This is a genomic window from Shewanella xiamenensis (assembly GCF_014647135.1).
Taxonomy (GTDB): domain Bacteria; phylum Pseudomonadota; class Gammaproteobacteria; order Enterobacterales; family Shewanellaceae; genus Shewanella; species Shewanella xiamenensis.
Window position 1 is genome coordinate 228,912 of sequence record NZ_BMOP01000004.1, and the last position, 57,671, is coordinate 286,582.

The window sequence follows — 57,671 nt, forward strand, 5'->3', positions numbered from 1 at the left end:
AACTAACTGGGCGGTTTCTTGATCTAACACTTGGTTGATCGTAACCATTGAGCCCATCTTCATCATTTGCTTGATGATTTCAGTCGCTTTAACTGCCATTAAGTGAGCAAGTTCAGCAACAGTCACTGTTTCACCGATACGCACATCACGGTTAACGGCTGCAACTGGCTTATTGAAGCCATGAGCCATTGATTCTGGCGCTGTGCTGCGGTTACGCATGTGTTTTTCGCGACCATCGCGAGCATCTTTACCACCACGTTTGGTTTTGGCGGTATTTTTGTTACGCGCACGGCGGCCACGTTTTTCTTCATCCATATCCGACGAATCTTCAGCAGCGCGAGCCACTTTAGAGGTAGTGATATGGTGATCGCTATAGCGCTCAGCTTCTAAACGTTGACGCTCTTCTTCGGCCCAACGCTTAGAGTTTTCTTCTGCTAACAGACGCGCTTTTTCTGCCGCTTTGGCGGCTTCTTCGTCTTGTTTACGTTTAGTCGCAGCTTCTTGTACTGCTTTTAAACGTTCAGCTTCCAAACGAGCTGCTTCAGCTTCTGGTGACATATCTTTGGCTACTTTCACTTCCGCTGCCGCTTTCGCTTTTGCTTTCGCTTCAGCTTCTGCCTTCGCTTTCGCCTCTGCTTCCACTTTAGCCTTAGCTTCGGCTTCTGCCTTCGCTTTCGCTTCAGCTTCTGCTTTGGCCTTCGCTTCGGCTTCTGCTTTGGCTTTAGCCTCTTCTTCCGCTTTAAGCACTGCGTCACTCACATCACGTTTAACAAAAGTACGGGTTTTACGCACTTCAACTTTAACGTCTTTAGATTGACCACCATTACCGGCCACACTCAGGGTCGATACGGTTTTACGTTGCAGCGTCATTTTAGTCGGCGCATTATCGGCGCCATGTTGCTTCTTCAGATAATCCAGTAACTGCTGCTTCTCAGCTTCAGACACATTATCAGTGTGGCCTTTCTTAATTCCGGCCTGAGAGAATTGCTCAATCAGACGTTCAACACTTTTACCCACTTCCGTGGCCAATTTCTCTACGGTAGTATCTGCCATCAGTTAAATCCCCCTGTTGATCGACTTATGCTTCTTCGCCAAACCAACAGATGTTGCGGGCAGCCATGATCAGCTCACCTGCTTTTTCTTCTGTCAATTCTTCAATTTCGATCAAATCATCAATGCCTTGTTCAGCCAAATCTTCTAGAGTCACGATACCTTTGCTCGCTAAAACATAGGCTAAGTGTCTTTCAACACCTTCAAGTGCTAATAACTCTTCACTTGGCTCCACACCATCTAGTGCTTCTTCGGATGCGAGCGCTCGAGTTGAGATCGCAGCCTTAGCACGTTCACGTAATGCTTCGACGAGATCCTCATCAAAGCCATCAATTGCCAATAATTCTGACACAGGTACATAAGCCACTTCTTCGAGCGAAGTAAAACCTTCATCAGCCAGTACTTGTGCAAAATCTTCATCTACATCCAGAGATTTCATGAATAAGCTCTTCACCTTAGCGCTTTCGGCTTGGTGTTTCTTGTTCATGTCTTCCACTGTCATCACGTTCAGTTCCCAGCCTGTTAACTGAGTCGCTAAACGCACGTTTTGACCATTGCGACCAATGGCCTGAGCTAAACTTTCCGCTTCAACAGCGATATCCATTGAGTGGTTGTCTTCATCAACGATGATAGAAGCCACATCAGCTGGCGCCATGGCGTTGATCACATATTGCGCTGGGTTGTCATCCCACAATACGATATCGACACGCTCACCACCGAGTTCATTCGATACCGCTTGCACACGTGCCCCACGCATACCAACGCAAGCACCAATTGGGTCGATACGACGATCGTTCGATTTCACTGCGATCTTAGCGCGAGCACCAGGGTCACGCGCCGCGCCCATTACTTCGATCAGTTCATCGGCAATTTCCGGCACTTCAACACGGAACAGCTCAATCAGCATGTCTGGCTTAGTGCGAGTTAAAAATAACTGCGCACCACGCGCTTCAGGACGAACAGAGTAAAGCAGTGCACGAACACGGTCACCAGGACGGAAAGATTCGCGTGAAATCAAGTCTTCACGGAATAATACGCCATCAGCATTGTTGCCTAAGTCCACAACTACACTTTCGCGGGTTGCTTTCTTAACGACACCAGTGATCAGCTCACCTTCTTTGTCTTGGAACTGCTCAACCACTTGCGCACGCTCAGCTTCACGTACTTTTTGTACGATCACTTGCTTAGCGGTTTGGGTAGTAATGCGATCGAACGCCACTGATTCAATTTGGTCTTCAATAAATTCACCTGGTTGAATCTCTGGATCTTCGAAACGTGCTGCTTCCAGCGTAATCTCACGGTATGGATTTTCTAACGCAACACCGTTGTCATCGATCACCATCCAACGGCGGAAAGTTTCATAAGCGCCAGTTTTACGGTCGATAGCAACACGGACGTCGATATCACCTTCGTATTTTTTCTTGGTAGCGGTAGCCAGAGCAGTCTCCAGCGCTTCAAAAATCTTCTCGCGTGGAACGGCCTTTTCATTTGAAACCGCTTCAGCGACTAGCAGAATCTCTTTATTCATTTTGTCTTGCCTCGTTCACCTTGAAACCATCAAAACTTTGCGATGATGTTGCCTTTACGGATATTATCCAAGGCGACAACCAGCTCTTTACCATTTACTTTCACCGACAGCATTTGACCGTCAACCTGAGTAATGGCGCCTTTTAAATTACGACTGCCCGCGACAGGCATAGTCAGTTGAAGCTTGACATCCTCGCCGATATAGGACGCATATTGCTCAGCAGTGAACAGCGGTCTATCTACACCAGGCGAAGAAACCTCTAAGGTATATTCAGTAGAAATAGGGTCTTCAACATCGAGCACAGCACTGACTTGGCGACTCACGTTGGCACAATCTTCGATATTGATGCCATTCTCACCATCAATGAACACGCGCAGGACTGAATGGTTACCCGCTTGAACATATTCAATGCCCCAAAGTTGGAAACCGAGTGCTTCCACAGGCACTTTGAGCATCTCTGCCAGTCTGGATTCTAATGTTGCCAAATTTGACCCCCGAAAAAACAAAAAAGGGCTTAATAGCCCTAGTAAAACGCCGTAAACAATACGACAAATTTAAAAGTCCCAGACAACAAAAAACCCCGTAATGACGAGGTTATTAGCTTCAAGAACCTGTAAACCATAATGAATTAAACAACATTCATTACTAGGAGCTGGTTGCGGGGGCCGGATTTGAACCGACGACCTTCGGGTTATGAGCCCGACGAGCTACCAAGCTGCTCCACCCCGCGTCAACTGTGTGCAAGTATATTGACTATCGTCTTTGCTTGCAATAACTAAGTCAGTTCTTGTTTGGACTTACTTAGTTTAATTATGGTGCCGAGAGCGGGACTTGAACCCGCACGTCCGTTAGGACACAGCCACCTCAAGGCTGCGCGTCTACCAATTTCACCACCTCGGCGACACCTTTTACTAGTCAGGAATTTTGGTTTCTGACTTTTCGGTTGCTTGATCAACTGGCTGGGTAACCTGTTCATCAGCACCTAAATTTTTCCATGCATCTTCATTTTTTGCGTGGTTTGCACTTAAGTTGCCGATCAGCAGACTTAACGTGAAAAACGCAATGGCAAGAATCGCCGTTGTGCGTGTCAGGAAGTTACCTGAACCGCTTGAACCGAATAAGGTACCTGATGCACCGGCGCCAAAAGAGGCACCCATATCAGCTCCTTTACCTTGCTGGATTAAGATTAGGCCAATTAAACCTAATGCAACCAACAAGTAAACAACCACTAAAACTTCATACATATTATGCGCTCATCGCTATGGTACACAGACTTAAAAACTCGGTAGAGTTTAAACTGGCACCGCCAATCAGTCCACCATCAACATCAGGTTGGGCAAATAAATCTGCCGCATTACTCGGTGTCACACTGCCACCGTACAAAATCCTGATATTTTCTCCGATAAACGGAGACACTTCAGAGAGACGCTTGCGTATAAACGCATGTACTTCTTGTGCCTGCTCTGGTGTCGCACTCTTACCAGTCCCTACAGCCCATAATGGCTCGTAAGCGATAATGGCGTTATCAAAAGCCATAGTGCCATTTTTCTGGATCACTATGTCCAACTCTTCTGCAATCACCTCAAAGGTACGTCTTGCTTCACGTGCTGGACCTGATTCACCCACACATAAGATGGGGGTTAAACCGTGCTTTTGTGCAGCGGCAAATTTCTCCGCTACGATATTACTCGTCTCTCCGTACATACGGCGACGTTCTGAATGCCCGATAATCACATATCGGCATCCGCAATCTTTAAGCATCTGACCCGAAACTTCTCCGGTATAAGCGCCAAAGTCATGTTGACTTAAATTTTGAGCGCCCATCCTAACAAGTGAACCGTCTAACGCTTCCTTGTTTGCTTCTAGCAGTTGCCTTACGCTTTCTAGATAGATAGAAGGCGGGCATAAAACCACTTCAGCTGAATCATTTTGGAGCTTTGAGGCAAACTTCTTGAACAACTCTTGGGCTAACGCCGCACTGCCGTTCATCTTCCAATTGCCAGCTACCATAGGACGTCTGAGTGCCATCACTGTCTCCTCTGAAAGCGGCGTGAATAATAGCGAACCACTTATTAAGTTACAATAGCTAAATTCGAAATTTTTCAGATATTAGGTTGGAATGCTTACTTTTTACACGCCAAACCCTATTCCTGCTCATTAATGCAGCTAACACCTTCATTTTTAATCGGTATCAGCTGCACTCGACTAAAGATTGGTTTGATTAGCTCGCCGATTTTACCGCATCTGCAATCAAATTAGCGTGCGCTAACACAGCATTGTGATCATCACCTTCAACCATCACGCGAATTAACGGTTCAGTACCTGATTTGCGTAGCAATACGCGACCTCGAGCGCCCAGTTGTGATTCAACCTGAGCTTGAGCAGCTTTAACTTTATCTGAGCTTAATGGATCATGTTCGCCTTCAAAACGCACATTCACCAACACCTGTGGCAACATTTCCATTGGCGCAGTTAACTGCTCTAAGGTTGCATTTTGACGACGCATGGCCGCCAGCACCAAAATACCAGCAACAATACCATCACCGGTCGTGCCATGGTCGAGGTTAAGAATATGCCCCGAGTTTTCACCGCCGATACGCCAATCGAGTTCTTTGAGTAACTCCATCACATAACGGTCGCCCACTTTAGAGCGAGCAAAGGGAATATCCAACGCCTGAAGTGCTAAATCGAGGCCAAGGTTAGACATTAACGTCCCAACCACACCTCCGCGTAACACACCACGAGTCTTGGCATCACAGGCAAGGATATAAAGAATTTGATCGCCATCGATCACCTCACCTTTGCTATTGACCATCATAATTCGGTCACCATCGCCATCGAGCGCAATCCCTAAATCGGCACTTTCGGCCAAAACAGTTTCGCAAATCTTCGCCATGGACGTTGCGCCGACTTTGTCATTGATATTGACTCCGTTTGGTTTATCACCAATGGCAATCACTTCGGCGCCTAACTCGCGAAATACCGCTGGTGCGATGTGATAAGTTGCACCATGGGCACAATCGACGACAATTTTTAACCCTGTTAATGTGTGATCTGCAGGGAAATTACCTTTGCAGTATTCGATGTAACGACCGCGAGCATCTTCAATTCGTGACACTTTGCCCAACAGATGTGATTCAACACACTCTAAGGGCTTTTCTAATTCGGCTTCGATTTCAAGCTCAAGATTATCATCAAGCTTACTGCCATCAGTTGAGAAAAACTTAATGCCGTTATCATAGTAAGGGTTGTGGGAAGCACTAATTACCACACCTGCTTCGGCGCGAAAAGTACGAGTCAAATAAGCCACCGCTGGCGTTGGCATGGGCCCCATCAGCATCACATTCAAACCCGCTGCCGAAAGGCCCGCCTCTAAAGCTGATTCAAACATATACCCCGAGATACGGGTATCTTTACCAATAATCACTTTCTTAGTGCCGCTACGGGATAACACCCGTCCAGCAGCCCAACCCAACTTTAATGCCAGCTCGGGTGTCATCTGGCCTGAACCTACCTTGCCACGAATACCATCGGTTCCAAAAAATTTACGTTCGCTCATATCGCCCCACAAACTTCAATGTGTCCCTTCGATTGGGACCATAATATTAATGAAATACTTAACAAAAATAGCCTTTATAGATATGCCTGTGTCGCTTGTAACACTTTCAGCATATCGACAGTTTCAGGGACATCATGGACACGAATAATATGTGCCCCTTTCTGGGCCGCTATCATGGCGCCAGCAAGGCTCCCAGCTAAGCGCTCAGAGGTCGGCCTAGCAAGGAGGTTTCCTATCATGCTCTTACGGGATAAACCTATCAATATTGGCAGTTCAAACTGCGCAAAACGCTCTAACTTTGCTAGCAGTTCATAGTTATGTTCTAAGGTTTTACCAAAGCCAAAACCTGGGTCGATTAACAACCGTTCCCGCGGGATCCCAGCCTCCAAACAGGCTTGAATACGCTCATTGAGGAATTTAAAGACATCGGCAATAACGTCTTGATATTCGGGCGCCGATTGCATAGTACGCGGCGCGCCCTGCATGTGCATCAAACAAATGGGCACATTCAACTGCGCCGCAGTCTCTAGTGCCCCTGGCTCCAATAACGCCCGAACATCGTTGATCAAGTGCGCGCCAGCATTTACCGCCTGTCGCATCACATCTGGTTTACTAGTATCAACCGAAATCCACACATCATGGTGTTTCGCGACATATTCTACCAAAGGGATAACCCGTGCGAGTTCATCCTCAACCGTCACATCGGCCGCACCTGGCCTTGTCGACTCGCCACCGATATCGATGATGAGCGCTCCTTGAGCAACCATTTCATCGGCATGCTGGCAAGCCAGTTCAAAAGAAGAAAACTTTCCACCGTCGGAAAAAGAATCGGGAGTAACATTCAGAATGCCCATGACTACGGGCGAAGCTAAGGATAAGCGTTTGGTTCCAGCAATTAATTCAAACACGCATTGACTCCATTTGGGACAGCTTGCTAGCGCGTTTCATCCGTATTCTGCGCAGTTCACTCATGTAACTGATTTATATTGAATGACAGCGCAGTCAATTTTCTAGCAAGATAAAACAAGAAAACCCCTTAACGGGGTTCTCTTTCAATTAACAAACGTTATTTAGCGGGTGACTCATCGGCATCTTTCAGCTCTGACTCAACAGGCGCTGACTTAACCACTTCGTCGACTTTAACCGCAGGTTCACCTTTGCCATTGCCTTTGTCATTTGAACCATTGTCATCTGCTTGCCAATCAGCAGGCTGACGCACTTCACGACGGTTCATCAAATCGTCAATTTGCAGTGAATCAATGGTTTCATACTTCATCAGCGCGTCTTTCATCGAATGCAGAATATCGATGTTATCCAGCAGAATTTGCTTGGCACGGCCGTAGTTTTTGTCGATAAAGGCCTTCACTTCAGCATCGATAAGCGTCGCAGTCTCATCGGACATCGCCTTGGCTTTACCCATGCTACGACCTAAGAACACTTCACCTTCTTCCTCGGCATAGAGTAATGGACCAAGCTTGTCGGAGAAGCCCCATTGGGTCACCATATTACGGGCAATCGATGTGGCGTATTTAATGTCTTGCGAAGCGCCTGTAGACACTTTTTCGCTACCGTAGATCAGCTCTTCGGCTAAACGACCACCGTAGGCAACCGAAATCTGGCTTTCTAACTTACGACGGCTTTGGCTAATCGCATCGGCCTCAGGTAAGAAGAAGGTCACGCCGAGTGCACGACCACGTGGAATAATGGTGACCTTGTGCACAGGGTCATGCTCTGGCACTAAACAGCCCACAATCGCGTGGCCCGCTTCGTGGTATGCCGTCATTTCTTTCTCGGCTTCTGACATCACCATAGAGCGGCGCTCAGCACCCATCATGATCTTGTCTTTTGCACGCTCGAATTCTTCCATACCAACAACACGGCGGTTACCGCGCGCCGCAAACAGTGCAGCCTCGTTAACTAAGTTGGCTAAATCGGCACCGGAGAAACCTGGGGTACCACGGGCAATCACGCTCGCTTTAACATCTTCAGAAAGTGGCACTTTACGCATATGCACTTTAAGAATTTGCTCACGACCGCGAACATCTGGCAAGCCAACAACCACTTGACGGTCGAAACGACCTGGACGCAGCAGCGCAGAGTCCAATACGTCAGGGCGGTTGGTCGCCGCAATCACGATAATCCCTTCGTTACCTTCGAAGCCATCCATCTCAACCAGCATCTGGTTAAGGGTTTGCTCACGCTCATCGTGACCACCACCTAAGCCTGCGCCACGTTGGCGACCTACGGCATCGATTTCGTCGATGAAGATGATACAAGGGGCTGATTTCTTCGCTTGTTCAAACATATCACGCACACGAGATGCACCGACACCGACGAACATTTCTACGAAGTCAGAACCTGAAATGGTAAAGAAAGGTACCTTTGACTCGCCCGCAATCGCTTTAGCCAGTAAGGTTTTACCTGTACCTGGCGGGCCAACCATGAGCACGCCCGTTGGAATACGGCCACCCAGTTTTTGGAATTTGGTTGGATCACGCAGGTAATCGACCAGCTCTTTCACTTCTTCTTTGGCTTCATCACAGCCAGCAACGTCAGCAAAAGTGGTCTTGATTTGATCTTCGCTCATCAGCTTGGCTTTGCTCTTGCCAAAGGACATAGCGCCTTTGCCACCGCCGCCCTGCATTTGACGCATAAAGAAAATCCATACCCCAATCAGCAGCAACATCGGGAACCAAGAAATAAAGATCTGGGTTAAGAACCCCGATTCTTCGGCTTCTTGGCCTTTCATGGTGATGCCTTTACGGTCAAGATCATTAATTAAATCTTGGTCATACAGTGGCATGATGGTCGTGAATTTTTCGCCAGTGCGCTTAGAACCTTCGATAGTACGTTGGTCACTTTTCACTTCAACGCTGGCGACTTGTCCATCACGAACATTGTCTAGGAAAGTAGAATAATCCATCTTCTGCGATGACGAAGAAGAGGGGGAGTAACCCTGAAACACTGACATCAGCACAACGGCGATGACAACCCAGAGTATTAGATTTTTTGCCATGTCACTCAAATTACTAGACCTCATAAAGTCTTGCGATGATTAACGCTAGAGTACTACAACTTGTACCCTGTCGCCACAAGATAGACCTCACGGGAGCGTGCCCGCGACGAGTCCGGTTTACGTGTTTTTACGACTTTGAATGCCTCTTTAACCGCCTTCATATATTCGTCAAACCCCTCCCCCTGAAAGACTTTGACCGCAAAACTGCCGTTAGGTGCCAAAACTTGATGACACATATCTAACGCCAACTCGACTAAATACATGGCGCGCGGCTGATCGACACCATCTGAACCACTCATGTTGGGCGCCATATCAGACAATACAACGTCAACCTTATCCGCACCGACGCGAGTTAGCAATGCTTCGAGCACTTTCTCTTCACGAAAGTCCCCTTGCAAGAAATCCACGCCGACGATGGGATCCATAGGTAAAATATCACAGGCGATGACTTTACCTTTGTCTCCAGCTAGCTTAACAGCAACCTGTGACCAACCACCTGGAGCGGCCCCTAAGTCAACAACCGTCATACCTGGGCGGATCAATTGATCCTTTTGCTGAAGCTCTTCAAGCTTAAACGCAGCGCGAGAACGCAATCCCCGTTTCTGTGCTAGTTTGACATAATGATCATCAAAGTGTTCCAGCATCCAGCGATTGGAACTGGCCGTACGTTTTTTACCTGACATTTAAAATCCGCAACAATTGAGAGTTACACAAAGGCTATATAAGGGTAGAATAGCGGTTTTTCAACAGTAACTCAGCAAAAGTTGGTAGAAATGAACTTAACAACCAAACAAAAACAGCATTTAAAAGGTCTGGCGCATAATTTAAAGCCAGTGGTGCTGCTTGGTGCCAATGGATTGACTGAAGGTGTACTCGCTGAAATTGAAAGCGCACTCGCTTATCATGAATTGATTAAAGTGAAAGTAGCCTCTGCCGACAGAGAGCTAAAAAATGCCATCGTTGATGCCATAGTACGTGAAACTCAATCTGCAAAAGTGCAACTTATTGGTCATATTCTGGTGATTTATCGTCAATCACCAGAAATGAAAATTGCTTTGCCAAGAGCGAAATAATTTTCCAGCCTTAAACAAAACGGCCACTCAAATGAGTGGCCGTTTTGTTTTAACGTCTACGGTGTATCACTAATGGGTTTAACTTGATAGTGCTCAGGGGCTAAGCCGAGAAACTCTGGCAAGGAGGTCCCGACTGATATCGAGGAGAACGTGCCGGTTAAAATGCCGATAAACATGGCTATCGAGAACCCTTCTAGCGGCCCACCGCCCATTATCCATAGTGCTCCAACCGTCATCAGAGTGGTCCCCGAGGTCACCATAGTGCGCGAAAATGTCGCGACAATCGCTTGGTTGTTAATCTCCTGAATCGCAAGTTTGGGTTTTGCAATCAATAACTCACGAATACGATCGGCAATAATGATTGAGTCATTCAGTGAGTAGCCAAGGATAGCCAGCACCGCCGCGAGCACAGTTAGATTAAATTCCATCTGTGTCAGCGCAAAAAACGCGAGTACAAAAATGACGTCGTGTACTAACGCAAATAGCGCACCAGAGGCGAGGCGCCATTCAAAGCGATAACTCAAATAGCCTAAGATAGCTAACATAGCGACTAATAACGCGAGTCCCCCCTGCTCTGCCAGCTCTTTACCCACCTGCGGGCCGACAATACTGGTATTTAGCACTTGCACTTCGCCCAGTGGCGCTAAGGTTTGCGCAATATCCACATTGCTTTGTGCAGTGTCGGCATAACGCAATACCCAACGCCCAGGCTCACTCGCAGATATCACAGTCACTTCTTGCTGATAAGCCGCGTTCAGTAATGGCTGCAATTCGCTAGTGGTGATTCTTTTATCAAGTTGTACTTCGGTTACCACCCCGCCAGTAAAATCTAAGCCCCAATTAAAACCCTTCACGCCGATGATAGTAAGTGAGGCCAGCATTAAAAAGATCGAGATAGCGCTCGAAATATAACGCCATTTAGTCAGATTAATATTCTTCATTTTTATACCCTCACATGACGGCGCGCATCACGCCCATAAACAAGGTTAATCAAGGCTCTTGAAGCAAAAATACCGGTAAACATACTGGTCAGAAGACCTAAGCCTAAGGTCAAGGCAAAACCTTGGATCGGACCATTACCGATGGAATAGAGCACAACTGCGGTGATCATCGTAGTGAAGTTGGCGTCGAAAATGGTTGAAAATGCACTATCAAAACCAGTATCGATGGCAAGGGCAAAGCTTCGTCCTTCCTTTAACTTATCTTTTATCCGTTCGAATATCAGCACGTTAGTATCGACCGCCATGCCGACAGTCAATACTAGACCTGCAATACCAGGTAAGGTCAGTACTGCTCCAGGAATAAGCGCTAGTAGGCCAAACAGGATCACCATATTAGAAATCAGTGCCACGTTTGCCACCCAACCGAGGCGGCGATACCAGAGCGCCATAAATAGCAGCGTAATCCCCATACCTAAACCGAGTGCGGCAAAGCCGTTTTCAATATTTTCAGCACCAAGTGTTGGGCCAATCGTGCGTTCTTCAACGATTGTTACAGGCGCCGTCATTGAACCTGCACGCAGCAGCAGCGCTAATTGTTGCGCTTCTTGATAAGTCCCTGCACCAGTAATACGGAAACGATCACCTAGTTGGGATTGAATGGTCGCGACGCTAATGATCTGTTGTGTTTGCTTAGCTTTGCCCTGCTCATCCCGGCTATATTCGCTATAGGATGTTGCCATCGGCTTACCGATATTGGCGCGGGAGAACTCCGACATCTTCTGCCCGCCAATACGGTCGAGGTGAATGTTCACTTCGGCCATGCCCATTTCACCAATATTGGCACGGGCATCGACAATATGATCGCCACCTAATACGGGCGTGCGTGCCACATAAACGGGATTGCCAGATTTGTCCTTCAGCACCTGCGCGTTCACTGAACCCGATTCTTTAACCTCAAAAAAGGCCAAGCTTGCGGTCGCACCAATCACGTTTTTCGCGGCGGCGGGGTCTTGCACACCAGGCAGCTCGATGCGGATACGGTGTTCACCCTGACGCTGCACTAGAGCCTCAGTGATCCCCAACTCTTCAATACGGCTACGCATGATTTGCAGGTTTTGCTGCACCGTTAAATTACGTAACTTAATTTGCTCATCTTGAGCAAGTTTGACCACTAAGCCATTATCCCCATTGGTTAATTGCCAAGTTGGATAGCTTTGCTGGATAAACTGACGTATGGCAGCACGGGCGTTATTGTCTGATGCTGAAGCATCCGTTAATGCAACCGCTATTTGTAATCCGGCATCATCGCGCGTGTTGTCAATACGCACACTGGCGCCACGGATTTGTTGTTCGCGTAAAAATTGTCTTAAGGATTCGACTAGGGCATCTGCTTGGGCTTGGTAGACAGGTTGTACATCCACATCCAGCAAAAATTGCACCCCGCCGCGTAAATCAAGCCCGAGCTTAATCGGTTCAAAACCCATATTTTGCAGCCAACTCGGCGCAGCACTCACCAATGCCAGCGTGAGTTCTTTCGGCTCACTCACCATGGATGACACTAAGGTCTTCACTAAGGTTTGCTCGCTGTCATCATTCAGTACAATAAGGGTTTGCCCATCTTCTGAGCTATTGGCGTTGCCATGTTGGGCATGCTTAACTTCGATACGCTTCACCTCAACGCCCTGCGCTTTTAATTTATCCCGCAGTTCAATAGGGGTTAAGTTAAGCCCTGCTTTAGCGCCCACCTGCACTGCGGCGTCTTCACCATACCAAGTCGGTAAAGCGCTAAATAACATCACAATAATCGTGACAATTAGCACAACGTATTTCCAAGCTGAATAATGATTTAGCAGCTTTTTACTCTGAATTTTATCCATAGATATCACTCGCATAGTTTTGCACGCTCGGATAGTAATCAGTGGCGTATTAACGCCTTCAAACATGAGCGCACAATCACTGTATGTACGGTGAAACCTGTAAACACGAATTCAACAAAGAGTACGCTAAACGCAGCAAACTCAGTGGTGATAACCGATTCAAATCCGTCTAAACCGAATGCGTTTAATCCAATGCAATTCAGTCATATCAGCGGCTATCATTCCGCAGGCTTTGAGGCTAGGTTATCGGGTACAGGTTTCGGATGACAAAATGCAAAGTTAATCAAAGGCATCCTTAACGACCTATGGTTCAGATGACAAACTCAAACGGTATCGTTATGGATAAGCCTTGCTAACTTGCAACAGGGAGCGGTGAATTAAGCGGCTTGCTGACTAAAGCGATATTGGAGGTTGGAGACTTTCCAGCCGGAGATCCGCGCGGGTGAAGATTCGGCTAAGAGGGTCCAATCCGGGCGAGCATCGAGGCGAATATTTTCCCCTAATGCGGGCGCAGGCTCTGGTTCAAACTCAAAGGCCAACTGGTAAACAGGCTTCACTTCACGCATATCATGCTGAACAAGATTGATAAAGCGCTGGGAGTTAACCGGGGCAAAATTAAAATCGTCAGAATGACTAACGAATTCAGGCTCGGAACAATCGGAGGCTTGCACCTTATCAGAGGCAATGCAAACCGCTTGACTCTCGTCCGCAGTCGATTGTTCAGTTGAATGGCGCGATGTCGTATTTTCTTGCGCTGTGATTGACGGCGTATCGGCTGTCAGCACAGTTGTCACTACTGTTTTAGGCGCAAAATGCTGAGCGGTTAAGCTGCGCGGCGCATAGCCACTCGAATGGGCGATCAAAATGATCGACACACAGAGTAACATTAATCCTTGGCGCCAAAACTTAATCAAACTCAGATCCTAAATGGTGCACGCAGCAATTTACGTGAAAAATGTTTACAGGAAAAACAACGCTTTCTTGAATAGCTTTATTAAAAACATAGAAAGTTCCAAGCATGCAGCTTAAGTAACTGCCAACTCAGAGGCAAATTAAACTTTATCCATCTTTCTAAGTTTGCACTGCAAAGAGACTTATTGCGCAACGTGTTAAGTATCAAAAAGACATAAAAAAGCCGCTAAAAGCGGCTTTCAATGGTAAATAACCTGATGATATAAAGGCTTAGATATATTGCACCGAAATAATTTCGTAGTCGGTCAAACCACCGGGGGTCGTGATAGACACTTCATCCCCTTCATTTTTACCCACTAATCCTCGGGCGATCGGAGAGTTGACTGAAATCAGGTTTTCTTTGATGTTGGCTTCATCGTCACCTACGATTCGGTAGGTAACTTCAGCATCGGTATCGAGATTTAAGATAGTCACAGTCGCGCCAAAAATAATACGACCGTTGTTCACCATCTTAGTCACATCGATGATCTGCGCGTTAGAAAGTTTGCCTTCAATATCACGGATACGCGCTTCACAAATACCTTGCTCTTCACGGGCTGCGTGGTATTCAGCGTTTTCCTTCAGATCGCCTAATTCTCTCGCTGAGGCAATCGCTTCAGTGATTTTAGGGCGACGTTCAAACTTGAGCATATCTAACTCTTTACGCAGCTGTTCTGCACCGACAACTGTCATAGGAACCTTAGTCATAACTTCTTTCGTCTCCTTTAAACAAAAGCAACCCGTGCCGACGCTAAGGTCAACACAGTAAAATCAGGGTGGAATTGCGCTATTCTAATCGTTATGCGCGTGGGATGCATCAAGAACTGTGCACCCTTGCAGCTTACTGAAGCTAGCGCCCAGATGCTAGTAGTAAAGAATGATAGTGCGATCTTAATTACGGCAAGAGCTAAAAACAAAAATGCCCACAAACTAAGTTTGTGGGCATTAATCACTTTAGTAATAAAGTCTTAGCTTATTCAAGCCCTGCTTCGAAGGTCAAAAAGATTTCGCTTACCGTCTTATCGGCAAGAGATTTATCAGGACTTGGGCGCTCGATAGAGGCATGTAATAAATAACGGCCAGCGGCAGGTAACGTCATCGCCACTTTACCTTCTTTATCAGAGGTTAAGCTAATTTCCTCTGGCTTGTTACGGTATAGGCTACCGTCCTTCATAATGGCTACGCTGACGCCTTCAACGGGCTTTCCATCATAAACAAATTGCAGTGTTGCAGGTTCATTCTCAACAATATCAGCAGGATGCGTGATAGGTACTAATTCTAAGTATTCACCTTTAGGTGCCAGTACCTTATCGGTTGGTTTATTGCGAGTCACATAGGTTTCAACCCTCGCAACGGTTAATGAGCCTTTAAGATCATAGGCATCCTTTGGCATGACAGCTGCGGTCGCTTTTTTATCGAGACGGCTACGCACTACCTCTTCTTTTCCTTTGACTTTGTAAACCGAAAAATACCGAGGCGTAACTTCTTTCTCGAACTTATAGGTGCCGTCTTGTAATAGCTGCACATCGAAAACCGATTTACGGCCGCCAGTGTAGCTCGAACTTGGTGAACTCGACTTGCCATCGGGTAAATACACTTTCACATCGCTAGCCGTAACAGGCTTATCAACCATAAACACTTGGTTACTAGCGGAAACATCAGAAGTAATCCAAACTGCCTCATTACTTTCTGCCGACACATTGTAGTGGCTAGGTAGAATCCAGCGGTCATGGCTGCTGGCAAATGGGCTGAGGCACAGTGCGCTAACTAAGGCAACAAAACGTAATTTCATCTTCATATCCTTTTCGTTAAATACTAGGCTTAGCGAGTCATGCCGCTTAAGCGAATATCAATGACGCCAGTTTCAGTGGTGGCGGGTAATTGGGCGGTAAAATCCCCCGCCGATAAATCAAAGTTTTGTCTGACCAAATCACGGCCACCATGCTCACGCACCACTTCGATAAACACCGTGTAGGAGGCAGGAACAAGAGGTTTACCTGCATCATCTTTTAAGTCCCAATCAATTTTATAGTGGCCCGCAGGACGTGTAGCTGAGGCGATACCATCGACAAAGCTCATATCCTCACGTCCGGCTTTACGCCACCAACGACGAATATCCTTGAGCCATTTATGGCCTTCATCCCATACCCATAGGCTTATGGTTTTAACGGTTTGGCCCTTGGCATCCTCAACCCATACAGCCACATAGGGTCTGTGATACTGGCCCTCGGTAATTTCTGGCAAGGTTAAATCCACGGTCATTTTCGGTGCGGCCAATACCGCAGAACTCACAAACAACGCACCGATAGCGGTGGTGCGAATAAGATGACGCATCATCAAGCGGCTCTCCCTATGGAACAAAATAAACATAAACAAGTGCGCAGCCAGAGCTGACGATCACCATATAAAACAACGATTTTTTTAGTCTTTTGGTTTGAGGTAACAGTAAATAAGCACCCGTGAGTGAGAACAAAATAATCAACAGCGCACAAAGATCGAGTACCCAAGCCCAGACACTTCCAGTATTACGGCCCTTGTGCAGATCATTTAGCACTGCGACAACGCCATAATCTAAGGTCTCGATATAGGCTTTGCCGTCGAGCAGATCGAGGGTGACTGTGCGATAGGTACCAGGCCCCTTACTCACTAGGCTGATTTCATCCTCATCGATATCGGCAGTGGTAATATCCATATCCCATTGACTTTTAAGCCAATGCCCCGCAGCTAAACGCCACTCGGGCTCCTGCGGCGCAGTGGGAATTAAATAACTGGGAATATCAAACTGCTCGCGCAGTGGCTCTTGATCCGCCGACGAAAACCAATTGGGGTGATTTAAGGTGATCCCCGTAATCGCGAAAAATAGCATTAACAAAAGCAACGCCATTGAGACGTAGACATGGATAATGCGTGCGTAGGAAAGAGATGATTTACTGACTTTAAATTTCAACGACTGACTCTCAAAAAAGGTATTTCAGGGATTGCTGCCTAAAATCGCCAAAACACAGCAGAACTTAGTGCCTGTATGAAATAAAATTAATGGGCTGATAGTAAATGATATTTATTATCAAAAAGCACCAAGTTTACAATCTTTACATACTCAATACGGTAGCGTTAGATAAAAGCAGAGCTGGTATAACTTGAAGGGAGACAAACTCTCGAATAAAGATACTTTGCAACATTTGGAGAATTACAATTAATTCATATAGATAAAAAGCAACATTTGGACTTAAAATCACACTTAAAATTTACCCTCTTCCCCCTCTCGTTTACAGAATCACAATCGGCTACAATCCGCCGCCGGCGACTTGCTGGTACTTCCAAAGGAAATATCATCTTGGGTACAACTCTGCTCAAAAAAATGCGTTGCCTTAACATTATTTGGCTCGCATTAATGCTAAACGCCTGTGTTGCTCCACTGCTGTTAATGTCGCCTCAAGGCCAACTGATGTGGGCACTGCTAAAACCCCTCGTAGGATTAAATCCTAATGATGTCGGGCTATTCGAACAGCCTCTCATTAAAGATCGTATGAAGTCGCTACTCGGTGATAACTATGAGACCACAGTATCTCTGTTAAAAACTGCCGACAAAATTCAACAGGAAGGCCCCTTATTTTATATGGTGTCGACTTATACTCCCGTGCCTGAAATGGCCGAAAAAGCCGGATTTGTATGGAATTCAGAAACCAACCAAATGGCAGTGATGTTATTAACGGGTGGCTCGCCAAAAATTATCTCTGAGCAGTTTACCAATCAAGCAGAGAAACTCGTTCCAAGCTGGCCAAAAGAACTGGCTGACTATACGGATCCGCAAAAACTGCAGCAAAAGGCCATAGAAGCTGGCACGCAAAAACTGCAAGAACAAATTCCAGCAGCTGCGCCCCTAAAAGCGGTTGCCACAGGCGATGTAAACGCTACACAGGAAACGGTGCTTGAAAAAGCGGTGAACGAAGTCGCAGCTCCCACAGCAGTTAAAGAAGTAAAACCCGTACAATAACCACGACTCAACGCTCGGCGAGCTTTTTAGTCGCATTTCACTTTTATCAGTGTTAGCCACAGTGTTTATTGAACACTGTGGCTTTTTTATCTCTATAAACACCTATCTAAGCCAATTAAGCGCATCTTAGCCATTAGTCATTCTCATATCGCCAAAACACTCAGCAATGCCATAACACACTAACAATGGAGGAGAAGATTGAAAAATAGCGAAGTAACCAGAGGATGATTCGACAAGCATATACAAAAGACAGAAAGCAAAAAGCCCGTCAAAGGACGGGCTTTTTAACTATGGCTGGGGTACTAGGATTCGAACCTAGGTATGCCGGGATCAAAACCCGGTGCCTTACCGCTTGGCGATACCCCAATTAACTTGTCTTCAACCTTTACGGTTGCATTTTTATGGTACGGGAAGAGAGACTTGAACTCTCACACCTCGCGGCACCAGAACCTAAATCTGGCGTGTCTACCAATTTCACCATTCCCGCATCAAAATGTACCAGATTTGCTCATACAAACATCTCTGGATTTTTACCAGATAAATCAATTGATTTACGTGGATTTAAATATGGTAGCAATGGCGGGACTTGAACCTGCGACCCCAGCATTATGAGTGCTGTGCTCTAACCAGCTGAGCTACATTGCCATGGCTGGGGTACTAGGATTCGAACCTAGGTATGCCGGGATCAAAACCCGGTGCCTTACCGCTTGGCGATACCCCAAAAACTGAGAAACATGAAATGATGGCTGGGGTACTAGGATTCGAACCTAGGTATGCCGGGATCAAAACCCGGTGCCTTACCGCTTGGCGATACCCCAACTAAAACTTGTTTCATCACCCGCTAACGCAGATGTTTAAAATAATGGTACGGGAAGAGAGACTTGAACTCTCACACCTTGCGGCACCAGAACCTAAATCTGGCGTGTCTACCAATTTCACCATTCCCGCACAGTTTCAATTTTACATCCTGAAGCGATGCTAGCAAAAGCTAGTATAACGAAATGGTAGCAATGGCGGGACTTGAACCTGCGACCCCAGCATTATGAGTGCTGTGCTCTAACCAGCTGAGCTACATTGCCACTTCGTTATTGCGCGCCCCTCGTAGCGAGGAACGGGGCGTATTATGCTTATTCGAGGTATCGAGGTCAACAGCTTTTTTTCGCTATTTTCCTTGATACAAACCGTTCGGCTATTACTTCACCAAACTGAGCAACAGATACACTAAATCAGCCTCTGTTGCCCGTATTTTGCCTAACTTTCTACAGCTTAGCCCAATAATGGCTAACTTATACGTTAAACAGGAAGTGCATCACATCGCCATCTTGAACGATATAAGTCTTGCCTTCTACACGTAATTTACCCGCCTCTTTGGCGCCAGCTTCACCTTTATAGGCAATAAAGTCGTCAAATGCCACCACTTGCGCACGGATAAACCCACGTTCGAAGTCGGTATGGATAACGCCCGCCGCCTGTGGTGCAGTCGCGCCTACAGAAACGGTCCAAGCACGCACTTCTTTTACGCCCGCAGTGAAGTAAGTTTGCAGGTTCAATAACTGGTAACCCGCACGGATCACGCGATCTAACCCAGGCTCTTCTAACCCAAGGTCTGCCATAAACTCATCGCGTTCTTCAACATCCATTTCAGCTAGTTCAGATTCAATTGCAGCGCACACTGAAACCACAATGGCGTTTTCTTTTTCAGCAATGGCACGCACTGCATCTAAGTGTGGGTTATTGTCAAACCCATCTTCAGCCACGTTGGCAATGTACATGGTTGGCTTTAAGGTTAAGAAGTTTAAGTAAGCAACAGCTTCTAATTCTTCCTTAGAAAGATCCATTGAGCGCAGCATTTTGGCTTCATCGAGCACTGGACGCATTTTCTCAAGGACTTCTACCTCAAACTTAGCGTCTTTATCGCCACCCTTAGCACGTTTTTGCTGACGAATAACGGCGCGCTCTAAGCTATCTAAGTCGGCAAGCGCCAACTCGGTATTGATCACTTCGATATCACGAGCAGGATCCACTTTGTTTGCAACGTGAACGATGTTGTCATCGTCAAAACAACGTACCACATGACCAATCGCATCGGTTTCACGGATGTTAGCAAGGAACTTGTTTCCTAAACCTTCACCTTTAGAAGCACCTGCAACTAGGCCTGCGATATCCACGAACTCCATGGTGGTTGGCAGTATACGTTGAGGATTAACAATTGCCGCCAGCGCATCTAAACGAGGATCCGGCACAGGCACTACACCAGTGTTTGGCTCAATGGTACAAAACGGGAAGTTTGCCGCTTCGATGCCAGCCTTAGTTAACGCATTAAAAAGCGTTGATTTACCTACGTTAGGAAGACCAACAATGCCGCATTTAAAACCCATATTCTTACCTTTCTCTCGATGATTGGCTGGCAAGTCACACTCACCAGCAAGTTTTAGTCGCACTGCCCCTTGGCAGCACATTGATAAATCGTCTTGACGTTTGAATAGCGACCTATAACAAAGCGCCTACCCAAATATTACTCCGCTTTAAAGGAGTGTAATCGAGTCATGGCTTTCACCATGTCCTCTTTAAATAAAATTTCAGTTGAGCGAACGGCTTCGTCTACGGCAGCATTGATCAGCTCTTGCTCTTTCGCGGGAGCCTTACCCAGTACGTAACCACTGACTTTATTTTTATCGCCGGGATGACCAATCCCAATCCGTAAACGATAGAAGTTTTTATCATTGGCTAATTTGGCAATAATGTCTTTTAAACCGTTATGACCACCATGGCCGCCACCGAGTTTAAATTTAGCCACGCCCGGTGGCATATCCAGCTCATCGTGGGCCACCAGAATTTCTTCAGGTGTAATACGAAAGAAATTAGCTAAAGCACCTACGGCTTTACCACTTAAGTTCATATAGGTAGTCGGTATGAGTAAACGCACATCTTTACCGTGTAATACGGCTCTGGCTGTCAGGCCAAAATACTTGCTATCGGCGACTAAGCTCACACCACAAATACGGGCTAATTCTTCCACATACCAAGCACCCGCATTATGGCGAGTCTGGGCATATTCAGCGCCCGGATTGGCAAGGCCTACGATTAATTTAATTTCGCTCATGACACTCACTAATGGCACTCAATACTGGGTTAATTGGTCGATGGCAAAGCACACAGGTCGACCATATTGAGCTAATAATGCCGCTTATACTCGTTAAAAACGCGGCATTTTAGCACTCAATGCGTAAGTCAACAAATGCCGAGTGAGCAAGTGCTCACAACGAGGAACTAATTGAGCCCCATCGCGTACTTAAGTACAGTTTGTTTGATGGGAGAATTGATATTGGCCAATTTTAATGCGCCATTGCGAAGTAATTTAAGCGGCAAAATATCATTACTAAAGCTAGCGTAAAACACATCCATGGTGGTCATCATCAGCTGATTATCAAGGTAACGTTTTGCTTGATATTGGCTTAACACCTCGGTTGACCACCATGGTTTATCCTCAGTTAATGCCGTCTTGATGGCTGTCAACAAAGCTCCAACATCTTTAAATCCAAGGTTAACCCCTTGACCAGCAAGCGGATTAATGGTGTGCGCTGCATCCCCTAAAATCACCACATTTGGCTTAAAATAAGCCTGAGCATGCCGGCGCGTGAGCGCAAAGCTGCCCTTTGCCTCAACCGTAAAATCACTGTCTAAACGAGATGGAAAATGCTGGCGAATTTGGTCGGCCAACTGTTTATTGTTCAGTTGCATTAACTGTTTGATGCGATTGGCATCATCATACCAAACTAACGAGGCATGATTACCGGGTAAAGGTAACAAGGAACGTGGGCCGCTAGGTGTAAATTGCTGCCAAGTCACATCTTGTTGACCTTGGGCGGTTTGGATATTAATCAGCATGGCCGATTGAGCATAGTCCCAACCCGAAATCCCAATGCCCGCCCATTGGCGTACTTGAGAATTCGCACCGTCAGCGCCAACCAACAGCTTAGCCTCGAGTGAATAACCAGATTGTAAGTGCACGCTTACCGTATCAACACCACGCGCAAAGTAGGCAACGCGCTCAGGGCAAAAGAGTTGAATATTTTCCCATTGCTGCATTTGCTCCCACAGGGCGAGCTGCACTAAACGGTTTTCAACGATATGGCCTAAATGGCTAGCGCCGATTTGTGAACTATGGAATTGAGTAATACAGCCATCAAGCTCCCAAGTCTCTAAGCCGAGATAAGGCACATTACGCATCTTAAGTAAGCTGTCTAATGCGCCTAACTGCTCAAGTAAATGTTCAGAGGCAACGCTTATTGCCGAAACGCGTACATCTAATGCCTGCTCTGGAGAATAAGCCTCGGGCGTAAAGGACTCAACTACAGCAACGTTAAGTCCTTGCTGTGCAAGACCAATCGCCGTTGCCGCACCCACCATGCCGCCACCGACTAAAACCACATCAAAGGATTGCGTCTCTGATGTTATCGGTGCAGATTGCTGTGTTTGGCTCATTGTTCGGCTCATCTTAATTACCACTCATATTGTTGTTTAGACTTGTCAAATGCACCTTGTCACACCATCGCCATTCGCAACAGCTGCGCTGTAAATAATGCATAGGCTGCCACACCAACCATGTAAACGTTACCGTCAGTTACCGCAACAGGCTCGATTATGCCCTATATCATGACACCACGGAAATGTTGAACGTATTTCGACTCTAAATCCGTGAAGACATTGGCATTTGCTCCAGCAATAGCTTGTTGCCAATGGCAAATGTCGCACTAAGTCACCAAGAATAAATCACCTAAAACCCATCAATAGCGATAAACCTAGCTTCTTTGTGGGTATCATAATCCGATAGGATTAGCGAGTAAAAATGTGGACAACGCTGGTCAGCAGCCACAACTGCGGGTAAAATGTCGCGCTATTTTGACTGGGCGGTCTGTTGGTCTTTTTACAAGGCAACGACGGCTCGGGACTCTTTTTACAGGGCAGCGTAGGGCAACACAACTGATGAGCAAAAAACTCCATATTAAAACTTGGGGCTGTCAAATGAATGAGTACGACTCATCTAAGATGGCGGATCTTTTAGGCGAATACCAAGGTTACACCTTAACTGAAGAAGCAGAAGAAGCAGATATTCTGCTGCTGAACACTTGTTCTATCCGTGAAAAAGCACAGGAAAAAGTGTTCCATCAGTTAGGTCGTTGGAAAACACTCAAAGATAAAAATCCTGACCTGATTATTGGTGTGGGTGGCTGTGTTGCATCTCAAGAAGGTAAAGCGATTAAAGACCGAGCTCATTGTGTTGACATCATCTTTGGCCCACAGACGCTTCACCGTCTACCGGAGATGATCGAACAAGTACGCCGCGGCGATAAAGCTGTGATCGACGTGAGTTTTCCTGAGATCGAAAAATTTGACCGTCTTCCCGAACCACGCGCCGAAGGCCCAACGGCGTTTGTGTCAATTATGGAAGGTTGTAGCAAATACTGTTCATTCTGCGTGGTACCTTATACCCGTGGTGAAGAAGTCAGCCGCCCATCGGACGACATCATTCTTGAAATTGCCCAACTGGCAGAACAAGGTGTGCGCGAAGTCAATCTGCTCGGTCAAAACGTCAATGCTTACCGTGGCGCAACCCACGATGGCGGGATCTGTACCTTTGCCGAGCTATTACGCTATGTTGCCGCTATTGACGGCATCGACCGTATTCGCTTCACCACCAGTCACCCGATTGAATTTACCCAGGATATCATCGACGTTTACGAAGATACGCCTGAATTAGTCAGCTTCCTGCACTTACCCGTGCAGTCAGGTTCTGACCGCATTCTCACCGCAATGAAACGTGGCCATATGGCGATTGAGTACAAATCTATCATCCGCCGCCTGCGTAAAGCTCGTCCAGATATCCAAATCAGCTCCGACTTTATTATTGGTTTCCCTGGCGAAACGAAAGAAGACTTCGCCGATACCATGAAGCTGATTGAAGATGTAGGTTTTGACCACAGCTTTAGCTTTATCTACAGTGCGCGCCCAGGCACGCCAGCGGCAGATTTACCCGATGACGTTGATATGGAAGAGAAAAAACAACGTCTGGCCATTCTACAAGACCGCATCACTCAACAGGCCATGCGTTACAGCCGCCATATGATGGGCACAGTGCAACGCATTCTGGTTGAAGGCCCCTCGGTGAAAAACCCGATGGAACTGCGCGGTCGCACCGAAAACAACCGTGTGGTGAACTTTGAAGGCTTACCAAAACACATTGGTACCTTTGTGGATGTCGAGATTGTCGACGTTTACACTAACTCACTACGCGGTAAATTTATCCGCGGTGAAGATGAAATGGATCTGCGCCGTAACCTGCGCCCATCGGATATTCTGGCGAAGCATAAGCAAGATGATGATCTCGGTGTCACTCAATTTAAACCTTAAGGGTTTAAATCTTGGGTGAGTGTACCTATATAAAGAGGGCGACAATGTCGCCCTCTTATTTTATGGCCTTAACAACTGCTGTAATTGATGATTTTCCGTTAGCAATTATGATGGATGGCTCGTAAACTGAGATTATCTTCTGAATAGAGGCTGCGATAGTTGACTGACATCGCACTTAGCTTTCACTCGGCACTTTGCTTGGTATTTGACAATAGGAGTACTATTTGTCCAGTAAATTAACCACAATGAATCTGTATCTCGAACCCGCAGAAACCCGCCGTTTGGCCTCGCTGTGCGGTCCCTTCGATGACAATATCAAACAGATTGAGCGTCGCGTTGGCGTTGAGATAGTCCGTAAGAACAACCATTTTCAAATTACCGGACTGCCGCGTAACTGTTTAAGTGCCAATAACTTACTTAAGCAGCTCTATATCGAGACCCAAACGGTCAAGGGCAGCACGCCAGATCTCGATCCTGAGCAGGTGCATTTGGCAATTCAAGAAGCCATAGCCCTCGAACAGGACGACAGCGGTGACGATAAATCTTTATTTATCAAAACCCGCCGTGGTGTGATTAAACCGCGCAACCCCAACCAAAGCACCTATGTGGCCAACATTGTGCGCCATGATATTACCTTTGGTATTGGCCCTGCGGGAACGGGTAAAACCTACTTAGCAGTGGCCGCCGCCGTTGATGCATTAGAGCGTCAAGAAGTGCGCCGTATTCTGCTCACCCGCCCCGCGGTTGAAGCAGGGGAAAAACTCGGCTTCTTACCCGGTGATTTAAGCCAGAAAGTCGACCCTTACCTGCGCCCACTTTATGATGCCTTGTTTGAAATGCTCGGCTTTGAAAAGGTGGAACGCTTAATCGAGAAAAACGTCATCGAAGTAGCGCCGCTCGCCTATATGCGTGGTCGCACCCTAAACGATGCTTTTATTATTCTCGATGAAAGTCAGAACACCACCGTCGAACAGATGAAGATGTTCCTAACCCGTATTGGCTTTAACTCACGCGCGGTGATCACCGGTGACATCACCCAGACAGACTTACCCAAACATGTTAAGTCGGGTCTGCGCCACGCTATTGAAGTCCTGAGCCAAGTCGAGGAAATCAGTTTTAACTTCTTCGTGTCTCAAGACGTAGTGCGTCACCCTGTGGTTGCTCGGATTGTCGAAGCCTATGATGCTTACGATCGTAAAGAGCAAGCATTAAAGGCCGAAAAAGAGCGCCGCGACTATCAACAAGCGCACCCACAAACGCAACCGGAAGTTTTAAAGCATGAGTCTTGATTTAGCCTTAGATGTGCAATACGCCACGGCGAGTGACTATCTGCCGAGCGAAGAGCAGTTTGCCCTCTGGGTAAAAACCGCCATTGGTAACAGCATGGAACAGGCGGAGCTGACCATTCGCATCGTCGATGCCCGTGAAAGCCAAATGCTAAACAGCACTTACAGAGGGAAAGACAAGCCCACTAATGTGTTGTCGTTTCCCTTTGAAGCACCGCCAGAAATTGAACTTCCACTGCTTGGAGATCTTGTCATTTGTGCCACAGTCGTTGAAAATGAAGCGCGTGAACAAGATAAAACCCTAGAAGCCCATTGGGCACACATGGTTGTACATGGTTGCCTGCATCTGCTAGGTTATGATCACATTGAAGACGAAGAAGCCGAAGAGATGGAGTCATTAGAGACTCAACTAATTGAAAGCTTAGGTTTTACTGACCCATATAAGGAACAATAATTAACTGAGATACTCTCTATCAAGGTTAATGAGAAAACTATGAGTGACGATATCCCCCCGAGTACGAGCGCCCAAAAGAAAAGCTGGTTTGACAGAGTAAGTCAGTTATTTCAGGGCGAACCTCAAAATCGCGAAGACTTAGTTGATGTAATTGATGGCGCAGAACAGCGTGAACTGATATCTGAAGACACCCGCGAAATGATTAAAGGTGTATTGGAAGTTTCCGATATGCGTGTTCGGGATATTATGATCCCACGAGCTCAAATTGTCGCGATTCAAATCGACAATACCGTCGAAGAATTGCTCGCAACTGTTATCGGTTCAGGCCATTCTCGCTTCCCTGTGGTGAACGAAGATAAGGACCATATCGAAGGCATTTTACTGGCTAAAGATTTGATCCCTTATGGTTTCTCAAACAGTGAAGAACCCTTCTCCCTTGAGCGCGTGATCCGCCCCGCCGTCGTTGTGCCTGAGAGCAAACGCGTCGATGTGTTACTCAAAGAATTCCGCTCCCAGCGTTACCATATGGCGATTGTCGTCGACGAATACGGCGGAGTATCGGGTCTGGTAACCATTGAAGATATTCTCGAAGAAATTGTCGGTGAGATTGAAGATGAATTCGATCACGATAGCCCTGAAGACACTGAGATCCGCAAGGTCGGCAACACTGTCTACATGGTAAAAGCGTTGACGCCTATCGAGGATTTTAACGAAGAATTCAATACTCACTTCAGCGATGAAGAGTTTGATACCGTCGGTGGTTTAGTGTCCCATGCCTTTGGTCATCTACCAGAGCGTAATGAGAGCATTATGATCGAAGGAATTGAATTTAAAGTCATCAATGCCGATACCAGACGCTTAATCCAACTCAGAGTTAAACTCCCCGATCCCAATGTCGGTGAAGACGTAGAATAAGCCTCTGCGTAAGAATAACGCTCAGTGTAAGAAGAATTATCCGTGCTAACTAACATTCGGGCTTTTGCCCAACAAAAGTCCCGACTGAGCGTGTTACGGCTCGTGCTGGCGTTTATTTTAGGCGCCAGTACGGCGCTTTCCTTTGCCCCTTATTCCTTGTGGATTATCTATCCCGTCGCCATGGCCTTAGCCCTATGGCTGAGTGGCTCCCTAAGTTCTAAAGCCAGCTTCTTCCATTGGTTAAGCTTTGGTTTTGGCTGTTTTGCCGTTGGGATCAGTTGGGTGCATGTCAGTATGGACACCTTCGGTGGCCTACCCTTAGCCGCGTCAGTGGGGCTAATGGCGCTGTTAGCCCTCTATTTAGCCCTCTATCCGGCCTTAACGGGTCTCGGTTTAGCGTGGTTGACTCGCGCTAATACGCCCTCCTTATGGCGTAACCTACTCCTCTTCCCCGCGCTTTGGGTCTTAACCGAATGGGCCAGAGGCTGGGTGATGACAGGGTTTCCTTGGATCTGGGCCGGCTACTCCCAAACCCAAGGTCCATTAAAGGAACTCGCGAGTATTATTGGCGCCTTGGGACTCAGTTTCTTAATTGCGATGCTCGCTGGCGCCTTGGCTCTGTGTTTTAGCAAGCGCTACAAAAGCCTGTTGATTTTACTGCCGATCATCGCAGTCGCGGCTTGGACCGCCCCAAAGCTAACGCAAATAAAGCCAACGGGCGAGTCAGTTAAAGTTGCACTTGTTCAGGGAAACATTCCCCAAAGTATGAAATGGGAACCCGAAGCACTCTGGCCAACCCTATTGAAATACATGGATTTATCCCGCGAGCACTTTGATGCTGACATTATCGTCTGGCCAGAGGCCGCGATCCCGGCGCCAGAATCTATGGTGCAAGACTTTTTGGATAATGCTAACAAGGTTGCCAACCTTAACCACACTTCAATCATTACGGGGATTATTAGCCGTCAACATGACGAGTTTTATAACTCTTTGATTGTGCTAGGTAACCACAATCAGAAGCAGCAAGACACGCCGGATTATGAGAGCGATGGCAGCAACCAGTTTAAGAAACATCATCTACTGCCTATTGGTGAGTTTGTGCCCTTTGAAGCCTTACTGCGCCCGATTGCCCCTTTCTTTAATCTGCCAATGTCCTCCTTCGCACGGGGCGATTATCAACAGCCGAATTTGAGCGCCGTAGGCCATAAAATTGCTCCGGCAATTTGTTATGAAATTGCCTTCCCAGAGCAGCTGCGTGACAGTGTTAACCTCGGTACGGATCTGCTATTAACCGTATCGAATGATGCGTGGTTTGGCACCTCAAATGGTCCGTTGCAGCATATGGAAATAGCCCAAATGCGCGCCATCGAATTGGGCCGCCCTTTGGTTCGCGCCACCAATAATGGTGTAACAGCGGTTGTCGATGAGCATGGCAATATAACAGCTGCACTGCCACAATTTGAAACGGGCGTACTGAGCGCGACGATTCCACTGGTCACAGGCCAAACTTGGTTTGCCAAAATCGGCCAAACACCGCTGCTATTGCTGTGTGGTGCGCTGCTATTAGTCGGGTTTGTTCGTCGTCAAAAACAACAATAGAGTTAGAAATTGATTAATCAGAAACGCATTCAAGGTTTTACCTTAATCGAACTCGTCGTCGTTATCATAGTGCTCGGGATTTTAGCGGTTATTGCGGCGCCGAAATTTATCGGCATGAGTAAAGAGGCGCGGGAAAAAAGCCTGCTGCAACTCCAAGCCAGCGTTAAAACCGCGAATACCTTAGCCTATTCCAAGACCCAAATGCCGAGCTTGCAGAGCCAAGCCGTTGCTGGCCGTGACGATATTATTGACGTTGATCTTGATGGTGATGGCGTGGCCGAAACCCGACTCAAATGGGGATATCTAGACAATACCGATATCCAAAAATGGATTGAGAAAGACGATAAACTCGTTATTCAATACCAAGGGATTGATATTACGTATATTGGCTACGACTTGAATGACAACACCTTAGTCGATGACGATCAGTGTTATTTCCGCTACACCCAAGCTGCCGATGCCAGCACACCACCGCTTTACGATATCAATGTCCAAGGCTGTTGATGACGCATAAAAAACGACGCTAAGCGTCGTTTTTTATTTTTGGGAAAACTATAAGACTAAGGCGTTAACGCCTCGCGGGTAAACTCTTCATGGTCACACTCGGGACAATCTGGGATCACTCCCGGGAACTCAATACTCATTTCATGGCCACAATTAGTGCACACCATCACCCCTTGGCTAACAATATCGCCACTCTGGTAATAACCGTGATGTTTGAAGTCTTGAGCCAACTCATGCCACTCCACTTGGCTGCGGTCAGTGATTTCACTTAACCAATGCCATAGAGTATTTTCTAGGGTGATCACCGTTGGGCTATGACTTAAGCTATCGGCGTTTTGCTCACGCAAAAAGCTGGAAATATCACGCTTTAAGAATTGCTCCACTAAGGCGAGCTCATCTTCCCCCGCTTGTTCTTTGAGGCGTAAAAACTCTTTCCCTTGAGTGACAGACTTAAATAAATTCTTTGCAGTCAGCGAGTTATCTTCCGCAAATTGCGCTTTCACTTCGTTAATTAAGGCTTGATACAGTCCTAGTAGCGCACTACTTCTATCATTCATAACCAATACTCCTTCATAGAACCTTTTTAATGCATCGCTTCTAGTTTATTCTATGCAGATCTTATTCGCGTCGATATGGCGTTAGATCAAATAAATAGGCGGCACTGCCGGAAATAGCGTGATGCAAGAGCAATATAATCCCTCAGAAATTGAAGCCTTAGTGCAAAAGCACTGGCACGACAACAAAACCTTTGAAGTTACTGAAGATGCGAACAAAGAAAAGTTTTATTGCCTTTCGATGTTCCCCTATCCTTCAGGTCGACTCCACATGGGACACGTTCGCAACTATACCATAGGCGATGTGGTTGCCCGCTTCCAGCGTCTTCAAGGCAAAAACGTGCTACAACCTATCGGTTGGGACTCTTTCGGTTTGCCTGCAGAAAACGCCGCAATCAACAACAAAACCGCACCAGCACCATGGACTTATCAAAATATTGAGTACATGAAGAATCAGCTAAAACTGTTAGGTTTTGGCTATGACTGGAGCCGTGAAATCGCCACTTGTACCCCAGAATACTACCGCTGGGAACAATGGTTCTTCACTAAACTGTACGAAAAAGGCTTAGTTTACAAGAAAACAGCTTCTGTTAACTGGTGCCCTAACGATGAAACCGTACTGGCAAACGAGCAAGTACAAGACGGTTGCTGCTGGCGTTGTGATACCCCTGTAGAACAAAAAGAGATTCCACAGTGGTTCATTAAGATCACCGCCTATGCCGAAGAACTGTTAAACGATATCGACACCTTAGACGGCTGGCCTGAGCAAGTTAAGACCATGCAGCGCAACTGGATTGGTCGCAGCGAAGGCGTGGAAATGACCTTTGGTGTTGCTGGTAGCGACAAGTCATTCGACATCTACACTACCCGTCCAGATACCCTGATGGGCGTAACCTATGTGGCGATTGCCGCGGGTCACCCATTAGCAGAATTAGCAGCGCAATCTAACCCTGAGCTTGCTGCCTTTATCGATGAGTGCAAAAACAGCACAACGTCTGAAGCCGATTTAGCCACCATGGAAAAGCGTGGTGTCGCGACTGGTCTATACGCTATTCACCCTATCACTGGCAAACAAGTGCCCATTTGGGCGGCTAACTTTGTACTGATGAACTACGGCACTGGTGCCGTGATGTCCGTTCCTGGTCACGACCAACGCGATTACGAATTTGCGAAAAAGTACAATCTGCCCATCGAAGCGGTTATCAAACCTGTTGACGGCGAGTTAGACATCAGCGAAGCGGCTTACACCGAAAAAGGCGTGCTGTTTAACTCTGGCGAGTTAGACGGTTTAGACTTTGACGGCGCCTTCAATGCCATCGCCGACAAATTAGTGGCTGAAGGTAAAGGCAAACGCCAAGTAAACTACCGTCTGCGTGACTGGGGTGTTTCACGCCAGCGTTACTGGGGCGCACCTATCCCTATGGTGACCTTAGCCGACGGTACTGTTATCCCAACGCCTGAAGATCAACTGCCAGTTATTCTGCCAGAAGATGTGGTGATGGACGGTATCCAAAGCCCAATCAAGGCCGATAAAGAATGGGCAAAAACCCAAGTTAACGGTCAAGACGCGCTGCGCGAAACCGATACCTTCGATACCTTTATGGAATCTTCTTGGTATTACGCCCGTTACTGCAGCCCACAGGCTGACCAAATGTTAGACCCAACCAAGGCTAACTACTGGTTGCCCGTAGATCAGTACATTGGTGGTATCGAACACGCCTGTATGCACTTGTTGTACTTCCGTTTCTTCCACAAGTTGCTGCGTGACGCGGGCCTAGTCAACACTAACGAGCCAGCAAAACAGCTGCTGACTCAGGGTATGGTTCTGGCCGATGCCTTCTACTACACCAACGACAAAGGTGCCCGTGTATGGGTGTCGCCACTGGATGTAGTGACTACCGAAAAAGACGACAAGGGCCGAGTGACTAAAGCTATCGATAAAGACGGCAACGAACTGGTTTATACCGGTATGAGCAAGATGTCTAAGTCGAAAAACAACGGTATCGATCCTCAGGTGATGGTAGAGAAATACGGCGCCGACACAGTTCGTCTGTTTATGATGTTCGCCTCTCCACCAGAATTAACCCTGGAATGGCAAGAGTCTGGCGTTGAAGGCGCGCACCGCTTTATCAAACGTCTGTGGAAACTGGCCAGCGATTATGTGGCGCAGGACAACAGCGAAGCCTTAGACGTGAGCAAATTAACTAGCGAGCAAAAAGCGCTGCGCCGTGAAGTGCACAAGACCATCGCTAAGGTGACCGATGATATCGGCCGTCGTCAGATGTTCAATACTGCGGTTGCCGCCGTGATGGAACTGATGAACCATCTGCAAAAAGCGCCGCAAACCACAGGCCAAGACAGAGCCATTATCGGCGAAGCCTTAACTGCGGTAGTGCGTTTACTGTACCCAATCATCCCACACGTAAGCTTTACCCTGTGGAACGAACTGGGCAACACCAACAGCATCGAAGACAGCCAATGGCCTGTTGTCGATGAATCTGCACTGGTAGAAGACAGCAAACTCATCGTGGTACAAGTGAACGGTAAAGTGCGCGCTAAGATCACAGTCGCAGCCGATGCTGACCAAGCGTCTGTTGAAGCGCTGGGTATGGCGGACGAGCAAGTCATCAAGTACTTAGATGGTGTTACGGTTCGTAAAGTTATCTATGTACCCGGTAAACTGCTCAGCATCGTTGCCAACTAACATCGTTGCTGTGATAAACGGATGCTGTCCACAAGACAAACAGGAAACCGCGAAAACTTATGCTAATTAAACGCTTAGCTTTCGCAATCATGGCGCTGGTTCTTATGACCAGCGCAGGTTGCGGTTTTAAGCTTCAACGTAGCTACCAAATCCCCGAGCAGCTCAATCAACTCAGTTTGAGCAGCTCGGACGAATACAGCGAACTCACCCGTTTGGTGCGTGAGCGGTTACGTTTGAACAACGTCAAGATTGTCGATGCTGCCAATGATGTGCCAGTGTTAAGGCTCATCACCGACTCCTTAGAGCGTTCGACCCTGTCGCTTTACCCTACGGGCAATGTGGCCGAGTATGAGCTTATCTATTTCGTCGAGTTTGCCGTGGCCTTGCCGGGTAAAGAGGCGCAGCCTTTCAAGATTGAAATTCGCCGCGATTACTTAGACGATCCTCGCACTGCACTGGCTAAAAGCCGTGAGATGGAACTGTTAGTCAAAGAAATGCGTATCCAGGCGGCCGACCGGATCCTGCAATCCATGGCCAGCACAGAGGTGAATTAATGCAGGGTCCAAATTAATGTGGCACTGCAACAAAATGTGGAGAGTGATTTAAATGCGTGTTTATCCTGATCAACTCTCCCGCCATCTCAATCCGCTTCACGCTTGCTACCTGATTTTTGGTGATGATCCTTGGTTGCTCGAAACCGCCAAGGATCAGATCCGCCAAGCGGCCAAACGCCAAGGGTTTGAAGAGCGCGTTCAGTTAATCCAGGAAACGGGTTTTAACTGGGGTGACTTGACCCAAGAATGGCAATCCATGAGCCTGTTTTCCAGCAGGCGCATTATTGAGCTAACACTACCCAACGCAAAACCCGGTGCTGATGGTTCGGCGGCGCTACAAGCGTTACTGCAAACGCCGAATCCCGATGTACTGCTGATCCTCGAAGGCCCAAAACTCGCCAGCGAGCAAACCAATAGCAAGTGGTTAAAAACCTTAGATAGCTTAGGGATTTATTTGCCCTGCACCACGCCAGAGGGCGACCAATTCAGACGTTGGCTCGACTCACGCATTGCGCACTTTAAGCTTAATTTACAACCCGATGCGCGCGCTATGCTCTACACCCTGTACGAAGGGAATTTACTCGCCGCCGATCAGGCCATGCAGTTGCTACAACTGTTAAGCCCAAGCCAACCCATCGGTGCCGACGAATTAAGCCATTACTTTGAAGATCAATCCCGCTTTACCGTGTTTCAACTCACCGATGCGCTGCTGAATAATCGCCAAGACAGTGCTCAGCATATGCTGGCCCAGCTCAACGGTGAAGGCACGGCCATGCCGATTTTACTCTGGGCTTTGTTTAAAGAGCTGCAGTTACTGCTCAGCCTCAAGAGTGAACAGGCCCAAGGCGCGCCCTTAAATAGTCTCTTTGGTAAACATCGAATTTGGGATAAACGCAAACCCTTGTACCAAACCGCATTGCAGCGCTTAAGCCTCACCCAAATCGAACATATGCTTGCCTTCGCGTCTAAGCTGGAGCTGAACCTAAAGCAATTAGGCCATGAAGATTGGACAGGGCTCAGCCACCTGTGCTTATTGTTCGATCCCAAGGCCCACGGCCATTTGGCCCATATCAGCTTAGATTAAGGCACTGACTGAATGCGTATCGGTATTTTAGGCGGCACCTTCGACCCCATACATTACGGCCATATTCGCCCCGCGATGGAAGTCAAAGCCAGTCTCAAGCTGGATAAAATCCTGCTGATGCCCAACCATATTCCGCCGCATAAGAACACCACTCACTCGACCACAGCGCAGCGGCTCGAAATGGTCGCGCAGGTATGTGCGAGTTTACCCGGCTTCGAGCTCTGTGATATCGAAGCTAAACGCGACAGCCCATCCTATACCGTTGTCACCCTTAAGCAGTTAAGTCTGCTTTATCCCGAGGACGAACTGTTTTTTATCATGGGGATGGATTCGTTTATTCATCTGCAAAGCTGGCATAAATGGCAGCAACTGTTTGAATTAGCCAATATTGTGGTATGTCAGCGCCCGGGTTGGCATTTAGCCGAAGGGCATCCAATGCTGCATGAACTAAGCGCCCGTCAGGCAACGCTTGAAACCTTCAGTCACTCAAGCGCGCCGCAACATGGACGCATCTTTACCGTCGATATAAGCCCACAGGATATTTCGTCCACCCAAATTCGCTCACAACTGGCCATGGGGGAAATTCCACAGGATGCCCTCCTGCCCATCACTTTAAATTACATTCAAAAACAACGGCTTTATTTTTCCTAGGCCCAAAATCCCGCGCCAATAATACAAACTCGGCCGCTAAGATAATGTATTCCACAGCGCAAGACTGATATACTAGCGCGCTATTTAAAATAAATGAGGTACATCAGCGTGCAGAGCGCCGAATTAAAGCAGTTTGTTGTCGATAAAATCGACGATTTAAAAGCCCGTGACGTCGTGGTTATCGATGTCAGCAACCAATCTAACATTACCGATTACATGGTGATTTGTTCAGGTACATCTAAAACTCACGTGAAAGCGATCGCCGAAAACCTCGTGCTCGAAGCGAAAGCGGCCGGCATTCCACCAATTGGTATCGAAGGCCGCGACAGCAGCGAATGGGTATTGGTGGATATGGGCAACGTGATCCTGCATGTTATGCAAGACCAAACCCGCGATTTCTACCAGCTTGAAAAGCTCTGGTCAGAAAAGCAAGCCTAATGAAGTTGCAACTCATCGCAGTAGGGACACGGATGCCCGATTGGGTCACCCGCGGCTTTGAAGAGTACCAACGCCGCTTCCCCCGAGATATGGCGCTGGAACTGATTGAAATCCCTGCCGGCAAGCGCGGAAAAAACGCTGATATCGTTCGTATCCTGCAAAAGGAAGGCGAGCAAATGTTAGCGGCTATCCCTAAGGGCAATCACATTGTCACCTTAGATCTTCCCGGCAAAAACTGGACTACGCCAGAATTGGCGACCGCCATGAACAAATGGCAACTCGATGGTCGTGATGTGAGCTTACTGGTTGGCGGCCCCGAAGGCTTAGCGCCCGCCTGTAAGGAAGCCGCCCATCAGAGTTGGTGCCTGTCGGCATTAACCCTGCCCCATCCTTTGGTGCGGATTGTGGTTGCCGAAAGCTTATACCGCGCGTGGAGCGTGAACACCAATCACCCTTATCACAGAGAATAGCGGGATCTTGATGTTAACGAGTGTCAACCACCCGGATGGGATCAGCTGGAGATAGCCTAAGTGTCGCCAAAAAAGCGGATAACCATGCACGACCACGCCGCCGAGGCGTCACTGTTTAAGCGCCGTGCGCTGTTCACTTTTTTTTGTGTTGTCGCCCTCTTGAGCGTGTTGGTGACCAATCTTTATCACCTTCAAGTTGAATCCTATAAAGATTACGAAACGCGCTCTAATGACAACCGTATTCGCGTCGTGCCCATCGCCCCAAGCCGTGGCCTGATTTACGACAGAAACGGCGTACTCCTCGCCGAAAACCAACCCTTTTACTCCCTCGATCTGGTTCCAGAGAAAATTGCCAATATGTCCGAGACTTTGGACGAGCTAGGCAAGTTAATCGAGATCACCCCAGATGAGCGCGAAACCTTTACCGACGCCTTAAAGTTTCACCGCCGCTTTAAGCCGCTCACCCTTAAAAATCAGCTGACTGAAGAGCAAGTGGCGATTTTTAGCGTGAACCAGCATCGCTTTCCTGGGATTTCCGTCGAGGCGGGTTTAAAGCGTAACTACCCCTATGCGAGCCAGCTCACCCATGTGCTGGGCTATGTGGGCAAAATCAACACCCGCGATCGCGCCCAATTGGAGCGTAACGATCAATGGAAGAACTATGCCGCCACCAAGGATATTGGTAAGCAAGGCATTGAAAAGTTTTATGAATCTCTGCTACACGGCACGCCGGGTCATCTCGAAGAAGAAGTGAACAACCGCGGCCGAACTATCCGTACCCTTAAAATCGTACCACCGGAGCCGGGGCAAGATATTTACTTAACCCTCGATTTGCAATTGCAGCAAAAGGCCGTGGAATTACTCCAAGGTCACCGTGGCTCGATTGTCGCTATTGATCCGAGAGACGGTGGTATCTTGGCCCTAGTCTCGAGCCCAAGTTACGATCCCAACCAGTTCGTCCAAGGGATTAACAGCAAAGATTACAGCGATTTATTGAACGATAAATCCCGCCCGCTGATTAACCGCGCCACCCAAGGCCAATATGCACCAGCCTCGACGGTCAAACCCATTATCGCCCTGCTGGGATTGGATGAAAAAGCCGTCACCGAGCACACCCGTATTTGGGACCCTGGCTTTTGGCAAATCCCCGGCGTTGAGCGTAAATACCGCGACTGGAAACGTTGGGGCCACGGCTGGGTGAACGTCTACAGCGCCATCGTCGAATCCTGCGATACCTACTTCTATGAATTGGCTTATAAAATCGGTGTCGACCCTATCGCCCGCTTTATGGAACAATTCGGCTTTGGACAGAATACCGGGGTCGATATTTTCGAAGAGTCGGCAGGCAATATGCCCTCAAAAGAATGGAAGCGCTTAAAATACAATCAGGCTTGGTATATTGGCGACACGATTTCTGTCGGTATCGGTCAAGGCTACTGGACAGCAACGCCATTGCAATTAGCCAGCGCCACCGCCATTCTCGCCAATGATGGTCGCCGCTTCCCGCCACATTTGTTAAAGTCGATTAAAGATAATACGGCCAAAATTGACTCGCCAATTAACGAGTTACCACCGATTGAGCTTAAAAATCCGCGCAACTGGAAAATCATCAACGAAGCCATGCGCCAGACTGCTCATAAGTCACGTTTTACCGACGCCAGTTACACGGCCGCGATGAAAACCGGTACGGCGCAGGTCATTGGCGTAGCCGAAAACACTAAGTACGATGCCAACAAGATTGCCGAGCATTTCCGCGATAACGCCCTCGTCGTCGCCTACGCGCCCTTTGAAGATCCGAAAATCGTCCTCGCAGTGGTGATGGAAAACGCCGGCTGGGGTGGCGCAAACGCAGGCCCTGTCGCCCGCGCTATGCTCGATGAATACATGCTAAGAGACACTTGGAAACCAACGCCATGAGTGCCCAACCACGTCAAAATATCTGGCAACGAATGCATATCGACTTGCCCTTACTGCTCGGCCTATTTGCCGTCATGGGCTTTGGCCTGTTTGTTATCTACTCCGCCAGCGGTGAAGATCTTGGCATGATGGAGCGCCAGCTGTTTAGGATGTTTTTATCCCTAGGCATTATGTTTACCATGGCGCAGATCAATCCCGAGGCACTCAAACGCTGGGCCCTGCCAATTTATCTTGCGGGGATTGTGCTGCTGCTTGGGGTACATTTTTTTGGGGAAATCAATAAAGGTGCGCAGCGCTGGCTGAACTTAGGCTTTATGGAGTTCCAGCCATCGGAACTGATTAAGCTCGCCTTCCCCATCACTATGGCATGGTATATCAGTAAGTTCCCTCTGCCGCCAAAGAAACGCTATCTAGCAGGGGCAGGCGTTATCCTGCTAATACCAACTCTATTAATCGCTAAACAACCTGACTTAGGCACCTCGATTTTGGTGGCAGCATCGGGCATTTTTGTACTGTTTTTATCGGGCATGAGCTGGGCAATTGTGGGCGGATTTATTGCCGCCGTATTAGCCTTCTTACCGATCCTTTGGTACTTCCTGATGCACGATTACCAAAGAACCCGCGTATTGACCCTGCTCGATCCTGAACAGGATCCGCTAGGCGCCGGTTACCACATCATTCAATCGAAAATCGCCATTGGCTCCGGCGGTCTCTGGGGTAAAGGTTGGCTCGATGGCACCCAATCCCAATTAGAATTTATCCCCGAACGTCACACCGACTTTATCTTTGCGGTGATCGGTGAAGAGTTTGGCCTGATAGGCAGTATTATCCTGCTCCTGATGTATCTCTACATCATCGGACGCGGCTTAGTCATCGCCTCTCGGGCGCAAACCAGCTTTGCCAGACTCCTTGCCGGCAGTATCACATTGACTTTCTTCGTTTATGTTTTTGTGAATATTGGTATGGTTTCAGGTATCCTGCCTGTGGTGGGTGTACCTTTACCCCTTGTCAGTTATGGTGGCACTTCCATGCTGACATTGATGACAGGGTTTGGCATTCTTATGAGCATTCATACCCATAGACGTTTTGTAGATAGATAATTTTTAGGGACTTCTTAATGCCTATTCTTCGAGCTTGTTTGGCTCCACTGGCAGTGCTTTGCCTCAGTTCATACCTCATTGGCTGCTCGACCGCGAACGAGCAAGCAACAACGACACCGCCACCAAGCGCGGCCGTCACCACACAGGCGCCAACACCTGTATTGCCCGAGGCCTTAAAGGCAGAGTTTATAAAAACCCAAATGGCACAAGGCTTTACCCAAGCCGAAGTGGAAAATTTCTTGGCCAAAGCCAATTACAACCAAGCGGTTATCGATGCGATTTCTCGCCCTTGGGAAGCTAAGCCTTGGCACCAGTATTATCCGATTTTCCTCACCGAGAAACGCCTCAACGCGGGTCTAGCCTTCTGGAAAAAACACGAGGCAACGATTGCCAAGGCCGCGACAAAGTACCAAGTCGAGCCACAAATTATTGTTGCCATTATTGGTATCGAAACCTTCTATGGTCAGTACACGGGCAATTATCCGGTAATCGACGCGCTCTATACCTTAGGGTTTTATTACGAGCCAAGAGCCACATTCTTTCGCAAGGAATTTGGCGAGCTGATGAAGCTGGTAAAAGAAGAACACTTAGATATCAATAGCCTCAAGGGTTCTTACGCTGGCGCCATGGGCTTTGGTCAGTTTATTCCGTCAAGCTACCGCCACTATGCCGTGGATTTTGATGGCAGCGGCAACCGTGATTTACTCCAGAGTCCAGAGGACGCCATTGGCAGTGTTGCCAATTATTTCCATGAACACGGCTGGCAATTGCACGCGCCCGTTGCGCTCCCCTTAGTGAACAGCAGTCCTAATGCGCCTAAAGCCAAAGTGTGGGCCGGCGAGAAGTTGCAGTACAAGGTTTCTGATATTCTCAGCCCAAGTTTATCGCTGGCCACCGCCCGCGATTTAAATGCCTCGCAAAAGGCCATGCTTATCGAGCTGGAACAAGTGGATAGCAAGGACTACTGGTTAGGACTCAATAACTTTTATGTGATCACCCGTTATAACCGTAGCCCTTTGTATTCCATGGCCGTTTATCAATTTAGCCAACAACTGAAGCAACAACATGACGCTAAAAAATAACCTTTTACCGCTCTTGATGCTCGGCTGCTGTTTTGCGCTTGCGGCCTGCTCGAGTTCTAATTCTGGCTCGGCCAGCGAGAAGAACAAGAACATGGATCCCAACAAGGGCCGCTATGCGCTAAAAAACGACAAGATGCCCATCAATCCACCCAATGTGGACCATGTGCCAAACGCGACCCCAAAATACGAGCCTTACAGCCGTCGCGGTAATAAACCTTACACGGTTTATGGTGAGTCCTATACAGTATTAGACTCGGGTGAAGGATTCTCCGAAACAGGCCGAGCCTCATGGTATGGTGAAAAATTCCACGGCTATGAGACATCCAATGGTGAACCCTACGATATGTTCGGCATGTCTGGAGCCCATAAGACCCTCCCCCTACCAAGCTACGCTCGCATCACCAATTTAGATAACAATAAGCAGGTGATTATTCGGATTAACGATCGCGGCCCTTTCCACTCCGACCGGATTTTAGACTTATCCTATGCCGCCGCTTATAAGCTGGGCATGTTAGGTACAGGTACCGCGCGCATTAAGCTGGATGTGATTTATGTGGGCAATAAGGCTGCGACTCAGTCAGCCATCGCCAGCATCCAATCTTCAGGTAATCACTACATACAATTGGTCGCCTCGAAAGATCAGCATAAGCTAAACAAAATGGCGAAGGATCTGGAGAAGAAATATCAAGTCAAGACCCGTGTACAACCGGCAAACAATATGTTTAGACTACAGCTCGGTCCAATCGGCCAAGCAGAGCTTGCTGACCGATTACTCAATAAAGTGAAACAAGACGGTTATCCCGAAGGCTATATGGTTTTAGAGTAGTGACCGCTCACTATAAGATGTCGATTTAGCTTAAAAATACCCCAGATGAAGGAACCTTCACTGAAAACCTTTGTCGAAGGGTGGTATACTCGCGAAACTATTTTGCCTTTTCTTTCAATACAACCAAAAAGACGTGCTAAGTTAATGATGAATTTTGTAAAAAGTCCCATTAAAACATTGCTGCTAATTTCGAGTGTTTCTCTTCCTGTTTATGCTGCGCAGCCGATTGTTACCCCTGATGCACCTACAGTTGCCGCCAAGGCTTACGTCTTGATGGATTATTACTCGGGCCAAATCATTGCCGAAGAAAATGCCTACGAAAGCTTAAACCCAGCCAGCTTAACTAAGATGATGACCAGTTATGTGATTGGTCAAGAAATCAAAGCCGGTAACGTATCCCCAGATGATGATGTGACCATCAGTAAAAATGCCTGGTCGAAGAACTTCTCTGACTCATCAAAAATGTTCATCGAAGTGGGTAAAACCGTTAAGGTTTCCGACTTAAACCGCGGCATCATCATCCAGTCGGGTAACGATGCCTGTGTAGCCATGGCCGAACACATTGCCGGCACCGAAGGCGCCTTCGTCGACATGATGAACTCATGGGCCAAGCAGCTTGGCATGCGTGACAGCTACTTCGAAAACTCCCACGGTTTAGACTCTGAAAACCACAAATCCACTGCCTACGATATGGCGTTATTAGGTGCCGCACTGATCCGTGACGTGCCTGAAGAATACCGTGTCTACAGCGAAAAATACTATACCTTCAACGGTATCAAGCAATATAACCGCAACGGCCTGCTGTGGGATAACAGCATGAATGTAGACGGTATCAAAACCGGCCACACCTCTGGCGCGGGTTATAACTTAGTCGCATCTGCTACCAAAGACGGCATGCGTTTAATTTCAGTGGTCATGGGCACCCAGAGTGAAGCCGCCCGTAAAGCCGAAAGTAAAAAGCTGCTGACCTATGGCTTCCGCTTCTTCGAAACCGTCACCCCTTACAAGGCGGGCGACAGCTTCGTGACCCAACAAATTTGGTACGGCGATAAGAGCACTGTCGATTTAGGTGTTGCTACTGATACCCCAATCACCATCAGCCGTGGCCGCGCGAAAGACTTAAAAGCCAACTTCGAACTGACTAAGCCACTGGACGCACCACTGAAAAAAGGTGAAACCGTTGGCCGCTTATACTTCCAGTTAGATGGCAAAGATATTGCGCAATTCCCACTGGTTACCCTGCAAGAAGTCAACGAAGGCAGCTGGTTCAGCAAATTAGTTGATTACTTTAAGCAACTGTTTTCTGGTTGGTTTAGCTAATCCGAATCACAAAACTCAGCCACCTTCGGGTGGCTTAGTTGTTTTTGAGGGAGTATCGCCCTTGAATCGGGTATAATCGTCACCATATAGTTCCCATTAAAATGGTTATAGAGCACGACTATGTTAAACACGAAATTTGATGAACTCATGGAGTTCCCCTGCGCCTTCCCCTTCAAAGTGGTTGGCGATGCCCACGAAACCTTAACGGATAGAGTGGTTGCGGTAGTGCAAAAACACGCTCCAGGTGATTATTCACCAACAGTTAAAGCCTCGAGCAAAGGGAGCTACTATTCAGTCACTATCCGTGTCACTGTGACCAGCAAAGATCATATCGAAATACTGTACACTGAGCTTGCCGGTATCGAAGGCGTTCGCCGCGTACTATAAGTATTCCTCAAGGCTATAAAATGTGATCTATCTTACATTTATGGCCAAGAGGCGTATAATAGCGCCACTCAATTATAGGGGAGAGGTTGCCCTTGCAAGACACCACTTTGCATATTCGGCATCTGGGACAGCAGGATTATGAGTCTGTGTGGCATGCAATGCAGCATTACACCGACACTCGCAACAGCGACAGTCCAGACGAACTGTGGATCGTTGAACATCCACCCGTATTTACCCAAGGCCAAGCCGGTAAAAGCGAACATATTTTGAATCCGGGCGATATTCCCGTGATCCAAGTGGATCGTGGTGGTCAAGTCACTTACCACGGACCAGGGCAATTAGTTGTCTACCCTCTCCTCGATATTAAACGCAGTAAAGTGGGTGTCCGCCAGCTTGTTACCCATATCGAGCAAAGCATTATCGATATGCTTGCAAAGTACGCTATCACTGCCTACGCCAAGGCCGATGCACCGGGGGTGTATGTGGATGAGCGCAAAATTGCCTCTTTAGGTCTAAGGATCCGTAAAGGCTGTTCATTCCATGGCTTAGCACTGAATGTGGATATGGATTTGGCACCATTTCGACGCATTAATCCCTGTGGTTATGCAGGGCTTGAGATGGTGCAATGTAAAGAACTTGGCGGCCCACAAACCGTGATTGAAGCAGGCGAGCAACTCATTATTACCTTTAGCCAACTACTGGGCTACCAACATCTAGTTCATCATCAAGGATTAGCAGCGTCATGAATAGGCCTGAACGTTTACAACCCGGAGTCAAATTAAGAGATGCCGATAAAGTCTCGCGCATTCCGGTTAAAATCGTGCCCTCTGAGCGCGAAACCATGTTACGCAAACCCGATTGGTTAAGGGTTAAACTGCCCGCGTCTAACCAACGCATTCTCGATATTAAGCAAGCGTTACGCGCTAACGGCCTGCACTCGGTCTGTGAAGAAGCTTCTTGTCCTAACTTGGCAGAATGTTTTAACCACGGCACTGCGACCTTTATGATTTTGGGCGCAATTTGTACTCGCCGCTGCCCATTCTGCGACGTGGCCCATGGTCGTCCACTCAAGCCCGATGCGGAAGAGCCTGTTAAATTGGCGCAAACCATCCGTGATATGAAGCTAAAATACGTGGTAATCACCTCGGTTGACCGCGATGATTTGCGTGATGGCGGTGCCCAGCACTTTGCCGACTGTATCCGTGAGATCCGTAAGCTCAATCCCGAGATTAAGATTGAGATCTTAGTGCCCGATTTCCGTGGCCGTATCGACGCCGCCCTCGACATTCTGTCGACCGAGCCGCCTGATGTGTTCAACCACAACCTCGAAACTGCGCCTATGCATTATCGCAAAGCGCGTCCGGGTGCGAACTATCAATGGTCACTCGACCTACTGAAGCGCTTTAAAGAGCGTCATCCCAACGTGCCGACAAAATCGGGACTGATGATGGGGCTAGGCGAAACCAACGAAGAAATCGCCCAAGTGCTGCGTGACCTACGTGAGCACAAGGTTGAAATGTTGACCTTAGGCCAATATCTGCAACCGTCTAAGTTCCACCTGCCAGTTGAGCGTTACGTCTCACCAGCTGAGTTTGATGAGCTTAAAGCCCTTGCCGATGAGCTAGGCTTTACCCACGCAGCCTGTGGTCCATTAGTGCGTTCAAGCTACCATGCAGACTTGCAAGCTCAAGGTAAAGAAGTGAAGTAACCTTCGCTTTATTAACCCCATAAAAAACAGCGCTAAGGTGCTGTTTTTTTATCTTCTTCTAAAATCTTAAGCCGTTTCGCTTAAGGCTAAATCCATCAAAATCGCATCTTCTTTGCCCTCTTCCAAAGGGTAATAGCCTTTGCGCCGACCGGTTTCGACAAAGCCCCGCTTCTGATAGAGTGCGCGCGCGGCAAGATTTGATTCGCGAACCTCCAGCATCAGCACCACGGCATTGGCAGCCTTAGCGACGTCGATAACCGCCGTGAGTAGCAGATGCCCATATCCTCGCCCTTGTTGTTCTGGCGGCAAACAAATATCTAGCAGCGTTGCCTCATCGACAATCTGCTGCACAATCGCGAAACCGAGCAACTCATCACGTTGCATTAACCCAATAACGCGGTACAAGTGGCCAAAACAATCGGCAAGGTTATTCTCACTCATAGGATGGGAATGAGCACTCGCTTCAATGCGCGCCATTTGACTGACATCGGTTGGCGTCAGAAGCACGATTTGCAATGATTCGTTAAGGGTATTAAGGACTTGATGACTCACGGGAAAATCCAAATTAAAAGGTAACTCACGATAATGTGTACTGGACACGACTAGGCCGTTAATTGCTGCTCACTCCACAGGCAAATCTGCCCCCACAAGGCGCGCTTTGCCTCACTGCGTGACAGCAAGTCCGCAAGGGGATCCGACACTAACCAAGCCACTCTGGGCCTAACCCTGTGGCGGCGTAAATCCCAGACGATGGGTTTACCCTTATGTGGCTCAGTGTTGAACTCACAGTCATCCTTACTGATCCCAATTAAACCAAGGACAGTATCAATCAGTGGCTCAGCGGCAGACGACATATCATCAACATCCCAAACCACTTGATAAGGTCGCACTTTAGTATCGCGAAGCTGCCAAGGAGTTATCTCCATCGCGGCTAAATAGGCAGATTTATTCATGGGGTTATTGGGGTTTCATTAAGCACTGACACCACATAAGGATACCAGCTAAATGGGCCGAATGTTATTGCCAAAAACAGTTCATGACTCAAGCCAAACGTTTACTTACGCTTTAATCTGCAAAATCGATTTGTGGAATCTATTTTAACCGCTTTAGATGTTTAGCTTATTTGATAAGCTATCTCCATTGAGTAGGACAATAGGAGGAATTTCCATGATTAACATCGGCATCAACCAAGCTCATAGAGAAGAAATCGCCGCAGGGTTAAATCAGTTATTGGCCGACAGCTACAGCCTTTACCTTAAGACCCACAGCTTTCACTGGAACGTCACAGGCCCCATGTTCACTAGCTTGCACTTATTGTTTGAACAGCAATATACCGAGCTTGCCTTAGCGGTCGATTTAATCGCCGAGCGGGTACGAGCATTGGGCGCAAGGGCATTAGGTTCCTATTCGGACTATGCCAAGTTGACCGAAATCCGTGAAGATCAAGGTGTCACTAAAGCTGAAACCATGATCCGTGAACTGTTAAGCGACCAAGAAGTAGTGATTAGAAATGCCCGTGCGCTCTATCCCTTGGTTAGCCAAGCCAACGACGAGGCCACGGCAGATTTACTCACCCAGCGCATTCAACTCCATGAGAAAAATGCGTGGATGTTACGTAGCTTATTAAGCGAATAACCTTTTCATCATCCCCAAGCCAAATGGCCGAGCAGTCACGCGCTCGGCTATTTTTATTGGGCATTGTTTTAGGGTAAAGCTAATTTAGAGATACTTAAGCCAAGCCTGCGGACTCTGTCCTTTGTAACGGCTAAACCAGCGCACGGGATAATAGAGCAAAGGAATTAAGACTAAGCTTATCAGCCATACCCACCCCATATGCGCTACGCCAAACAGCTCACCATGGTTGGCGCCAAATATCCCTTTAGCCAGCGAATACAGCAACAGCAGCACATATAAGTGCAAGATATAGAAGAACATAGGTACAGAGCCAAACACTGCTAACCTCTGCCCCATCCAACCTAATACTCTGCCTGTAGCAAAATAGCGCTCAAACACCACTAAGCCGTAGAACATCCCGCACAAGGTCACCAACAAAAAACTCAGTGATGGCGGATACTTAGTTAGATTAAATACCGACATTAAGGTTTGACCTAGAGTATCGCCAAACTGCCAAGGCAACGTCTCGCCGTAGAGATTGAATCCGCGCAGCAAGCCAAACAGCAGAGCGCAGCCAAGTCCTAACAGTATTAATTTTTGCTGACGCAGCCCCGCATCACTCCCTCTGCCAAATAAGGGGCCAGCCACATAGCCCAATAAAATCACGCCAATCCAAGGTAGCGCTGGGTAACTTATTTTCAGCTTAAGCTCGCCCTCGGCAATCAAATAACCTCGGTCATGCAGTATCGTCCACAGACTATAGCCCCACTCGTCTGGCGTAAAATGAATAGGCGACAATAGGTTATGGCCAAAGATAATCAATAGTCCGAGTAATGCCATCCACAACCTCGGGAGGTTGATTAATGCCGCAAGGGCCAACATGCTCAGCCCTATCACCCAAATCACCTGTAACCACAGGGTGTGATAATTGCCCATCCATGAGAAATTAATCACCAGCACCTCGAGGGCGATTAAGAATAATCCGCGCTTCATTAAAAACTCGCGCGCAGAGCGCGGCTCGCCATAGCCACGATTGGCGTAAAGCCAGGCCGAGACTCCAGTTAAAAAGACGAACACTGGCGCACAAAAGTGCGCCGCAAAACGGCTGACAAACAGCGCCCAGTTTGTTGTGCTTAAATCCATTGGGTCGCTCACCTGCATATGCAGGAAAAACCGCTCCCGCACATGGTCGAGCAACATAATCAGCATCACTAAGCCACGCATCATGTCGATGCTATTGATCCGCTGACGCCCTTGCTGCTTAGGCGTCTCAGACGAAGCGGCGGGTGTCACAGTGGCATTAAAATTCATAGCTAACACTCACTTTAACGTTACGTGGCTCACCCGGCACGGCCCACAGCGCCGAATAACTGCTGGCGATATAGTGCTCATCCAGCAGGTTATCGACATTGAGCGCGAGACTTAAGTTGTCAGCAAGTCGAGTCGTGAAAAACATTCCAAGTAACTGATAACTCGGTAATTGAAAACTCGGATCGGCCGAATCGCCCAAGCGTGAGTCCACATAACGCCAACTCAGCCCTAAATGACCATCGATAGAAAGATCATTTAAGTCCTGTTTGATAATGATACTGCCCGTGTGTTTCGGCACATTGACCAGCGGACTGCCCGCCGGAATTAACACGCCCCAATCCAGATTCAGGCTGTCGTTCGCCGTGCGGGTATTCAGGTAGGCATAGGACAAAGTCGCTTGTAAGCTCTCGGTCAACTCGGTCGCGACATCCAATTCAATCCCCGTGCTCTTAGCTTCACCAAGGGTTGCCGAAAAGCCGACATTGACGGGATCTGAGGTCAAGATATTGCTCTTTTGCGCATCAAACCAAGCCAAGCTGCCATTAACGGGTAACTCAAACCAAGTGCTATTGAACTTAATCCCCAACTCGACGGATTTACTCTCCTCGGGCTCGAAGGGATTACCCGCATAATCAGTGCCAGAAAGCGGTAAAAATCCTTCCGAATAGGAGCCGTAAACACTTAACGCCTCAGACCATTGATACACTAATCCGACTTTCGGGCTGACTCTTTGGTCGCTTTGATCCGACAGACTCGCGTTGACCTGCTCTGCAATTTCTTGGGAATAACGGTCAAACCTTAACCCTAAATGCAGTTTCCAGTGCTCGGTTAACTCCAATTGATCCTGTAAATAGGCGCCCCAGGCATCTTGAGTCTCTCGGTTTTCATACAGCAGACTGACCTCAGGCTGAGCCGCGCCATATTGGGGCGTAAAGATATCGATAGCATAGGCACCCTTCTGGCCTCGATAGCGGTAGAGTCCCGTTTTCAGTCGATAATGATAGGCATCCGTCCCGAGCAGCAGATTGTGTCTTATGCTGCCAGTATCAAACTGGCCGCTGAGTTCGGCCCGCACTGAATGATCTTCAGAAGCGTAATCTCGATAGCGATGTTGCCGCGTCAGAGTACGGCCATCGTCATATAAGGATTGACGTCCCTTTGCTAATTCGGCATCCGATGAGTAACCATTCAGACTCGAATCGCGATAGTTATAACCCGCGGTAAGCGACCAATCCTCATTTAATTCATACTCATAGGTAAGCTGATGCCCAGTCGCATCCACTTTAGTTGGCCCATCGTTGGGCTCGCCCAAGTAACGCGAACGGGGCACGGTATTAAAGTCGTTATTGAGCACTACTACGCCACGGTCAAATAACTGTTCTTGCTTAAGATATTCAACCTCATACAGGAGCGATGACTTATCGGACAGTTGCCAGCGCAGCGATGGCGTGACGATTGTTTTATCGCTAAACACGTAATCGCGAAAACTGTCATGCTCCTGCCAAGCTCCATTGATCCTAAAGGCCAAGGTATCGGTCAGCCCAGAGGTAAAATCCCCCTCCAACCGATATTGATCGAAACTCCCTGCGGAGGCTTTTAAATAGCCTTGCGCCTCGTACTGCGGCTTTTTGGTCACAATATTCACTGTGCCGCCCGGCTCCGAGCGTCCATAAAGTGCCGAACCCGGGCCTTTGAGGATTTCCACATAGGCCACATTCGATAGGTCTCTATGACCACTAAAGCCTCGACCACCATTAAAACCATTGATTAAATAGCCCGATGGCATGTTTTCATTCCCAGGAAAGCCCCGTAATGAAAAACTATCCCACAGCCCACCACCGTTATTTTGCCGCGCGACACTGGCGGAATAATCCAATAAGTCTTGAAAACGCGTCAGTCCAGTATCTTTAATCAGTTGCTCATCCAGCACAGTAATCGCTTGGGGTAACTCAGTCGCCGACACATTGCCGCGGTAGGCCTGACGATAATGAATGCTTAAACGCTCGATATCGTCGTCATTAAGTGCCGCGGTATCAGTTTGCACCGCCTCGGCGGCCAATAGGGGAACACTCGCATCCAACGCCAATAACGCCACGCCCAGCAGTAATACCGAGCGCTTGTGGCTCATATAAATAGCCATTTTTACTCCAAAAATAAACAGCATCGGGCACCTTAGTTAAGCCAAGGCGCTCGAAGAATAAGAGAAATAGATAAAAAAGCAGGAGTTATGCTGTAAGCGGCGGCGCGCGGCTATGGAAGTGGCGCCTAAATGGCGTCTTAAAAGAAATAACATCAAACTCAACCGAGATAACACCCTGTTGAGCAACTTGAAAATCTAAAGGAGAGTATGAGATCGCATGCTGCAATTGGTGCTGATGCAAACACAGCGCACAGTGGGCCTTGGTATCATCATTGAGGTGGGAAACACTGTGCACCGCAAACGCAACAGACAGCAACACTAAGATGGCGGCAAGCCATAGTGCTAATCTGCGCCTTGTTTGTATCACAGAGCTCAAACCATACATCCTCAAACCAAAGGGATTGCGATTGTATGTTAGACATAACGAAAGTTGCAAATACCTTTACTTAACAAATGTAAGCAAATGCACTGCGAAATTTTATGACGGCTAAAATAAAACGGCTCGCATATTGCTATGCAAGCCGTTGTTTTATTTGGCAGGGGTGGCAGGACTCGAACCCGCAACCATCGGTTTTGGAGACCGCTGTTCTACCAATTGGAACTACACCCCTGTTGACGTGGGGCATTATGCTAAAAGCACTCTCAAAGGTAAAGGACTTTTTATGACAAACTTAATTAACTGAGGAATTTTCAAACAAGTTTTGCATCTACTGTTGATTTAATTGGCATAAAGCTGAAAAAGTCGTCATGTAAGCTCATTGCAGAATGTTCAAAACCCGCTGGCAACAGCGTAAACGGTGAAACCTGATGCTCTGTCTATGCCCCAGAAACTCACAAAAGAGTCGTGAAAACGCCTTAAAGGATAAATTTAAGCGCTGTGCGTACCAAGCACTCACTAATTAATCCCATCGCTGAAAGTTAATCATCAAGGGTTGAGATAAAAATTCGCCGCAAATCATTGTCCCAAAGCTGGATAATCTTGCGGGTCTTATCCTTATTCCAAAAACACTTGCCAAACAGGATAAGCCCTGCGCCCTCTAAATCTCGTTTATCTTCGATATTAAAGCGCTTAAACAGTTTGGTTTTGACCGCCTCGATTGGAATGCCTATGTCTTTACTGTCGGCAGGATTGAGCCAAGATAACGTCGGGTCGCTATGGGAGATAGTGCCCCAGTACATATGGGGTTTATTATCCGTCGGATCCGCATCGGCAAAATTCACAAACAAATTCTTCGCCCGCCAGCGGTACTTACGCTCATCATCGGTGTAAACCCAAAGATCCGAAGTCGCCAGATCGGAGCCTCGCAGCAGGCTATGGAGTAACTTTTCTAGCCCTTGGCTCGGAGTACGCTTTGCCGTGATGGCTATTTCTGGCTTATCGGCCGCTACCTGATAGTCAGCTTTTGGCTCCTGTACTGACTCTAATTGCTCGGTATCATTTTCAATTTCACTTTTGGCTACAACCTCTTGCTCTTGGGGAGCATTGATTTTGTGCGCTGAGTTAGATGGTCTCTTATTACTGGGATTAAGCGAAAAATCGATGACCAAAGCATCGGCGTCGAGCAATTGTTGCTGCACTTCGAGGGCATCTTGTTCTTCACGGGACTTTTGCGCCGACGGATTAAATTCGATGCAATCTAACTCATGATAACGGGAGCCAAAACAGGCGGCCTTTCCATCCTTAGATGCTTTACGAAAATAGGCTTTGCCGTAGCAGGCGGGGCAATATAAATGCTGGCGCAAACGCTCAATCTCAGCCTCGGGTAACTGCTGAAACTTGAACACACTGTAGGTGACGCCAGCCTGAGCATGAGGATTGAGTCGTAATGGTGACGAAGCCTGCTCTGCAGCAGCCTCGGTTGTGAGTACACAAATCGCATCCAACATCTCTTGCTCCCTAATCCTTATCTTCGCGACCTTATCTCAAGTCTTAAGCTGGAAGAAAATAGCTCGCGAGTCGTGCTGCTAAACTCGGCGGCAATAAGGGTTTATTAGCGACTGTCGTTTTGCCATAAAAACCTTGCAGCTTGTCGATTAACTGCCAAAAACATTGGTTCGCTGCCAATGCATCGAGGGCGGCGTACTGAACTTGCGCTTGAGATAAAGGCACCTGTTGCCAATTCGAGAGAGTCATTTTTTTAGGTTTATCGATGCGTTTATGCAGTAATGCCGCCACCAATTGCCGCGTGCCCATCTCCTTCCCAGCCCCGAGCTGCGCCATCGCCCAATTCAAATCGAGTCGAGGGGAGACCTGAATATCCCAATCCCGTTTCAGTGCTTGGCCATCGCCCCTTAATCCAATCCCCACTTTGAGGATCTGCTCATTTTCGAGCAAAGGTTTAAGCTCGGCGAGCCTCTCACCCAATACCGCCTGTTGAAATAAATAACAGGTATCGGAGGTCGCCAATTGCACTAAGCTCAAGGGATGTTGAACACCCGGCTCAAAGCTTGCCCGCGTTTCGGTATCAAACCCCAGCACGGATTCACTGCTAAGTTGTTGTAAGGCGGCGGTAAGCGTATCGGGCGTGACTAATTCCACCCGTATTTCAACACGCATGTCGTCCCGCATATCCACCAGCGACAGTGGCGCAAGGTTTGCCAGCTCGGCATCTGTTAAGCGCGTGGTTAAGGCAAGCTTTTGTTGAAACCATGCAAACTTGAGTTGCGAATCGCCTGCCGATAAATCCCCCGCTTGGAGCTCGGTTAACTCCGCCAGATAGTTGCTGCCCGCCGCATCCATCGCCGCCAGCAGTTTGTCGGTATGTTCGCCTAATTCCTCACGCAGCCAAGCCAACTTATTGGGGGAAAGGCAATAACGCATTAATTGCATAATTCGTCCTTGAGCGCTGAAATAATCGCGGCGAGCACCTTTGCACTCGCACAGCTCGGATTAGCTGACGCTATAATCGCCAGCAATAAAAGGATGAAAACGGATCAGCTACGCAGCTTTTGGAATCCGGTCATCACCAATACCGCTAGGGCGCCCGCCGCAATACCAAAGAGCGCATTAAGCACACTCGGCGTCAGTAAACCAAGCATGGGGCCGACTAGGGCAAAGGTTTCCACAAATTGCTCGGCATGGTGAATTTGCTCGCCGACCCAATGTAAACCATGAGTCAGAATGCCGCCCCCCACCATAAACATGGCGGCGGTCCCGATAATGGTTAGGCTCTTCATCAACACGGGCGCCGCGCTGAGTAAGCCAAACCCCAACTTACGATTAAAGCGAGTGAAGCCCGACTCGCCCTGACGCTGGCTAAGATAAAGGCCCGCATCGTCCATTTTGACAATGGCTGCCACCAAACCATAAACGCCTATGGTCATCACGATACCAATAATGGCGAGGGTAAAAAATTGCGTTGAGAGCGACTTATCCGCAACTATGCCTAAGGTGATGGCGATAATCTCAGCCGAGAGAACAAAGTCGGTGCGGATAGCACCCTTCACTTTTTCCTTTTCATAGGCCGCAAGATCGCTTATCTCGGGTATGTCAGATTCGGCCTGCTCCGCGTGTTTGTCTTTGCGGTGGCTATAGCTGTGGTGTAATTTCTCAAAGCCTTCAAAACATAAAAACAAGCCGCCGAACATCAATAAGGGGGTCACCGCCCAAGGAATAAAGGCGCTGATCAACATGGCTGCAGGCACTAAAATCAATTTATTGCGAAACGAGCCTAAGGCGACCGCCCAGACCACAGGTAATTCGCGGTCGGCACTCACGCCCGTGACTTGCTGGGCGTTTAAGGCCAAATCGTCCCCTAACACCCCAGCGGTTTTCTTGGCCGCGACCTTACTCATCACTGCCACGTCATCCAAAATGGATGCAATATCGTCGAGTAAGGTTAATAAACTTGCCCCTGCCATACACACTCCCTTAAACCAATGTTTTATTTTGCCGATTCTGCTTTGGTAATAGTAACTTAGTTAGATTAAGCCCGCATAGAGCATTGTCTCTATCCAGATGTACTTTATCTTAAAGCACTTCCCTTTATACACAGATTAAATCAGTGCGGGCTGTAAGCAAGATCACAGCCATAGTGCAATAGCACCACACTATTTGGCGGAAAAGAGTATACTAAGCCCAGAATTTTTTACTCATTTGCCATTACAGGATGTCAACATGACTCAAGATGAAATGAAAAAAGCCGCAGGCTGGGCTGCACTCAAATACGTTGAGAAGGACAGCATTGTAGGTGTGGGCACAGGCTCAACCGTTAACCACTTTATCGATGCTTTGGCGACCATGAAGGCCGATATTGAAGGTGCGGTATCAAGCTCAGAAGCCTCTACCCAAAAGATGAAAGCCCTTGGCATCCCAGTTTATGACTTAAACAGCGTCGATAAATTATCCGTGTATGTTGATGGTGCCGATGAAATTAACGGCCATATGGACATGATCAAAGGCGGCGGCGCGGCATTAACCCGCGAGAAAATCGTTGCGGCTGTGGCTGAAAAGTTTATCTGTATCGTGGATAACACTAAACAAGTGGATATTTTGGGTGAATTCCCGCTGCCCGTTGAAGTGATCCCAATGGCGCGCTCTTACGTGGCCCGTGAACTCGTCAAACTCGGCGGCGACCCAGTGTACCGTGAAGGCGTTGTGACTGATAACGGCAACGTGATCCTCGACGTTTACAACCTTAAGATCATCAATCCTAAGGAATTAGAAGAGAAGATCAACGCCATCGTCGGCGTAGTGACCAACGGTCTATTCGCAAAACGCGGCGCCGATGTGTTACTGGTTGGCACCCCTGAAGGCGTGAAAACCTTTACCGCTTAAGGCAAGGTGAGTAGAAAGACTCCCATGCGAGAAACAAAAATGCCGCTGCAACTGCACCGGCATTTTTTTATAACGTTGACACAATCAAACGATTACCACACTCGAGCCACTAAGCCCTTAAGGTAAAATCCTTCGGGAAAGGCACTACCAATCGGATGATCACTCGCTTGGCTTAAACGTTCAATAAATTGGATCTCACGTTTGGCATCCAGTGCCGCATCGGCAACGATTTTTTGGAACAGATCCGCAGGCATTAATCCCGAGCAAGAGAAGGTCAACAGCACCCCGCCCGGATTTAATAATTGCAGCGCAATCATATTGATATCTTTATAGCCGCGACAAGCGCCATTGAGCTGCGACTTATTGTCGGCAAACTTTGGCGGGTCGAGTACGATTACATCGAAGGTTTTCCCCTCATCACGGTACTGGCGTAACAGCTTAAACACATCGGCTTCGTTGTAATGCACATTATCATCACTTAAGCCATTGACTCGCATGTTCAAACGCGCAGTATCGAGGGCAAGTGATGATACATCGACGTTCTCAATGCTGGCCGCGCCCGCCTTAGCAGCATAGAGGCCAAAGGTGCCGGTGTAGCAAAAACAGTTCAGTACCGATTTGCCCTTCACAAAACGGGCGGCGATGGCGCGGTTATCGCGCTGGTCGAGGTAGAAACCCGTTTTATGACCCTTAATCACATCAACGGCGATTTTGATACCGTTTTCTTCAATAATGACGGGCATTTCAGGCAGCGTGCCATGGAGTAAACCCATGGTAGAGGCCAAGCCTTCTTTCTTACGGGAATCGACGTCTGAGCGCTCATAAATCGCGCAATCTGGGTACAGCTCGGCGAGCACATCGACAATAGTGTCACGCCATACATCGGCGCCCATGCTCAGCAATTGGCACACCAATACATTGGCATATTTATCAATAGTGATACCGGGTAAGCCGTCGGACTCGGCGGCAATTAAGCGGTAGCCGGTTAAGCCTTGCTCACGAATAAGATCATCGCGTCCCGCTTTGGCACGCAGAATACGACGCTTAAAAAACTCACGGTCAATTTCTTCTTCGCGATCGAATGTCCAAACCCGCACTTGGATTTGAGACTCAGGAGACCAGGCACCACGGCCCAACCAATGGCCATCGTGGGCAACCACATCGACTGTCTGCCCCGGTTCAGGCTTACCTTTAACGTTGTGGATCCCGTTGGAAAAGACCCAAGGATGACGACGCTCAAGGGACTTTTCGCGACCGGGTTTAAGTTTGATTCTGATAGCCATAGTACCGCCTTTGATAATTGTACCGCCTGTGTGTTGTACCACCGTAATCAATAGTACCGCTCGAACACTAGGCGCCGCCCTCTAAAAATGGAAGCGGATAATATACCTAATAGGGTTCAAGTGCGAGCCATCTGTCCAAAACATCAGCTCTCCATTCCCATGGTCTGCGATCATACTCCAGTTTCGCGGGTAAAACCCTGGGCCGAGGGCGTGTTAACGCTTCAAGATGAGATGTTGTTCTTGATGGCATCCTCGACAGTTATTTTACTTGCTAACGCCGCAGCGCCAATTCCACCCATACCGGTGCATGGTCGGTACTGTAAGCATCGCGCTCATATTCGGGCCTGACTAAGTGTCTATCGCAGGTTTGATAATCCACCACCTGAGCCAAACTGCGACTATCACTGGCATCAAACTCATTGGAAAGCAAAATATAATCGAGTACCGAACCTTTAGGGCCGTAGTAATGGGTTGCAGCTCGATGCTCCCGAGAATGGACTAGGTTATCGGGCATATTCGCCGCAATAAATAACTCGTAAGCATCTTGCAGTCGATATTGGGCAAACACAGCCGAACGTGCAGTATCAGACAAATGCCCAAGTCCCGCGGCCTTAATATCATTGCTGTGAAGATGCTCGCCTTGGAGCGTTAATGCATCCAACGCCCCCATGGACAAACTATCGTTAAAATCACCCATCAGGATCACCGGATATCTTATGCTTTGCCGCCGCGCGAGAATAGCATGGAACAACAATGCCGCCTCTGCGCCCCGCTGCATGGTCGATGCCCAGCGACCTAGGGCTTGCTCAGTTAATAACTTAGTCTCAGAGTGCAACGCAAGCGTGGGCGGCGCACTTAAGGTTAAGCCTAAGGGATGTGGCTCTAACGCAAGTCCCGGGCGCTTAGATTTAAAATGCACCACATAGCAATCACAAGCGCCAATTTGCGGTATATCCACCGTCGCCCGCAGCACTTTACGACTAAAGGTAAATTGGCTCGATAACCCCATCGCTGCCACTAAATGTGCATCGGGTTCAATCGCATGCACCTCAAGGATAGGAAAGCGCGACGCTAGCGCAACCACAGGGCTTTGATAAATGTAATCACTGACCAAAGTGGCGCTATCAACTATGGCAAAATGTGTTAACCCTTGCTGCGCCGCAAGTTGTTTTAATGGCTCAGGGCTAAACACTTCCTGAAACCCGACAATATCCGGATGATATTGGTTTAAAAGCTCGCCAAACCACTGACACTTCTTTTGCCATTGGCCATGGCTATAGATATTTTCAAAATCGTAAAAGGCTAAAGGTGGTTCAATAAAATTAAATAGATTGATAGTCGCAATACGAATATTCGAGTAGCAGTTTTCAGCCGAAATGGACTGCTGTTGGGAAGCAAATGTCACAGGTGATTCCTCTTTAGCCAAACCGTTGTGCTAATTAAACTCGGTTTTTAACTGATTGCGATAAATCGATTTTATCATTAAATACATCCATTAACTGGCGCAGAACAACAGCAATTAATAAATATCAAATCTTATAAAAATACAATCCGATACCCTAAGGCAACCTGCCAAACACAAAAATGCAACACAGCAAAAACCTAAAACAAAAATTAACTCAAGAATAAAAGCAAAATTGAAACATAAACATAGGTAATAGCCTATTGGGTTGACTTTCATTGTCAGCGGTTTAGAATCTAGCCGATTTTACCATTAGGAGACCCACTGTGGGCACACACATAAGCGACAGTAGATGCCCTGTCCAAAAGACAGGATTTAACGCCTAGCACTAGCCCGCAATATTTTGCTGCTACCTGCTAAGCAGGGTAGTAGCGTGACACATCTCACCCCACTCCCGTACATTCAATTTCAGACCTTAATATTAGCCAGTCATGCTAGCGTTAGCGCTCGCCTATTGGTTTTTTCCGGCATTGAGCCGGAGAATAAGTGCTGCCTATTGAATACATCTTCACGCCTATTTTGCCCCAGTTGGCTCCCCACACTCAGGGAGTTAAACCATGGCGTACACAAACAAGCCATTCACCTTTGCTTTTCAGTCTTGGGCATTTTTTGGGCTATGTATTAGCGTCGCAACACATGCCTCTCAACTCGATGTGGATGATCCCAGCATCGCCGAACACTGCGAGTTACAGCTAGGTTGGCAACAGCCGAGATCCGATCATAGCGCAAAACAGATAAATGGCAGTGGCACCTGCAACCCAGGTCAATGGGAATGGCACTTAGGCATTGAACAACAAAGCAATAATGCTATCAATGAGCAGCAAACCGAGCTGGGGTTCAAATTGCCATTAAATGCAGACTATGCCCCTTGGCAAAGTGCGCTGGCTGTTAATTTGCAAAAAAATCATCAAGGCAGCCACCCTCTAACAACGCAAATTGTGGGGATTTTGGGATATGACTTGCCAGCTCAGAATTTACGCCTCTATAGCAACCTAGGTATCGATCAGTATGGCGCTCAATCGCCCCAGCTTATTGCAGGAGTTGCTATCGCCTTCGAATACGACACTGAGCAGCAATGGATAGCCGAATTTTATCGCCATGAGTCCCATGAACGAGCCTACAAACTCGCAT

The 57,671-nt window shown here is 47.8% G+C and carries 55 protein-coding genes and 10 tRNA genes (2 of these 65 cut by a window edge); 25 read left to right on the forward strand and 40 right to left on the reverse strand.

Annotated elements, in window-relative coordinates:
- The 11 genes from infB to rlmE all read right to left on the reverse strand — a co-directional run.
- Positions 1 to 1,053: the beginning of a translation initiation factor IF-2 gene (gene infB, locus IEY09_RS05830; RefSeq protein ID WP_037415258.1), read on the reverse strand. Its footprint begins 1,605 nt before the window's first position; only the first 1,053 of its 2,658 coding nucleotides appear in the window; the start codon lies at positions 1,051 to 1,053; the stop codon falls past the left edge of the window.
- Positions 1,054 to 1,078: 25 nt separating this feature from the next.
- Entirely contained in the window at positions 1,079 to 2,578 is a 1,500-nt protein-coding gene (gene nusA, locus IEY09_RS05835; RefSeq protein WP_037415246.1) for a transcription termination factor NusA, read from the reverse strand.
- Positions 2,579 to 2,607: 29 nt separating this feature from the next.
- Positions 2,608 to 3,063: a ribosome maturation factor RimP gene (rimP, locus tag IEY09_RS05840; RefSeq protein WP_099456845.1), complete on the reverse strand. Its 456-nt coding sequence runs from the start codon at positions 3,061 to 3,063 to the stop codon at positions 2,608 to 2,610.
- A 168-nt stretch (positions 3,064 to 3,231) separates the two neighbouring features.
- Positions 3,232 to 3,308 (reverse strand) — tRNA-Met (locus IEY09_RS05845).
- A gap of 83 nt (positions 3,309 to 3,391) precedes the next feature.
- Positions 3,392 to 3,478 (reverse strand) — tRNA-Leu (locus tag IEY09_RS05850).
- An 11-nt stretch (positions 3,479 to 3,489) separates the two neighbouring features.
- Positions 3,490 to 3,822, reverse strand: coding sequence for a preprotein translocase subunit SecG (gene secG, locus IEY09_RS05855; RefSeq protein ID WP_011716140.1), 333 nt, complete (start codon positions 3,820 to 3,822; stop codon positions 3,490 to 3,492).
- Between the two features lies 1 nt (position 3,823).
- Positions 3,824 to 4,606, reverse strand: a complete 783-nt coding sequence (gene tpiA, locus IEY09_RS05860) for a triose-phosphate isomerase (protein ID WP_011071430.1) — start codon at positions 4,604 to 4,606, stop codon at positions 3,824 to 3,826.
- A 193-nt stretch (positions 4,607 to 4,799) separates the two neighbouring features.
- Positions 4,800 to 6,137, reverse strand: a complete 1,338-nt coding sequence (gene glmM / locus IEY09_RS05865; protein WP_188870232.1) for a phosphoglucosamine mutase — start codon at positions 6,135 to 6,137, stop codon at positions 4,800 to 4,802.
- Between the two features lie 74 nt (positions 6,138 to 6,211).
- Positions 6,212 to 7,045, reverse strand: coding sequence for a dihydropteroate synthase (gene folP / locus IEY09_RS05870; protein WP_037415229.1), 834 nt, complete (start codon positions 7,043 to 7,045; stop codon positions 6,212 to 6,214).
- Positions 7,046 to 7,203: 158 nt separating this feature from the next.
- Complete coding sequence (ftsH, locus tag IEY09_RS05875; RefSeq protein WP_037429699.1) at positions 7,204 to 9,177, reverse strand: ATP-dependent zinc metalloprotease FtsH; 1,974 nt, start codon at positions 9,175 to 9,177, stop codon at positions 7,204 to 7,206.
- 29 nt (positions 9,178 to 9,206) lie between these two features.
- The gene (gene rlmE / locus IEY09_RS05880) at positions 9,207 to 9,836 is read right to left on the reverse strand and encodes a 23S rRNA (uridine(2552)-2'-O)-methyltransferase RlmE (RefSeq protein ID WP_011625490.1); all 630 of its coding nucleotides are present in this window, start codon (positions 9,834 to 9,836) and stop codon (positions 9,207 to 9,209) included.
- Positions 9,837 to 9,926: 90 nt separating this feature from the next.
- Here rlmE and yhbY point away from each other — a divergent pair, with 90 nt between their 5' ends.
- Positions 9,927 to 10,226, forward strand: a complete 300-nt coding sequence (gene yhbY / locus IEY09_RS05885) for a ribosome assembly RNA-binding protein YhbY (RefSeq protein WP_011071425.1) — start codon at positions 9,927 to 9,929, stop codon at positions 10,224 to 10,226.
- 56 nt (positions 10,227 to 10,282) lie between these two features.
- Here yhbY and secF read toward each other — a convergent pair whose 3' ends face one another.
- From secF to IEY09_RS05920, 7 genes are all read right to left on the reverse strand, one after another.
- Positions 10,283 to 11,167 carry a protein translocase subunit SecF gene (gene secF, locus IEY09_RS05890; protein WP_037415220.1) on the reverse strand — a complete coding sequence of 295 codons (885 nt, stop codon included), beginning with the start codon at positions 11,165 to 11,167 and terminating at the stop codon, positions 10,283 to 10,285.
- Between the two features lie 2 nt (positions 11,168 to 11,169).
- Positions 11,170 to 13,044: a protein translocase subunit SecD gene (secD, locus tag IEY09_RS05895; RefSeq protein ID WP_047535332.1), complete on the reverse strand. Its 1,875-nt coding sequence runs from the start codon at positions 13,042 to 13,044 to the stop codon at positions 11,170 to 11,172.
- Positions 13,045 to 13,421: 377 nt separating this feature from the next.
- Positions 13,422 to 13,931 carry a hypothetical protein gene (locus IEY09_RS05900; RefSeq protein ID WP_047540209.1) on the reverse strand — a complete coding sequence of 170 codons (510 nt, stop codon included), beginning with the start codon at positions 13,929 to 13,931 and terminating at the stop codon, positions 13,422 to 13,424.
- Positions 13,932 to 14,226: 295 nt separating this feature from the next.
- A complete protein-coding gene (gene greA, locus IEY09_RS05905) occupies positions 14,227 to 14,703 on the reverse strand; it encodes a transcription elongation factor GreA (protein WP_011071421.1) in 477 nt (158 codons plus the stop codon).
- A 265-nt stretch (positions 14,704 to 14,968) separates the two neighbouring features.
- The gene (locus IEY09_RS05910) at positions 14,969 to 15,787 is read right to left on the reverse strand and encodes a DUF4198 domain-containing protein (protein WP_188870233.1); all 819 of its coding nucleotides are present in this window, start codon (positions 15,785 to 15,787) and stop codon (positions 14,969 to 14,971) included.
- A 29-nt stretch (positions 15,788 to 15,816) separates the two neighbouring features.
- The gene (locus tag IEY09_RS05915; protein WP_037415282.1) at positions 15,817 to 16,329 is read right to left on the reverse strand and encodes a DUF2271 domain-containing protein; all 513 of its coding nucleotides are present in this window, start codon (positions 16,327 to 16,329) and stop codon (positions 15,817 to 15,819) included.
- Between the two features lie 16 nt (positions 16,330 to 16,345).
- The gene (locus IEY09_RS05920) at positions 16,346 to 16,942 is read right to left on the reverse strand and encodes a PepSY-associated TM helix domain-containing protein (protein WP_088585995.1); all 597 of its coding nucleotides are present in this window, start codon (positions 16,940 to 16,942) and stop codon (positions 16,346 to 16,348) included.
- A gap of 411 nt (positions 16,943 to 17,353) precedes the next feature.
- Here IEY09_RS05920 and IEY09_RS05925 point away from each other — a divergent pair, with 411 nt between their 5' ends.
- The gene (locus IEY09_RS05925) at positions 17,354 to 17,989 is read left to right on the forward strand and encodes a hypothetical protein (RefSeq protein ID WP_037415206.1); all 636 of its coding nucleotides are present in this window, start codon (positions 17,354 to 17,356) and stop codon (positions 17,987 to 17,989) included.
- 291 nt (positions 17,990 to 18,280) lie between these two features.
- On the opposite strand, the gene IEY09_RS05930 is transcribed toward IEY09_RS05925, so the two are convergent.
- The 10 genes from IEY09_RS05930 to IEY09_RS05975 form a co-directional block, all read right to left on the reverse strand.
- Positions 18,281 to 18,355 (reverse strand) — tRNA-Gln (locus IEY09_RS05930).
- Positions 18,356 to 18,391: 36 nt separating this feature from the next.
- Positions 18,392 to 18,476, reverse strand: a tRNA-Leu gene (locus IEY09_RS05935).
- An 81-nt stretch (positions 18,477 to 18,557) separates the two neighbouring features.
- Positions 18,558 to 18,634, reverse strand: a tRNA-Met gene (locus IEY09_RS05940).
- A gap of 1 nt (position 18,635) precedes the next feature.
- Positions 18,636 to 18,710: transfer RNA gene (locus tag IEY09_RS05945), tRNA-Gln, on the reverse strand.
- 22 nt (positions 18,711 to 18,732) lie between these two features.
- A tRNA-Gln gene (locus IEY09_RS05950) sits at positions 18,733 to 18,807 on the reverse strand.
- Positions 18,808 to 18,852: 45 nt separating this feature from the next.
- Positions 18,853 to 18,937: transfer RNA gene (locus IEY09_RS05955), tRNA-Leu, on the reverse strand.
- Positions 18,938 to 18,991: 54 nt separating this feature from the next.
- Positions 18,992 to 19,068: transfer RNA gene (locus IEY09_RS05960), tRNA-Met, on the reverse strand.
- A gap of 207 nt (positions 19,069 to 19,275) precedes the next feature.
- Positions 19,276 to 20,367: a redox-regulated ATPase YchF gene (gene ychF / locus IEY09_RS05965; protein WP_037431408.1), complete on the reverse strand. Its 1,092-nt coding sequence runs from the start codon at positions 20,365 to 20,367 to the stop codon at positions 19,276 to 19,278.
- 137 nt (positions 20,368 to 20,504) lie between these two features.
- On the reverse strand, positions 20,505 to 21,092 hold the full coding sequence (gene pth, locus IEY09_RS05970; RefSeq protein ID WP_037415200.1) for an aminoacyl-tRNA hydrolase: 588 nt from the start codon (positions 21,090 to 21,092) through the stop codon (positions 20,505 to 20,507).
- A gap of 167 nt (positions 21,093 to 21,259) precedes the next feature.
- The gene (locus IEY09_RS05975) at positions 21,260 to 22,474 is read right to left on the reverse strand and encodes an FAD-dependent oxidoreductase (RefSeq protein ID WP_069453342.1); all 1,215 of its coding nucleotides are present in this window, start codon (positions 22,472 to 22,474) and stop codon (positions 21,260 to 21,262) included.
- Between the two features lie 501 nt (positions 22,475 to 22,975).
- On the opposite strand from IEY09_RS05975, the gene miaB reads away from it, so the two are divergent.
- The 6 genes from miaB (at position 22,976) to IEY09_RS06005 (ending at position 29,158) form a co-directional block, all read left to right on the forward strand.
- Entirely contained in the window at positions 22,976 to 24,400 is a 1,425-nt protein-coding gene (gene miaB, locus IEY09_RS05980) for a tRNA (N6-isopentenyl adenosine(37)-C2)-methylthiotransferase MiaB (RefSeq protein WP_055648090.1), read from the forward strand.
- A gap of 224 nt (positions 24,401 to 24,624) precedes the next feature.
- A complete protein-coding gene (locus tag IEY09_RS05985) occupies positions 24,625 to 25,689 on the forward strand; it encodes a PhoH family protein (RefSeq protein ID WP_188870235.1) in 1,065 nt (354 codons plus the stop codon).
- A complete protein-coding gene (gene ybeY / locus IEY09_RS05990) occupies positions 25,679 to 26,140 on the forward strand; it encodes an rRNA maturation RNase YbeY (protein WP_069453343.1) in 462 nt (153 codons plus the stop codon). The genes IEY09_RS05985 and ybeY overlap by 11 nt, the downstream gene beginning before the upstream one ends.
- A 39-nt stretch (positions 26,141 to 26,179) precedes the next feature.
- Entirely contained in the window at positions 26,180 to 27,055 is an 876-nt protein-coding gene (gene corC / locus IEY09_RS05995) for a CNNM family magnesium/cobalt transport protein CorC (protein ID WP_188870237.1), read from the forward strand.
- Between the two features lie 42 nt (positions 27,056 to 27,097).
- Positions 27,098 to 28,654, forward strand: coding sequence for an apolipoprotein N-acyltransferase (gene lnt / locus IEY09_RS06000; RefSeq protein ID WP_188870239.1), 1,557 nt, complete (start codon positions 27,098 to 27,100; stop codon positions 28,652 to 28,654).
- Positions 28,655 to 28,663: 9 nt separating this feature from the next.
- Positions 28,664 to 29,158 carry a type II secretion system protein gene (locus IEY09_RS06005; protein WP_188870241.1) on the forward strand — a complete coding sequence of 165 codons (495 nt, stop codon included), beginning with the start codon at positions 28,664 to 28,666 and terminating at the stop codon, positions 29,156 to 29,158.
- A gap of 56 nt (positions 29,159 to 29,214) precedes the next feature.
- On the opposite strand, the gene IEY09_RS06010 is transcribed toward IEY09_RS06005, so the two are convergent.
- Entirely contained in the window at positions 29,215 to 29,715 is a 501-nt protein-coding gene (locus tag IEY09_RS06010) for a zinc ribbon-containing protein (RefSeq protein ID WP_188870243.1), read from the reverse strand.
- A gap of 121 nt (positions 29,716 to 29,836) precedes the next feature.
- Between IEY09_RS06010 and leuS the strand changes: the two genes are divergently transcribed.
- From leuS to lipA, 14 genes are all read left to right on the forward strand, one after another.
- Positions 29,837 to 32,416: a leucine--tRNA ligase gene (gene leuS, locus IEY09_RS06015; RefSeq protein ID WP_188870245.1), complete on the forward strand. Its 2,580-nt coding sequence runs from the start codon at positions 29,837 to 29,839 to the stop codon at positions 32,414 to 32,416.
- A 59-nt stretch (positions 32,417 to 32,475) separates the two neighbouring features.
- Positions 32,476 to 32,970 (forward strand): LPS-assembly lipoprotein LptE, encoded by a 495-nt coding sequence (locus IEY09_RS06020; protein WP_055648086.1) that lies wholly within the window; start codon positions 32,476 to 32,478, stop codon positions 32,968 to 32,970.
- 52 nt (positions 32,971 to 33,022) lie between these two features.
- Complete coding sequence (gene holA / locus IEY09_RS06025) at positions 33,023 to 34,054, forward strand: DNA polymerase III subunit delta (RefSeq protein WP_188870247.1); 1,032 nt, start codon at positions 33,023 to 33,025, stop codon at positions 34,052 to 34,054.
- A gap of 12 nt (positions 34,055 to 34,066) precedes the next feature.
- A complete protein-coding gene (nadD, locus tag IEY09_RS06030) occupies positions 34,067 to 34,705 on the forward strand; it encodes a nicotinate-nucleotide adenylyltransferase (RefSeq protein WP_133178624.1) in 639 nt (212 codons plus the stop codon).
- Between the two features lie 108 nt (positions 34,706 to 34,813).
- Positions 34,814 to 35,143 carry a ribosome silencing factor gene (gene rsfS, locus IEY09_RS06035; protein WP_037430791.1) on the forward strand — a complete coding sequence of 110 codons (330 nt, stop codon included), beginning with the start codon at positions 34,814 to 34,816 and terminating at the stop codon, positions 35,141 to 35,143.
- On the forward strand, positions 35,143 to 35,613 hold the full coding sequence (rlmH, locus tag IEY09_RS06040; RefSeq protein ID WP_011621784.1) for a 23S rRNA (pseudouridine(1915)-N(3))-methyltransferase RlmH: 471 nt from the start codon (positions 35,143 to 35,145) through the stop codon (positions 35,611 to 35,613). Before rsfS ends, rlmH begins: the two co-directional genes overlap by 1 nt.
- A gap of 60 nt (positions 35,614 to 35,673) precedes the next feature.
- On the forward strand, positions 35,674 to 37,530 hold the full coding sequence (gene mrdA, locus IEY09_RS06045) for a penicillin-binding protein 2 (protein WP_188870253.1): 1,857 nt from the start codon (positions 35,674 to 35,676) through the stop codon (positions 37,528 to 37,530).
- On the forward strand, positions 37,527 to 38,630 hold the full coding sequence (gene rodA / locus IEY09_RS06050) for a rod shape-determining protein RodA (RefSeq protein WP_023268305.1): 1,104 nt from the start codon (positions 37,527 to 37,529) through the stop codon (positions 38,628 to 38,630). Before mrdA ends, rodA begins: the two co-directional genes overlap by 4 nt.
- 17 nt (positions 38,631 to 38,647) lie before the next feature.
- Positions 38,648 to 39,712: a lytic murein transglycosylase B gene (mltB, locus tag IEY09_RS06055; RefSeq protein WP_188870255.1), complete on the forward strand. Its 1,065-nt coding sequence runs from the start codon at positions 38,648 to 38,650 to the stop codon at positions 39,710 to 39,712.
- Entirely contained in the window at positions 39,696 to 40,538 is an 843-nt protein-coding gene (locus tag IEY09_RS06060) for a septal ring lytic transglycosylase RlpA family protein (protein WP_188870257.1), read from the forward strand. Before mltB ends, IEY09_RS06060 begins: the two co-directional genes overlap by 17 nt.
- Positions 40,539 to 40,682: 144 nt before the next feature.
- Positions 40,683 to 41,858 carry a serine hydrolase gene (locus IEY09_RS06065; protein ID WP_011621779.1) on the forward strand — a complete coding sequence of 392 codons (1,176 nt, stop codon included), beginning with the start codon at positions 40,683 to 40,685 and terminating at the stop codon, positions 41,856 to 41,858.
- Positions 41,859 to 41,978: 120 nt separating this feature from the next.
- The gene (ybeD, locus tag IEY09_RS06070) at positions 41,979 to 42,245 is read left to right on the forward strand and encodes a DUF493 family protein YbeD (protein ID WP_037415150.1); all 267 of its coding nucleotides are present in this window, start codon (positions 41,979 to 41,981) and stop codon (positions 42,243 to 42,245) included.
- 92 nt (positions 42,246 to 42,337) lie between these two features.
- On the forward strand, positions 42,338 to 42,991 hold the full coding sequence (lipB, locus tag IEY09_RS06075; protein ID WP_037430802.1) for a lipoyl(octanoyl) transferase LipB: 654 nt from the start codon (positions 42,338 to 42,340) through the stop codon (positions 42,989 to 42,991).
- Positions 42,988 to 43,953, forward strand: a complete 966-nt coding sequence (gene lipA / locus IEY09_RS06080; RefSeq protein WP_023268311.1) for a lipoyl synthase — start codon at positions 42,988 to 42,990, stop codon at positions 43,951 to 43,953. The genes lipB and lipA overlap by 4 nt, the downstream gene beginning before the upstream one ends.
- A gap of 66 nt (positions 43,954 to 44,019) precedes the next feature.
- On the opposite strand, the gene rimI is transcribed toward lipA, so the two are convergent.
- Together rimI and IEY09_RS06090 are read right to left on the reverse strand one after the other, a co-directional pair.
- Positions 44,020 to 44,469 (reverse strand): ribosomal protein S18-alanine N-acetyltransferase, encoded by a 450-nt coding sequence (rimI, locus tag IEY09_RS06085; RefSeq protein ID WP_172589354.1) that lies wholly within the window; start codon positions 44,467 to 44,469, stop codon positions 44,020 to 44,022.
- 86 nt (positions 44,470 to 44,555) lie between these two features.
- A complete protein-coding gene (locus IEY09_RS06090; RefSeq protein WP_188870259.1) occupies positions 44,556 to 44,906 on the reverse strand; it encodes a DNA polymerase III subunit psi in 351 nt (116 codons plus the stop codon).
- A gap of 214 nt (positions 44,907 to 45,120) precedes the next feature.
- On the opposite strand from IEY09_RS06090, the gene dpsA reads away from it, so the two are divergent.
- Positions 45,121 to 45,588, forward strand: a complete 468-nt coding sequence (dpsA, locus tag IEY09_RS06095; RefSeq protein ID WP_037415139.1) for a DNA starvation/stationary phase protection protein DpsA — start codon at positions 45,121 to 45,123, stop codon at positions 45,586 to 45,588.
- A gap of 84 nt (positions 45,589 to 45,672) precedes the next feature.
- Here dpsA and IEY09_RS06100 read toward each other — a convergent pair whose 3' ends face one another.
- The 7 genes from IEY09_RS06100 to IEY09_RS06130 all read right to left on the reverse strand — a co-directional run bounded on the left by IEY09_RS06100 (position 45,673) and on the right by IEY09_RS06130 (position 52,879).
- Entirely contained in the window at positions 45,673 to 46,878 is a 1,206-nt protein-coding gene (locus tag IEY09_RS06100; RefSeq protein WP_037430560.1) for an acetyltransferase domain-containing protein, read from the reverse strand.
- Positions 46,868 to 49,042 (reverse strand): TonB-dependent siderophore receptor, encoded by a 2,175-nt coding sequence (locus IEY09_RS06105; RefSeq protein ID WP_188870261.1) that lies wholly within the window; start codon positions 49,040 to 49,042, stop codon positions 46,868 to 46,870. Before IEY09_RS06105 ends, IEY09_RS06100 begins: the two co-directional genes overlap by 11 nt.
- Positions 49,043 to 49,103: 61 nt before the next feature.
- Entirely contained in the window at positions 49,104 to 49,394 is a 291-nt protein-coding gene (locus IEY09_RS06110; RefSeq protein ID WP_188870263.1) for a DUF2946 domain-containing protein, read from the reverse strand.
- Positions 49,395 to 49,552: 158 nt separating this feature from the next.
- Positions 49,553 to 49,629, reverse strand: a tRNA-Trp gene (locus IEY09_RS06115).
- 307 nt (positions 49,630 to 49,936) lie between these two features.
- Positions 49,937 to 50,905, reverse strand: coding sequence for a hypothetical protein (locus tag IEY09_RS06120; RefSeq protein ID WP_172589298.1), 969 nt, complete (start codon positions 50,903 to 50,905; stop codon positions 49,937 to 49,939).
- 43 nt (positions 50,906 to 50,948) lie between these two features.
- Positions 50,949 to 51,848, reverse strand: coding sequence for a 3'-5' exonuclease (locus tag IEY09_RS06125; RefSeq protein ID WP_188870265.1), 900 nt, complete (start codon positions 51,846 to 51,848; stop codon positions 50,949 to 50,951).
- 104 nt (positions 51,849 to 51,952) lie between these two features.
- Positions 51,953 to 52,879 carry a DUF808 domain-containing protein gene (locus IEY09_RS06130; RefSeq protein WP_188870267.1) on the reverse strand — a complete coding sequence of 309 codons (927 nt, stop codon included), beginning with the start codon at positions 52,877 to 52,879 and terminating at the stop codon, positions 51,953 to 51,955.
- A gap of 256 nt (positions 52,880 to 53,135) precedes the next feature.
- On the opposite strand from IEY09_RS06130, the gene rpiA reads away from it, so the two are divergent.
- Complete coding sequence (gene rpiA / locus IEY09_RS06135; RefSeq protein WP_188870269.1) at positions 53,136 to 53,795, forward strand: ribose-5-phosphate isomerase RpiA; 660 nt, start codon at positions 53,136 to 53,138, stop codon at positions 53,793 to 53,795.
- 92 nt (positions 53,796 to 53,887) lie between these two features.
- Here the strand turns inward: rpiA and IEY09_RS06140 are convergent, their stop codons facing one another.
- Positions 53,888 to 55,078, reverse strand: coding sequence for a class I SAM-dependent rRNA methyltransferase (locus IEY09_RS06140; protein ID WP_188870271.1), 1,191 nt, complete (start codon positions 55,076 to 55,078; stop codon positions 53,888 to 53,890).
- A gap of 271 nt (positions 55,079 to 55,349) precedes the next feature.
- Positions 55,350 to 56,483, reverse strand: coding sequence for an endonuclease/exonuclease/phosphatase family protein (locus tag IEY09_RS06145; RefSeq protein WP_037415114.1), 1,134 nt, complete (start codon positions 56,481 to 56,483; stop codon positions 55,350 to 55,352).
- Positions 56,484 to 57,097: 614 nt separating this feature from the next.
- Between IEY09_RS06145 and IEY09_RS06150 the strand changes: the two genes are divergently transcribed.
- Positions 57,098 to 57,671 carry the 5' portion of a hypothetical protein gene (locus tag IEY09_RS06150; RefSeq protein ID WP_188870273.1) on the forward strand. It continues 107 nt past the right edge of the window, so the window shows 574 of its 681 coding nt (coding positions 1–574); it begins with the start codon at positions 57,098 to 57,100; the stop codon falls past the right edge of the window.

Excerpts from the sequence above, each read along its gene's own strand:
- secD (WP_047535332.1), bottom strand. The coding sequence starts at position 13,044 with ATGGATAAAATTCAGAGTAAAAAGCTGCTAAATCATTATTCAGCTTGG.
- yhbY (WP_011071425.1), top strand. The coding sequence starts at position 9,927 with ATGAACTTAACAACCAAACAAAAACAGCATTTAAAAGGTCTGGCGCAT.
- pth (WP_037415200.1), bottom strand. The coding sequence starts at position 21,092 with ATGAGCGAAATTAAATTAATCGTAGGCCTTGCCAATCCGGGCGCTGAA.
- rodA (WP_023268305.1), top strand. The coding sequence starts at position 37,527 with ATGAGTGCCCAACCACGTCAAAATATCTGGCAACGAATGCATATCGAC.
- ybeY (WP_069453343.1), top strand. The coding sequence starts at position 25,679 with ATGAGTCTTGATTTAGCCTTAGATGTGCAATACGCCACGGCGAGTGAC.
- IEY09_RS06105 (WP_188870261.1), bottom strand. The coding sequence starts at position 49,042 with ATGCTGTTTATTTTTGGAGTAAAAATGGCTATTTATATGAGCCACAAG.
- rlmH (WP_011621784.1), top strand. The coding sequence starts at position 35,143 with ATGAAGTTGCAACTCATCGCAGTAGGGACACGGATGCCCGATTGGGTC.
- tpiA (WP_011071430.1), bottom strand. The coding sequence starts at position 4,606 with ATGGCACTCAGACGTCCTATGGTAGCTGGCAATTGGAAGATGAACGGC.
- nusA (WP_037415246.1), bottom strand. The coding sequence starts at position 2,578 with ATGAATAAAGAGATTCTGCTAGTCGCTGAAGCGGTTTCAAATGAAAAG.
- ybeD (WP_037415150.1), top strand. The coding sequence starts at position 41,979 with ATGTTAAACACGAAATTTGATGAACTCATGGAGTTCCCCTGCGCCTTC.
- IEY09_RS06130 (WP_188870267.1), bottom strand. The coding sequence starts at position 52,879 with ATGGCAGGGGCAAGTTTATTAACCTTACTCGACGATATTGCATCCATT.
- ftsH (WP_037429699.1), bottom strand. The coding sequence starts at position 9,177 with ATGAGGTCTAGTAATTTGAGTGACATGGCAAAAAATCTAATACTCTGG.
- IEY09_RS06065 (WP_011621779.1), top strand. The coding sequence starts at position 40,683 with ATGATGAATTTTGTAAAAAGTCCCATTAAAACATTGCTGCTAATTTCG.
- IEY09_RS06010 (WP_188870243.1), bottom strand. The coding sequence starts at position 29,715 with ATGAATGATAGAAGTAGTGCGCTACTAGGACTGTATCAAGCCTTAATT.
- IEY09_RS06100 (WP_037430560.1), bottom strand. The coding sequence starts at position 46,878 with ATGAATTTTAATGCCACTGTGACACCCGCCGCTTCGTCTGAGACGCCT.
- IEY09_RS05915 (WP_037415282.1), bottom strand. The coding sequence starts at position 16,329 with ATGCGTCATCTTATTCGCACCACCGCTATCGGTGCGTTGTTTGTGAGT.
- IEY09_RS06090 (WP_188870259.1), bottom strand. The coding sequence starts at position 44,906 with ATGAATAAATCTGCCTATTTAGCCGCGATGGAGATAACTCCTTGGCAG.
- lipA (WP_023268311.1), top strand. The coding sequence starts at position 42,988 with ATGAATAGGCCTGAACGTTTACAACCCGGAGTCAAATTAAGAGATGCC.
- corC (WP_188870237.1), top strand. The coding sequence starts at position 26,180 with ATGAGTGACGATATCCCCCCGAGTACGAGCGCCCAAAAGAAAAGCTGG.
- ychF (WP_037431408.1), bottom strand. The coding sequence starts at position 20,367 with ATGGGTTTTAAATGCGGCATTGTTGGTCTTCCTAACGTAGGTAAATCA.
- IEY09_RS06125 (WP_188870265.1), bottom strand. The coding sequence starts at position 51,848 with ATGCAATTAATGCGTTATTGCCTTTCCCCCAATAAGTTGGCTTGGCTG.
- IEY09_RS06120 (WP_172589298.1), bottom strand. The coding sequence starts at position 50,905 with ATGTTGGATGCGATTTGTGTACTCACAACCGAGGCTGCTGCAGAGCAG.
- holA (WP_188870247.1), top strand. The coding sequence starts at position 33,023 with ATGCGTGTTTATCCTGATCAACTCTCCCGCCATCTCAATCCGCTTCAC.
- glmM (WP_188870232.1), bottom strand. The coding sequence starts at position 6,137 with ATGAGCGAACGTAAATTTTTTGGAACCGATGGTATTCGTGGCAAGGTA.
- leuS (WP_188870245.1), top strand. The coding sequence starts at position 29,837 with ATGCAAGAGCAATATAATCCCTCAGAAATTGAAGCCTTAGTGCAAAAG.
- miaB (WP_055648090.1), top strand. The coding sequence starts at position 22,976 with ATGAGCAAAAAACTCCATATTAAAACTTGGGGCTGTCAAATGAATGAG.
- secF (WP_037415220.1), bottom strand. The coding sequence starts at position 11,167 with ATGAAGAATATTAATCTGACTAAATGGCGTTATATTTCGAGCGCTATC.
- IEY09_RS05925 (WP_037415206.1), top strand. The coding sequence starts at position 17,354 with ATGCGTTGCCTTAACATTATTTGGCTCGCATTAATGCTAAACGCCTGT.
- rlmE (WP_011625490.1), bottom strand. The coding sequence starts at position 9,836 with ATGTCAGGTAAAAAACGTACGGCCAGTTCCAATCGCTGGATGCTGGAA.
- dpsA (WP_037415139.1), top strand. The coding sequence starts at position 45,121 with ATGATTAACATCGGCATCAACCAAGCTCATAGAGAAGAAATCGCCGCA.
- IEY09_RS06140 (WP_188870271.1), bottom strand. The coding sequence starts at position 55,078 with ATGGCTATCAGAATCAAACTTAAACCCGGTCGCGAAAAGTCCCTTGAG.
- IEY09_RS06020 (WP_055648086.1), top strand. The coding sequence starts at position 32,476 with ATGCTAATTAAACGCTTAGCTTTCGCAATCATGGCGCTGGTTCTTATG.
- IEY09_RS05910 (WP_188870233.1), bottom strand. The coding sequence starts at position 15,787 with ATGAAATTACGTTTTGTTGCCTTAGTTAGCGCACTGTGCCTCAGCCCA.
- IEY09_RS05900 (WP_047540209.1), bottom strand. The coding sequence starts at position 13,931 with ATGTTACTCTGTGTGTCGATCATTTTGATCGCCCATTCGAGTGGCTAT.
- rpiA (WP_188870269.1), top strand. The coding sequence starts at position 53,136 with ATGACTCAAGATGAAATGAAAAAAGCCGCAGGCTGGGCTGCACTCAAA.
- IEY09_RS06060 (WP_188870257.1), top strand. The coding sequence starts at position 39,696 with ATGACGCTAAAAAATAACCTTTTACCGCTCTTGATGCTCGGCTGCTGT.
- IEY09_RS05975 (WP_069453342.1), bottom strand. The coding sequence starts at position 22,474 with ATGAGCCAAACACAGCAATCTGCACCGATAACATCAGAGACGCAATCC.
- secG (WP_011716140.1), bottom strand. The coding sequence starts at position 3,822 with ATGTATGAAGTTTTAGTGGTTGTTTACTTGTTGGTTGCATTAGGTTTA.
- greA (WP_011071421.1), bottom strand. The coding sequence starts at position 14,703 with ATGACTAAGGTTCCTATGACAGTTGTCGGTGCAGAACAGCTGCGTAAA.
- mltB (WP_188870255.1), top strand. The coding sequence starts at position 38,648 with ATGCCTATTCTTCGAGCTTGTTTGGCTCCACTGGCAGTGCTTTGCCTC.
- nadD (WP_133178624.1), top strand. The coding sequence starts at position 34,067 with ATGCGTATCGGTATTTTAGGCGGCACCTTCGACCCCATACATTACGGC.